Consider the following 57,671-nt stretch of genomic DNA (forward strand, 5'->3'; position numbering starts at 1 on the left):
GGAGGCGTTACCGAGGCCGCACGCGACACCATCGGCCTGCGCTTCGCTCCCAAGGGAGACGGGCTGCTCACCATCTACGAGGGAGGCTATCAACACGATGCGGATGCGAAGACTCACCAGATGTGGCTGCGCGGTGGCTACATGTATAACACCACGCACTTCACCAATCTGAAGACCGGAGGCCAGACCACCAACAACATGTTGGGCTACCTGCTTGCGGACCGTCAGCTTTGGAAGACAGACCCTGCTCAGCCGTATCGCGGCCTCTATGCCGGCGTGTCGGCGATGGATGCGCCGGCAACGCAAAACTCCTACAGCCAGTACTACGAGGCGCGCCTGTACATGCGCGCACCCTTCCACAGCCGCCCGGCCGATATGGCGAGCATCGTCAGCTCACACACCACCTACAGCCCGTACGCAAAGTACAACGCCGTCGCCTCGGGCTCAACCTATTGGAACGGTGCCACCAGCTTGACGGGCAGCTACACCCTCCGCCTGGCACGGGGCACCTACTTCACGCCCGGCATCAGCTACACCAACGGTCCGGATATCGCGCCCAGAAATAAGAGCTCACTGAACTTGCTGGCAGTCTTTAGTATCTTCTTCTAAGTCCATGAAGGGTTCCGGTCTCGATTCGCAAGAGGCCGGAGCACCCTCGACTCACTTCCCCGTCTTCCAACGGAAGCTCGCTCTAATTCCCCGTTCCACTCACCGTGATCAGCTGCGGAGATGCCACGCCGTTATCTGCGATGCTCAAAGTAGCTTTGAATGCCGCAGCCGATAAAGGAGCGAATGCAACAGCGACCGTGCAGTTTGCGTTCGGAGCCAGGGATGCGCCACATGTGTTCAACATCGCAAAATCGGCCGGGTTCGTTCCGCCCAATGTAATCGACAGCAGACTCAGAGTGGCCGCACCAGTATTGGTCAGAGTCACGGCCTGTGCTGACGATGTCGTACCCGTTTTCGTCGCGGCGAAGGCAACATTCGCCGTGCTGAGCTTCACCGAAGGCATGGCTGTTCCCGTCCCACTGAGTGCGATGCTCTGTGGTGACCCTGCCGCATTATCCGTAATGCTAATCGTTCCCTTAGCTGCGGCAGCCGAGGTTGGTTTGAACGCGGCATAGATGATGCAGCTTCCACCTGCTGCAAGCGTGGAACCGCAACTGTTGAGCTGGGTAAAGGAAGCAGGATTGCTCCCGCCAATCACGATAGAACTGATGGAAGCAATTCCTGTTCCAGTGTTCTTCAAGGCGATCGCTTGCGCCGAACTCGTGACGCCGGTGACCGTATTCGGAAAGACAATGGAGGCGGGCGTAACCGTAACGCTTATGGTGGCAGCAACACCCGTACCAGTCAGAGCAACAAGCTGAGGCGATCCCGTTGCATTATCTGCTACCGACAACGAAGCCGTGAGCGACCCAGCCGCGGCAGGCTTGAATTCCACCGAGATCGTGCAGCTCGCCGCAGCCGCCAGGGATGTCCCGCAGGTCGTGGCGGACTTGAGGAACGACGTCGCATTGGTTCCGGTGAAGCCGACGGTGCCGAGCGTAACCGCCGCAGTCCCAGTGTTCTTCACGGTCACGACCTGGGCCGCGCTCGTCACTCCGACCGTCGTCGAAGCAAAGGTGAGCGACGTCGGGGATACAGCAACCGTCAGGGTCGCGGCGCCCGTGCCGGCCAGGGAAACAAGCTGGGGCGATCCCGTTGCATTATCTGCAACCGATAGCGAAGCCGCAAGAGACCCGGCCGTAGCAGGCTTGAACTCCACCGAGATCGTGCAGCTCGCCGCAGCCGCTAGAGACGTCCCGCATGTCGTCGCCGACTTGAGGAACGAAGACGCATTGGTGCCGGTGAAGCTGACGGTGCCGAGCGTAACCGATGCGGTCCCGCTATTTTTTACTGTGACCACCTGGGCTGCGCTCGTCACCCCGACTGTCGTCGAAGCAAAGGTGAGTGAGGTTGGCGATACAGCAACCGTTAGAGCCGCAGCACCCGTCCCAGCCAGGGAAACCAATTGAGGCGATCCCGTTGCGTTATCTGCGACCGATAGAGAGGCTTTAAGCGCGCCTGTCGTGACAGGTTTGAACTCCACGGAGATCGTGCAGCTCGCCGCAGCAGCCAGGGACGTCCCGCCTGTCGTGGCGGACTTGAGGAACGATGTCGCATTGGTTCCGGTAAAGCTCACGGTGCCGAGCGTAACCGCCGCGGCCCCCGTGTTCTTCACTGTCACCACCTGCGCCGCGCTCGTCGCTCCAACTGTCGTCGAAGCAAAGGTGAGCGACGTCGGCGATACAGCAACCGTCAGGGCCGCGGCACCCGTTCCGGCAAGGGCTACAAGTTGAGGCGATCCCGTTGCGTTATCCGCGACCGACAACGAAGCCGTAAGCGACCCCGCCGAAGCAGGTTTGAACTCCACGGAGATCGTGCAGCTCGCCGCAGCCGCCAGGGACGTCCCGCAGGTCGTGGCGGACTTGAGGAACGACGTCGCATTGGTCCCGGTAAAGCTCACGGTGCCGAGCGTAACCGTCGCGGTCCCTGTGTTCTTCACGGTCACTGACTGGGCTGCGCTCGTCGCACCGGCCGCCGTAGAGGCAAAGGTGAGCGACGTTGGCGATACAGCAACCGTCAGGGCCGGCGCCACGCCTGTTCCACTTACAGCAACTGTCTGCGTGCCGGAGCCCGCGGTGTCGGTAATGGTCAAAGTCGCAGGAAGCGCTCCGGCGGCCTTCGGGGTAAAGGTCAAGGTGAAGGTGCAGGAGGCGCTTGCGGCTAAGCTTGTGCCGCACGTCGTGGCTACGCTATACGAAGTAGAGCCAGTTCCTGAGAGAACATAGCTCTTGATCGTGACGGCGGTGGTCCCGGTGTTCTTCAGCGTCGCAACCTCTTTGGTTGTGCTGGAAACGCCCTCGGCCGTCGACGGGAAGGTCACACTCGTTGGTGTCACCGTTACAGTTCCGGCCTGCGTAGCCGACGGCCATGCATTCACAAGGTTGGCAACGTTGAAGGAGCCGAGGCCGGTCGTGAGGTCATATCCAGTGGTGGCGTTGTATCCACTAAGAATGCCCGCCTGATCGCCTGTCGTGTTCGTCACGCAATCCGTATCTCCTGTAAAGCAGACAGCCGCGTTCGAGCCGGAAGTCGTGTCATAAAAAATGCAGGTATTGCCTGCTGCCACGGTGTTGGAGTTACAGGCGGAGTAGTTCTCCTTAGCGGCCAACTGATAGAAGACGGGATTCGCAAGTCCTTGAGCGCTACCCGTCTTCTGGATAACCAGGGCCATGATACCCGCGGTCAAAGGCGATGCCGCTGAAGTACCGCCATTTTCCTGATACACGATATAGTTCGGATTGGTGTAATCGCAGGATGTCTCGGGAGACGCTGTCGCTTGACATATCAGGAGCGCACTTCCCGGAATCCCTGTACTACTCTGGAATCCGTAGGCTGCAAACATCGAAACGTCTGGAAGGTCACGCTTCCCGTCCGCGGGAATGCCCGCGACCCCGGTCTGCCAACTCGGCTTGGCATACCCTCCCGAGCATGTTGAAGGAGCCGTCCCGGATGGAGTCGTACAGCGGCTTACACCTCCGCTTCCGGAAGCCATCTCAACCAGGCCCGGAGAACCGCTGACCGCGTCGTTGCACAGTGCTTCGTTATTGCTATAGGAGGTATAAACGTTGCGGAGCAACGGGTTGGTGCATGTATCGTTCCACGACATCTCGGGCATGTAGCCCTTCGCGCTTGCGCCGTGAGAATCATTCGTCGCATTCCAATAGGTTGAGACCGGATTGGTAGCCTCAGTGAGGGGCCACTGGACATCGGTTCCACCGACGGCCGTCACATAGGGGGTTGAAGCCATCCCACTTACCTGGAGGCCATATTGGTCAGCGTAGGGAGGAGTGCCATTCTGGCTTGTGCATACCGCCGAGCCCGAATCTCCCGCTGCTACAAAGGAGCTGATCCCGGACGTCGCGGCCTGTTGAAAAATGCTGTTATATAAGCTGTTGTTCGCGGACCCATTGTTCAGCTCGCACTCGCCATAGCTCATCGTTAGAATAGGGGCGACCTTATTCTCGACGATGTAGTTAATCGCGGTGACTAGTCCGTTCGTGGTCGCGTTATCCACATCGGAAACTAGAACAACCTCGGCGCCCGGCGCAGTCGCGGAAACCATTTCTACGTCTTCGGTGTTCTCTCCCTGGCTGTCAGTGACTCCGGGGTCGGTGCCGCTATGCAGCGTCGTCAGGGTCCCCGCAGGCAACCCAAACGAGCTGCGAAACGTGTTGAAGTCGGTCGTCTGAACATCGCTGAGTCCCACGATGGCCACTTTCACGCCCTTGCCATTGATGGGTGTGCTTTCATTCCACAATGGCAGGATGTTGTAGATAGTCGCGACGTCGTAAGGACTTAGTTCCTCCCGCTGATAGCCCGTATTCGGGTCGACGTAGCCAAACTCAGGCTGCACCTTGCCCGAGGAGTTCGTACTCGACAAAGAAGCTGTGTCGGAGTGCTGTTGGCTAACTCCACCTGAAACCGCCTGTTTGCCATCGAAAGGCACCGAGGTGAGCAGCGAATACTTTCCTGTCTGCAGGTCGCGCTTTACGTAATTTCCGGGATGCGAGTAGTGTTTCGGAAAGAAGTCATTCAGTGACGCGATACCCACCACGACAGGCGACAACGCATCGGGAATCTGAGGATCGCGGTCGTTGGCAAGGTGTTGTTTTCCATTGGCAAGATACCTGTGCATTTCAACATGAAACGCCTCCTGCACCTGGCCGATCGTTCCGGAGAACTGAATCGACACTCGACCCTTACTCACTTCTTGAATGCTCAGCCCGCGACTCACGAGCCAACCCGTGATCGCCGTCATGTCGGAATCCGACGGACCGTAGAGCCTCCCAAACTCCTCAGCGGAGAGCCAATGATGAAAGTCAGGCGACGCAGGATCGTATTGGCGTTCATTAAACTCGGCGAGTGCTTTCTCTTGCTCCGGGCTGCGCTTGAGCACCAGGACCATACGTTCAAGCACCTTATCCGCATCTGCTCTCCCTAGATCGTTGGTCTGCTTGGCTAGCGGGTGAGTGTTCCCGGAGAGCTTCACCAACTTGGTGTCATCGACTCGCTCACTGACCAAAGAACGCACGAAGTTTGAACTTGGAGATCCAACTCCGGAGTTTTGTTGTGCCTGAGCAGTGCAGAGAAGACCGAAAGCCACGACTACAGCGGGGATGACTTGACCAAAGTCCTTGAATCGCATGAAGGAGTACCCTTTATTCCCGGGATAATGAATCACTTTCGGCTTACGTTGGAACGGGATCGTTAGATTGACGGCAGCGCCGCAATTAAATCATGACTCTCGAAACACATGATTTGAGGTCGGCCAGCGCGGAGAAGACCTGCTCCCTTCACTTTCCAATGAGGTCAGGACTTGCTGAGCAAGAAACTCGCATCATCTAAAAACGTTCTATGCGTCGATCTCGGCAGTCTAACCCGCGGACGGGTGGAAGCCAGCTATCTTTGGTAATTCACAACGGAATACGGAAGGGTGCTGGTCGCACCAGGGTAATCGGCGCGTAACCGGCATCATCGCCGGAAGGTAGTCTGAAGCCGAGTTGAACGATTCACCGAACTTCAGTGCCAGGTGGTATACGTATTCCGGCGGAAAGTTCGAAGAAATTGGGATCCGGAAAAAGTAATTCCCATTAACCCAGCCCACATTACTTCCCGGAAGATCAGGATAAGAATGAAGAAGAGAGTCGCTTTCGTCTTGATGCTCGCACTCGTTTATGCAGCCGTTGGTCCTGCCCTGACGTTTGCGCAACAGCCCTCCCCGAGTGGCGTCGGATCTCCACACAGGCCTCAAGGCTCATGCGACATCTACGCGGCTGCCGGAGACCCTTGTGTTGCCGCACATAGCACCACCCGTGCGCTCTACGCCGCCTACAACGGCCCCCTCTATCAGGTCTTGCGCCAATCGGACGGGAAGACGCTGGACATTGGCCTCGTCCAGCCTGCTGCCACGCCTGTCCCGGATCCCGGCGGATACGCGGACGCAGCCGCGCAGGATAGGTTCTGCGCCGGCACCTATTGCTGGATCAGCAAGATCTACGACCAGTCGCCCAAACACAACGACCTCATCCAGGCACCTCGTGGCGGCTTCAGTGGCCCCGCGTTGGGTGGCTTCAATACTCTTCCGCTTGCCGATATGGCCCCGATTACCGTCATGCGGCACAAGGTCTACGGCGTATTCATCGAGCCCGGCATGGGCCTTCGCCAGAACGATGTCAAAGGCACCGCGGTCGACGACCAGGCCGAAGGCCAGTACTGGGTCGTCAGCGGAAAGCACTTCAATGCCGGTTGCTGTTTCGACTACGGCAATGCCGAGATCGACAGTCGCGACGATGACAACGGCACCATGGAGACCCTCTACTTCGGCAACGCCACCCCGTGGTACAGCGGGGCCGGAAACGGGCCATGGATCATGACCGATCAGGAGAATAATCTCGTCGGTTGCGTCAACGACGACGGAACCAAAGGCTGTCCCAATCTACCCAGCATCCCCTGGCGTTTCGTCACCGCCATCGGCAAGGGAGAACCGCACCATTGGACTTCCATGGGCGGGGACGCGCAAAAGGGCGCTCTATCCGTCATGTTCGATGGGCACCGTGTGAATCCAACCTACGACCCGATGCGCAAGCAGGGGGCGATCCTCCTGGGCAATGGTGGCGACAATAGCGTCGGTTCCCAGGGAACCTTCTATGAAGGAGCGATGACCGCCGCCGGCACGTTCCCGTCGAATGCGACCGACCAGCTCGTCCAGGCCAATATCGTGGCCGCGGGATACGACGTAACCCCACTCAGCTTAACACCGGCTGAGCCCGCGAGAACGCACGCCGCACCGCAGACCTTTACTCCCGGATCGTCGCGAAACTTCACCGTAACCTTCACGAATACAACTGGCTCTCCTGCCGCGGACGTCTCGTTATCGATCGCCGTGCCCGGCCCACAGTGGACTGCGGTTATTTCAGGCGCCGCCCAGGCATCGAAGAAGTTCGCTCAGGTCGATCCAGGTGCGAGCGTCAGTGCGACATTCAAAGTCACCTCCGCGCCGGTGGCCTTCAACGGTGATCTCGTCGGCCATGCGTCCTGGGCAAATCAGACGAGCGGCAGAAGCCATGTTGAAACGGCTGTAGAAAAGATCCGCAACACCAGCCCAGTCAAGATCAACGAGTTTCGAGTCAACGCAAGCGCTCCCGGCAACCCGACCGATTCCTTCATCGAGCTCTACAACGCAGGCACTCAAAGCGCTGACCTCTCTAACTGGACACTGACCGCACACCCTGCTCACCAGGCCATCTTCTCAACGGTAAAGATACCAACTGGAACGAAGCTCGCATCTGGCGGCTTCTATCTGCTCGGCCTCTCCAACTCCGGCCTTGTGGTTCCCGCACTTAAAGGGGAAAGCACCGTCCATGTCAGGAATATCGATGGGATGTCAGTCGGGGACACACTCAACATCGGCTCTGGTTCCAGTATGGAAACACGCAAAATCGCAAGCCTCGGAACGGCCGCAAGCAGTCATACAACGCTGTGGCAGTCCATTCCCGAGGAGATAGTGATTACCATTCCTCCCGGCTCAACCAACGTGCCGGTTGAGGACACAACCGGATTCGTAGTTGGCCAGAAGATAGCTCTTGGCTATGGCTCTACCTACCCCATCGTTGCGAACACAGAGGAGAAGTATGAGGTTGCGACCGTAACCGCCGTCGGCAAGCCCGGAACGCAAGCCTATCTGGCGATGGAAGCTCCCGCGGGCGTGAAGAACATTCAAGTCACATCGCTCGCGAATATCTCGGCTGGTGACAAGATAAGGCTGGATATCGACAGCGTGGGCCATGGGATCGAAACCGTAACAGTGGCGCATGTCGGCACCGCGGCGAGTCAGACCAACCTCTCAGCTCCCGTAAGCGCCGGAGCTACCCGGATCAACGTGCGCAAAGCAGAGGGCTTCGCGGCGGGCAACAAGATCACCATCGGCACACCAGCGAGTCAGCAAGCCGTCACCATCACGGCCGTGGGCACCACGCCTGGACCGGATGGTATCTCCATCGACTTCACGCCTGCCCTTGCCAAACCTCACGTAGCCAGTGAATGGGTGGTATCTCCCGGAACAGGTCTGGACCTTGCAGCTCCCTTACAATTCCCTCATGCGGCCAACCTCCCGTTCAGCGATCGTGGAACGGGAATCAGCTTCCAGCCAGCGACTGCCTTTGCCCATTCGAGCAACGAGCCAGTCCAGGCACTCGGCACTGGCATAACTCTGGATACACCACTAACCAACAACCAGGCGATCCACGCGCCCGTCCGCGATGCCGCGGTCAGGACTGCCGGATACCAGGGTATGCCCGCGCCTAACCAGTGGTTTGGCGGACCGGAACTCACCACGAAGTCCCCACAGTTCGGAGTTACCCTCAACGTCGAAGAAGGCAGCATCGTCCTCCGCGAACCATCGGGAGTCGTCGCCGACAGCCTTAACTACGGAGGCCTTGTCGACCCATGGGCTGCCGAAGGCGATCAAACGGTCTCAGGAGCTCCGATCAGCGGCTGCTACGCACCGGCGCCCGGTTCAGTCTTCAACCCCTGGTCGACGGTCGTGGCCCCTGTCGCCATCAATACCAGTGCAGGCCGCTTCCCGGACGGTGCCGATACGGACAGCAACTGCAACGACTTTTCAATGCAGGCCGCTGCCTCCTTGTCGGCTAAGTCGGAGGCCGGAGCAACGAACATAAAGGTCGCCAGCACGGAAGGCTTCCACCCTGGTCAGACAGTCCATGTTGATTCCGGCGTGAATGCTGAGACAGCAGTGATCGCTGCCGTGGGAACAGCAGGTGCCACGACGGCACGCACGTCTACGGATCCTGGAGCGACTCTGCTCACCGTCGACAGGGCCACTGGCTTTGCTAGAGGAGAAACAATCACGATTGATGAAGGCGCGAACGCTGAGACGGCGGTGATTGCCTCAACCAGGGCCCGAGGAGTAGCCACCATCACAGTCGTCAAACCTCTCGCCCATACCCACGCAACTGGCGCGCAGATATCGGGGAGTGGCATCAGCCTCACCACTCCCCTGGCCCGAACTCATCTAAGTGGAGCTCAGGTATCCGATAACATTCCGACTCCCGGCGCGCCCAATCGATATGAAGAGAGAAATCATTGAGGTGGCCGGGAACTTGGGCCTTCCAAATCGGCCAATAAAGGCCGCCTCATCATTGCTAACTTCAATCTGGTCGTTTCAGTTGAACCGGGGAGTACGCATAAGACGTGGATGAGCTTGCCGTAAGCGGCGTCCCGCAGTATCGGCACTGAGACGCACCTCGCGCCGCGGAGCCCATGGAACGCTTCGACATTCCGCTACATCATCACGCAGCCGCCATGGACTTATAGACCCACTGCCATGAACCCCGCCATCAATAGCGGCGATCGGATCAGGAACGCTTCGCCGGCGCTTTCTTGCCAGGCACTTTCTTGCCAGGTGTCTTCTTGCTCGGTGTCTTCTTCGCTGCAGTCGCAGGAATCTCTTTCGGCGGAGACACGTGAGCCACAACAGAAGCGCCAAGCTCGCGCGTTTCCGCGGTAGTCAACATGCTGGGCGACTTGAGCGCCTTCTGCGCGAGCTTCTTGATCTTCGGAGATGTGATTGCTGCGGGTGCTTTAGGCATTGCACAATTGTACGGTCCTTCTCGCCCTTGCTGAAGAATTTTAGAAACACAGTCTCAAAACAAACATCGGAGTATCGGCAGCGGTTATCAGGCGAATGGGAAGGCGATCTTTGAAGAAGAGCCGATGCATCACGTGTCCTCTCTCATATCGATTGGGCATTCGAGCACGACGCGCAGACGCTTGTAGGATAAGTCTGAGGTGAGTTCTTGGTGACGAGGAAGCTAGTTACAGCGGCGACGCTGCTCGGGTTAGGAGCCATCACGGCTTGGGCTCAACAAATGGTGCCGGGGCAGCATCCAGTCGGATCTCGAAGTCAGCAGGTGACGGTACAGGTGCTGGCAATCAATGATTTGCATGGCAATCTCGAACCTCCCGTGGGACGTGACGGCATGGTGGGTAAGACCCCGGCCGGCGGGGCCGAGTATCTTGCCACACACCTGAAAATGGCTGAGGCTGAAGAACCCAACTCGATCGTGGTAGGTGCAGGAGACCTGATGGGCGCCTCGCCACTGATCTCGGCCTTATTTGATGAGGAGCCGGCCATCGAAGCCATAAATGCGATGGGGCTTAAAGTGACGTCAATCGGAAACCATGAGATGGACCACGGAATCACCGAGTTGAAGCGTCGGCTGAAGACCGCGCACTATCAATACCTCGCGGCCAACGTGCTGGAAAATGGGACGCCTGTCTTCCCCGCAACCTCGATTCAAACGGTGGGCGGAGTGAAGATCGGATTTATCGGGGAGACGCTCGAGGGGTCGGCGGCAGTCATCTCTGCAAGTGCCATCCGTGGAGACCAATTCCTGGAGGAGAGTCAGGTTGCTAACGAAGCCGCGTTACAGCTTGAAAAAGCGGGGGTGCATGCGATCGTGCTTCTGATTCATCAGGGCGGCGCGCAGCACGGACAAGCCGATGCGATGGATAGAGACAGCTGTGCGAACTTCAGCGGGGAGATCCAGGGCATCGTCGAAAGGCTCTCACCGGCAATCCAGCTAGTGATCAGCGGGCACACCCATGAGTATTACAACTGCAGGATCGCGGGACATACGGTGACGAGCGCGGGCGCGTATGGACGACTCTTTACGCGCGTCAAGCTGACAGTGGACCGTCGAACGGATCGTATCTTGACAGTTGCGGCGGCCAACGAGATCGTCACGCGCGACGTGCCTCGAGATCCCGCCCAGACAGCGATCCTCGAGAAATACAAACCGCGCGCGGAGGAGGTGGCAAACCGCACGGTGGGGTCGATCGCCGGGGAGATCAGTCGAAAGCAGAATGCAGCTGGAGAGAGTGCGATGGGAGACGTAATCGCCGATGCCCAGTTGACGAGTGTCGCGGCCAAAGAGAACGGCGGGGCCGAGCTGGCCTTCATGAACACAGGCGGCATCCGGGCCGAACTGCCGGCAACGGGGCCAGGAGAAGTCTCATTCGGGGAGCTCTATGCCGTGCAACCGTTCGGCAATCAGATCACGGTCCTTACGATGACAGGAGAAGATATACGGCAATTGCTTGAGGAGCAGTTTCGAAGCGACGGGTCGTCGATCATGCTGCAGGTGTCGGAGGGATTCAACTATCAATACAGGCTGCATGCCGCGCCCGGAGAGCACGTGGTGCCGGGTTCGATAAAGCTGCGGGGAAAGGTGCTTGGAGCGAAGGACCGCGTTCGTGTCGAGGCAAACGGCTTCATGGTGGCGGGGGCCGAAGGAATGACCGCCTTCAAGAGCGGCACGGACAAAGTAATAGGGACTCGGGATGTGGACGCTCTGGTGGCATACTTCAAGACGCACTCACCGGTGGAAGCCCCGAAACTGAACCGCATCGTGCGGCTGGATTGAGTCGTTGGAAGAAGCGCCACGCAAGAACATACCACTTGCGAATGACCGCAACATGACCGCACTTGCCATGCAATGGCCCACGTTCTGCACACCAAAAAGCTTGTGGTGAAACTCTGGGAATTTTACATCCGTGACCGCTAACCCGTTTAGAACACCACGATTACGCGCCTGCACCAAAACCGCGCAAAACATACCAATTTGCGTGCAAATTTCGACCCTGAGGTAGAACCTCTTCGCATCCCCGGGCCGCCTCCTGACCGGCGCTTAGGTCTCCATGGCAAGCGTTCGAAAGACAAGAGCCTTGAACTTCTCCGCATCCGCCTGCACGCAAAGATCGACATTGCCTTGCGGAATCGGATGGCCCGTGTAGATATCGTCTCCGTACACCAGCATCCCGCGCGTATATTCGCCCGCCAACTCCACGCGAACAAACACCCGCATGAACTTGCGGCCGATCGACGGATCGATCGCCAGCGAGACGGCCATGGGATCGGCGTTCACCGAGCCGGTCGCTCCGCGGTACTTCATCTCATAAGTTCGCCGCAGGTTGTTCGACTCGATGAAAAAGCGGCTCCATTTGGTATGCAGCGCCTCGGCGCGATCGTAGTCCGCGGCCACCAGGATCGAGTCACGATTGCTGATGTCCGCTGCATTCAGTGTGATCAGCGCGCCCGAGGAGAACACGATGTGCGCCGCTTCCGGATCCACGAGGACGTTGTAGCTTGGAGGCATTCCCGGAGTGGCATAGCGCCCTCCAACGAAGACGATGCCTTTCAGCTTCTTCGCGAACTCGGGATCGCGAAGGATTGCCATGGCGATGTTGGTCAACCCACCCAACGCAAGGATCGTGATCTCACCCGGCGCGGCGTTGACAGCCCGGATCATCATGTCGACCGCATGCTCGGTCTCGGGCTTCTGCTTCACCTCCGGAACCTCGACATCGCCCAGCCCGTATTTGCCATGGATAAACGTCGCGACAGGATACGGACGGTTCAGCAGTGGCTTGGCCATCCCCCGGTAGACCGGGATCTTTCCGCTCTTGCCTGCCAGGTCGACCAGAAACAGCGCGTTACGCACCTGTTGGTCGTACCTCTCCGTTCCCATATTGCCCGGGCAGACCGTCACTGCGTCGATAACGAGTTGTGGGGCAGCCACGGCCATCAGAAGCGCCAGCGCATCGTCGTTGCCCGGGTCAGTATCGACGATCACCCGGCGAATGCCTTGCAAGCGAGGCTGGGTCTCAGCGATACCGTTCGGCGGTATGATCGCGGGCGCTGACTGCGCTTGGAGCAGCTCGGCAGGCGCTCCTCGGCCGGCCAGCATGAATCCGCCGGCAAACATCCCACCCAGCGCCTGGCGTCGCGTCCACATTGACAGTCACGTCCTCCATGCTTGCGTTGAATTTCACTATACGATGCTGCCCATCTGCCGCAACATGCGCGTGAGAGGGTGCAGGCAACATCGATCATGCGCGACTGGGCCGGCCCGAAGTCCTCTAGCCACTCATCCCTGATGCGATTTCCGTGGATGGCGAGGAGCGCCCCCGACATCCTCCCAACAGCGCGGCCTATAACCAGCACACTCTCTGCCTCCATATCCAAAGCCCCAATGCCTCGACGCCTGTATGCTTCGAGCCGGTCTCCGATGTTCTGAGGCGCGTGAGGATAAGCCCGCCCTTGTCCTGCATAATAGCTGTCCGTCGATGCGACACTCGTGACCGAGTAGGGAACTTCCTTCTCACGCGCCACCTCAGACAAGACACGAACGAGACCGGCATGCGCGCGTGCTGGCTCAGTGCCGGTGTCATAGAGAGAAGCCGCTCCGCTCCACGGACCGCGCTCGATACAATCACCAGCGATCCCAACTCTAGGTCAACCTGGATAGCACCCGAGCCTCCAACCCGCAAGGCGATCTCGCAGCCAAGCATCGCAGCTTCCACCAGGGCGATCTCGGTGGACGGACCGCCGATCCCCGTAGAACAGACCCCTAGCTCAACGCCATCGAAAGATCCGGCCCCTACCCGAAACAGCAACTCCACTGGACCGAGCCTATCGAGAGGTCAAGGAGTCACCGGGGTTGCACGGCAAACTTGCCTTGCTAGTCTCCGCATTCGGATTCGGTGTCGACGGATTTGATCTCCTCCTATCGGTTCTTCTGCTACCGCGAGCGTCAAATTCAGTTCTTCGGACGCTTCGAATTCTAGGCATCGCTCTCCGAGGGATCGGCGGCTACAACCATCTCGATCGCCGCCGGTCGCTGGTTTACCGTCCACTTCCTTGTTGTCCACGCTCTCAAGACGGGATCCTCGCTTACGGCTGCCCGCAAGAGATGCCTGCATCGGCTGCGATCAAGCACGCCCTGACTTCACGCGTTAGCGGAGTCTGTTCTTAGCTTGGCAACTTCGTGAGCTCGCCGATCCGCATCGCCCGCTTCGACCGGCCCTCGAAGGCCTTCCCGAATCGTGTCAGTGCGCCAGTTGAACATTTCCGCCCATCCTGCCGATATGCTCGCCAGGGGAAGCCATCCAAGTGAAGAAGCTGTGGGCAATACACAGAACGATGCCTGAGCGATCCATCACGTTTGCTTTCCTTCTTCTCGGCGTGTTCGGCCCAGAGCCAGCCTCAAGCCAGACAGCGACGCTACCCATCGATCTTGAAGCCATGACGCTCGAGCAATTGACGCGTGTGGAAGTCTTCACCGCGTCCCGTCACCTGCAGGCCGTTCAAGCCGCCCCCGCCTCCGTCACGCTCGTTACCGCCAAAGAGATCCGTGAGCATGGCTATCGCACGCTGGCCGATGTTCTCCAGGGCGTTCGAGGCTTCTTCATTACGAACGACCGCAACTACAGCAGCATTGGCGTCCGCGGCTTCGCGCGCCCAGGTGACTTCAATACACGCATTCTGCTGCTCGTCGACGGCCACCGGCTCAATGACAACATCTACGACGAGGCCATGATTGGCCGCGAGTTCCCCATCGATGTCGACCTGATCGACCGCATCGAGATCATCCGCGGCCCCGTCTCTTCTCTCTACGGCAGCAACGCCCTCTTCGGCGTCATCAATATCTTCACCCGGCGCGGCCGTGACGTAGGCGGCTTCGAGCTTTCCTCCTCGATCGCGTCCCTTCACTCCGAACAAGGACGCATCACGTACGGCCGCAAGTTCAACAAGGCGGAGGTCCTAATCTCCGGCAGCTTCTACGGAAGCCGCGGACACAACGCCCTCTTCTATCCTGAGTTTGATTCGCCGCAGACGGGAGACGGCGTCGCACGGCACGCCGATGACGAACAGGTCGGCAGCGCCCTCGCAACTGTTTCATTTCACGACTTCACCCTTCGCAGTGTCTTTGGTACTCGCGAGAAGGGTATTCCCACCGGAGCATACGGTACGATCTTCGGCAACAGTGGCACCCGCACCACGGACTCTCACGGCTACGTGGATCTGCAGTACGAGCATACGGTCGCCAACTCATGGATTGTGATGGCTCGAGGCTTCTACGATCGATATGGTTACCATGGCACCTACATCTACCCATCTCAGGACGATCCCGCGCAGATCAGTCCCGAGGCCGATTTTGGCGATGGCCGATGGGCGGGTGGTGAGGTCCAGCTCACGAAGACGGTCCTAAGCCGAAACCGCGTCGTGGCAGGCTTTGAGTTTCGCGACAACCTCCGGCAGAACCAGCAGACATACGATCTCAACCCGTACACACCGGATCTCGATGACCGCAGAACATCGTTTGTAGCCGCGCCTTATCTACAGGACGAAGTCACTCTTACAAAATCCCTCATCCTTAACGCCGGCCTTCGCTATGACTATTACAGCAGCACAAGGGCGAGTGTCGATCCACGCGTCGCTTTGATCTTCCGGCCTTACCAGGGAACAGCAGTCAAGCTGATGTACGGCGAGGCATTCCGGGCTCCGAATAACTACGAGAAGTATTATGCCGTGGCGCCCAACGTCGCGAACCCAGAGATTCAGCCGGAGAAGATTCGCACCACCGAGGGTGTGTGGGAGCAGGAGCTGCCCGCCCATCTCTCGGCGTCGGTCTCAGTCTTCTATAGCCGGATGGACGGCCTCATCACACAAGCCGTCGGCACGGATAGTGACTCGCTGATTTATCAAAACCTTCAGCAGGTCAACTCGGTCGGAGCAGAGCTTGAAGTGCGTCAGGAACCCGTTCGCGGAACGCAATGGGTCGTGAGTTACTCCTCCCAGGGAACGAAGGACAGCGACACCGGCCAGTTCCTCAGTAACTCACCACGCTCGCTCGCCAAGGTCAGCTTTACGCAGAAGCTTCCCGTAGCGAACCTCAAGGCCGGCTTCGATGCGCAATACAGAAGCCGCATCATCACGCTCTCCGGCTCGTCCATCTCGCCTTATACCCTGGTCAATGCCACGCTTCTCGGACGCTCGATCGGCAAACACGGAGAGCTTTCGCTCAGCGCTTACAACCTGCTGAATAAGAGCTACTCCGATCCAGCCTCGGGTGCCAATACGCAACAGGCCATCCCGCAGGACGGACGATCCTTGCGAGTCCAGATCACTTGGCGCCGCAGCGAGAGATAGCGTCTCCCATTAGGCTTCGCGTAGTTTGGCCTCGCATAGAAGGCATTCCGAAGAAGACCCGCGAACAACCGCAAGCTCAACTAAACGACGACCACTACCCGTGCTTCCTCTTCTTCCGCCATCGAAGACTTATCCGGGAGAACGATGGTGAAGGTCGATCCCGAACCAAGCGTGCTGCTGACCGTGATCTGTCCACCCATCGCTTTGCACAGTTGCTGACTGATCGCAAGACCCAGGCCGCTTCCGCCGTACTTGCGCGTTGCCGAGGAGTCGCCCTGGGAGAAGGTCTGAAACAGCCTTCCCTGCTCCTCGATCGAGATGCCAAGACCCGTATCGCGAACACTCCATTGGATCCAGGATCCAGCGTCATTGCTGGCTTGTTCGACAGCGATCGAAATCGTTCCGTCCTGCGTGAATTTGCAGGCATTGCTGATGAGATTCAGCAGGCACTGCCGGAAACGCAGCGGATCGACGTACTGAACGCCATGCCATACCGGCCTCACCAGGCAAATCCGATTGCGATTATTCGTCGCGAGCATTTCGGCAGCCGGCATCACCTCATCCAGCACCTCCGAAGACAGCACATACTCCGGATACAGCTTCATCTCGCCCGCTTCGATCTTGGAGAAGTCAAGGATGTCGCTGATGAGCCCAAGAAGGTGACGAGCCGACAGAAGGACCTTGTCCAGATCCATCGTGAAATGCGTGAGTCCTTCGTCGGTAGCCTCTTCATGCAGCATCTCGCTGTAACCGATGATCGCATTCAGCGGAGTTCGCAGTTCGTGGCTCATATTCGCGAGGAAGGAGCTCTTTGCCAGGTTCGACTCCTCAGCAAGCACCTTGGCCACGCTGAGATCCCGCTCGATTGCCTGCCTTTCGATGATTTCGTTTTGTAGATCCTGCGTTCTCTCCTGCACGCGATCTTCCAGCGAATCGTGGGCGATCTGCAAATCTGTCTCGCGCTGCTGGATATGATCCAGCATCATGTTGAATTGATCGACCAGCATACCGGTCTCATCGTTCGAGATCCGCCTCGCTCGCGCCCGCGGATCGTTGCCGCGCGCGATCCTCGTTGCCACGTCCGTCAGGTGGAGTATAGGCAGAGAAATGATCCGCTGCAGCACGGACGAGAGTGCCAGCGCAAACAACATAGCCACGAAGAGCACCGCAAAGCCGATCTCCGCCAGCCGCAAAAGAAGGCGATACATATCAGCCAGGCTGACGTCCAGATAGAGCAGGCCTACCGTCTCCCCTTTCATCAGGATGGGCTTTACGATCAGCAGTCGATGGGAGTCGAAACGCGAGGCGACCGTGCTAGCATCCGGACACGCCAGGGTGACGCCCTCACGCGAGAAGTGAGCCATGGGCTTCCCGCGTTTGTCGTAGATGCAAGCCGCCCGGATTCTTCCGTCAGTGCGAAGAATCGACAAACTCTCATTCGCTGCCGACGCGTCGTCAAAGAGCAGGGCAGGCCCAGTGGTATCCGCGATGAGCTGCGCTGTCGCCTGCTCATCTTTTTGCAGTGTCGCGCGGCTGTGGACCAGTTGATAGATCCAGAGAGAGGCGCAGGCCAGAAGCACGGTCACCGATGCAGTGGCCGTGAAAAGCAGAATCAGCTTCCTGCGAATAGAGCGGCTAAGAAAGTTGGACATGGTTAGTGTGTCACCGTCGCGAGATGAAGAAGCCGGGAGCTGATGGTAAGTCCGCTACGCTGAGCGGCGCCGAGGTTGACCTCGATATGAACATGGTCCTCACTCGTCGGCAGCCCCATGACCTGTGCCGGATTATCGGAGTTGGACTTCTCCGAAACCGTAAGAACCGCGCTCTTCTCCAGTTCTCCCAGTGCATGCGCGACGCCTTTCCTCGAACCCGCGCTCTCATAAAGAATGTGACACGCAGTCGCGTTGTCGATCGAGGTCAGATGCTTTACCACGACCGGCTTGCTCTGAACCGTTTTACCTTGCATCAGCGCATCGATGTTGGTGCCGATCGGATCGGAGCCAAGCAGACACACGTCAAACTCCGGATGAGCCCCGTCGAGCTTCCACGAGGGCCAGTCGATGAACTTGGTCAGATTGAAGATCATGGCGGCTCGGATCTCATACTCATCCGCGCTCGCCTTCTGGGCGATGGCGCGCTCGGCAGAAAGAAGAGCGACCCCAAGCAAAAGAAGAATCCTTCCAGCCTCGCAGGTTGTAGGTAGACGTCCTATCGCGCGATGCAGCTTCTTTCTTGTCATCAGAAGCTCCACCTGGCTCGCACGAACAGGCTCCGGGGAACATATAAAGGAACATCGGCGCTCGTCGCGTTCCCGAATTCGATATGGCGCGGGGTCAGCAGATTCGTCCCGCCGGCATCGAATTCCATATTGCTGCCCAGCTTGCGGCTAACGTGCATATCGACGCGATCGATTCGCTTCACTATCCCGCTGCCTCCCTGGATAGATCCATAGCTCAAGCCAGTTGGCAACGCATCGACATGAGAAAAGAAGGCATTCGCTCCCCAGCCTCGCGCAAAGCTCCAAAAAGCCGATGCGGTAACCGTGTTACGCGGTGTGCTCCATGTGTCGAACAAGACGACTTCCTGCGCAGTCGGCGTCTCGGTAGTGCGAGCCTGTGCCCACGAATAGCCGCTCTGCAAGGAGAGATCCCGCAGCGGCTTCCAACTCAACGAAACTTCAGTCCCCGCCGTCTTCGCGTCGTACCCGTTCACATACATCAGGTTCTGGACGATATGAGGGGATGGAGTTGTTGCGAATACCGGTGTCACTACCAGAAGCGACTGAAGACGACGATTCACATTGAAGAAGCCCGCGGCATCGAGCGTCACTCCGCGCCAGAGCCGTCTCCGGTAGCCTGCTTCGTAGGCCACTACCGTCTCAGGCTTGATCCCGGGATTGCCGAGCAGCGAGCCGGTAACCGGCAAGCCCTCCTCGCTGCCTAAATTAAGGGGAAGGTTGAGCGCCCTGTCCTGAATCGCCTCCGCGACTGCCGCCCGCGACACCGCCGTCCAGAACGTATTCCGTTCGTTCGGAGCCCAGAGAAGGCGCCCACTCGGCTGGAGCTGAAACCCTGCAAGTGTCCCTTCCTGGATCTTGCTTCCAATGCTGAGCTTCAGCCTGGGTTTCAGTGTGATGTCATCTTGAGCGAAGCCATCGACGAGATAGTTCTTATATTCCGGAAGCGAAGTAATCAGTTGCTGGCCGGCTATATGATTTGCGGTAAACCGCGCCTCCACGCCCCACACGAGATCCTGCCGTGCATGGGCCGTTGGATGGCTCTGGTATTCCGCATCCAGGGTCCGCGTCCTCGTATGGATTCCGAGCTCATGCCGTGAGGTGTCATCGAAATACACCTGCGCTGCCGAATCCTGGCCGGGATCCTTGTGTTCCCACCGTCCCAGCAGATACCCTCCGGCGATCGAGCCGTGATCCTGCCCGTCGATCAGCGACGGCAGGTTATAAGAACCACTGATCTGCTGCTTGAGGTAGCCTCCGTAGCTATCTCCAGTCATCACGATCGAGTCTTGCCGGCTCCGCTGCCAGTGAAGACGAGCGCCTCCGCGCACCGTGTCCTCTCCATCGAACCCATGGGAACCATCCTGCTGCTCGAATGGGTTCCGATGCGTGTAGAAGCCATATCCACGATACTGAAGACGATCCCCGAGAGACCCACCAAACTGCAGATGCGTCATACCCCCGAGGCGACTAGCCTGAGCCGATGCTTCAAAGCCAAGTGTATTCCGGGCTCGTCTCGTAATGACGTTGATCACGCCGTTGACTGCGTTCGTGCCCCATACCGCCGCCCCAGGTCCCCGGATGACTTCAATTCGGGCGATCTCTTCGAGCGGTATGTCGTTCTGATCCCAGTGCGCCCCCGCGTAAATCTCGGAATACACCGTGCGCCCATCGATCAGCACCAGCAGCTTATTGGCATAGGCACTATTGAAACCACGCGCACTCACTGCCCACGTCGACGCGTTGATCTGGGCAACCTGCAGTCCAGGCACCATTCGCAGCAACTCAGGAACGCTTGTTGCCGCTGACCTCTGGATGTCTTCACTGGTAATAACGAATACGGCAGCAGGCGTGACCCACAAATCCTGATCTTTGCGGCTGAAGGAACTCATGCGCAGTTGCATCTGCGTCAGGTCTTCTAGGCTCGCGGTCGAGAGGTCAGGCTCTACCGGAGTCGATTGAGCCACCGCACCGATCATTGCGCAACCAAGCAGCCCGACCAGGGTGGCGGAGATCCACCTGCGCTTCATGCACGCTCCATCAAGGCAGAAAGCGTGATCGGAGAGACATGATTCGCCGGAAGCGCCTGTGAATCTTGAGGGAGACTGCGCGCCGCGGAGTCCTGTTCTGCAACGAGCAAGGTCCGGAAGCTCTGGGGGTCGAGTGGTTTTGCAAAAAGATATCCCTGTCCGAACCGGCAGCCGAGAAGGCTTAACGTCGACCGGTGGGACTCGGTCTCAATGCCCTCCGCGATCACGTCGAGGCCAAGCACATCGGCCATGCTAAGGATCGCTCCAACCAGTTCGCTCGAGGATTTCTGCTTGGGGTCGAGGCTTGATACAAAATAGCGATCGATCTTCAGCGAGTCGAACGGCAGCTCGCGGAGATACTTCAGTGAAGAGTAACCCGTGCCAAAGTCGTCGAGATCTAGTCCCACACCAAGTTGCTTTAGAGCGTCGAGAGTTCTGCGCGCCGTCGTGAAGTCTTCAAACAGTGCCGTCTCGGTCAACTCGAAGTGCAGGCTCGCTGGAGGAAAGGCGGTCTCCTCAAGCGTCATCCGGATCGACTCCACGAGATCTTTCCGCCGGAACTCGCGCGGAGAAAGATTGACCGAGAGCGAGAGCGGCTTCTCACCGGGAAACTCCTCGTGCCACCTCAGAACCTGCTTGCATGCTTCACGCAGCACCCACTTGCCGATGTCCACGATGGTTCCGGTCCGCTCCGCGATCGCGATAAACATCCCCGGTTGCAGCAGGCCGCGCGTCGGGTGCTCCCAGCGGACCAGTGCTTCCAATCCATAGGTCGTTCCGGTATTGAGATCAACCTTGGGCTGGTAGACAAGCCTGAGTTGACCATTGGCAGCAGCCGACCGTATCTCATTCTCCAGTTCGAACTGTTGCGTCGCCACATCGCGCATGCGCGGATTGAATAGAACGATGTTGCCCAGGCTCTCCACCTTCGTGGTGTACATCGCGATATCCGCTTCACGCAGAATATCTTCCGGCGAAAGATGATCCTTGTTCGCGATCGCCGCGCCGATGCTGAACGCGCAGTGTACGGGAATCCCTTCGAGAACGAAGACCTCCTGCATCCTGTCCCGCACTTCCCTGGCGAAGTTCATCACTGTCGCTTCGTTGATGACGCCCTGCAGCATCACCGCAAATTCGTCTCCACCCATCCTCGCGAGAAGCGGTGCCCGCGAGTCGCTATCCTGCATGGACCAGCGTGTCGCCGCCATCTCCAGCCGCGCTGCGATCAGGATCAGAAGCTTATCCCCGATCAGATGACCCAGCGTGTCGTTGATGGACTTGAAGTGATTGAGATCAAGAAACAACACCGCAAACTTGGGTTCCACAGCCTCTGCGGAGGCATAATTCTCTTGTGCATTCTCGATAGCCCATTCCAACTCCGTAATCAGGCGCAGCCGATTCGGCAGCTCCGTCAAGGCGTCTCGCGTCTTCTCTTCCGTGATATCCGATTGCGAGCCCGTAAGCCGAATGGGAACACCTGCGGAGTCGCGCAGGGCAATGGCATGGCACGACATCCAGCGGGCCGTTCCATCCGTATGACGCATCCTGTAATCACACTTCAAGACATCGAGGCCGCCTGCCAGGTACTCCTCGATCGCCTGCTCCACCGCCGATCGATCGGAAGCGATCATGCGCGAGAACCAGGCATCCTTTGTATTCTCGAAGCCCTGTTCGCAGCCCAGCATCTCTTTCCAGCGTTCGGAGAAGTAGATACGATCCGTCCGCAGATCCCAGTCCCACAGGCCGTCTCGCGAAGCCTTCGAGGCAAGCGCATACCGCTCTTCGCTTCGCACCAGCGCGGTCTCAGCGCGCTTCCTGGTAAGTTGTGTTCGAATTCGCGCGAGCGCTACCTTATAGTCGACAGGCTTAGTGATGTAGTCGCTCGCTCCGTCTTCTAGTGCCTCGCTGATCTTGTCGCTGCTGGCGACTGCTGTAACCATGATGACGGGAAGCATCTGCGTCGCGACATTCCCACGCAGCGCTTTGAGAACCTCTGTACCGCTCATCTCCGGCATCATCTGATCGAGCAGCACAAGATCAAAGGCTATCTCCCGGATCAACTTCAGCGCTTCCGCTCCACTTGAGGCAACGTGAACAGTAAATCCGGTCCTCGTCAATCGCCTGGAAAGCATGTCAAGATTCAACGGTTCGTCGTCCACGACGAGAAGCACGCCTGCGTTCTCTGGGGCTGGCTTATTATTTGATTCCGCTGCTCGTACGTTTGTGACTGGGACTGCCATGCATCGAATTTTTCACATCGGGGATTCCAGCTGAATCCCACAAGTGATGTATGCACAAAGACGAAAGTCACCTAACCCTTCTGGCAAAGCGATACGAGAACGCAGCGGGATTTTGTCAACGCGGAGAAGGAAAGCGCCTCGGCAGGTTTTCAGGTGCTCGTCCTCCATCCATCGGATTTGTCCGGCACATCAATGGGAAAGACATAGAATCACGGACCCATGACGTGGAACAGTGAACGGCGTGGAATCGGAGATTGGCCCCAGCTCCTTTGCCATCCATATATCCCGTGCATTCCAGCCCTTGGCCGCCCCTGCCTGTTCGAGATGCAACGATATGCCTCGAAGGTAGGCGCGTTGCTCGCCGAAGTTGAAGATCGCGAGTGCTTTGCTGCCGTCCGCTAGAGGACGAGCCCATATCTCGATTGGGCCTTCGGCGAAGATCCGGTCGGCTTCCTTACCCAGGCGATCCTGATCGATCGCGATGATCTCTCGATTAGTGAGGATCGACGTGATCTCCGGAGTGAGCTGTGAGAGATTGTTTCCGGCTAGAAGCGGGGCCGCAAGCATCGCCCACATGCCCATGTGGGTGCGGTTTTCATCGAGTGTCAGCTTGCCGTTGCCGATCTCAAGCATGTCAGGATCATTCCAATGGCCGGGACCCGCATATCTGGCGAGACCCGCCTGTTCGCGCCCTATGAGCGAGATGCGATCGAATGTCGGAGTAATGTCGCCCGTGGTGCGCCAGAGGTTTGCTCCAACCTCAGGGCCCCATTGCCAAACGGAATCGAACCCATACTGGCATAGGCTGTATACAATCGGCCGTCCGCTCCTGAGCAGCGCCTGATGCATTCTCTCGTACGCGTCGCGCATCATCTTATATTGATGCACCATCGCTTCCGCGCTGTCCCCTGAGTAGGCCTGGCGCATGACCTTGTTATGAAAGCTGCAAAGATCGTACTTGAGGTAGTCGATTCCCCAGGAGGCAAACAGTTCTGCATCCTGATCCTCGTGACCTAAACTACCTTCGAAGCGAGCGCAGGTCTGAGGACCCGGAGAACTATAGATGCCCAGCTTCAAGCCCTTGCCGTGGACATAGTCGGCCAGTGCCTTCATGTCTGGAAACTTGGCATTGGTGTGAAGAACACCATTTGCGTCCCGGCTGCCCTCCCAGGTGTCATCGATATTGAGGTAGACATAGCCCGCATCCCGCATCCCGGAGGAAACGAGAAGATCTGCAGCCTGGCGAATATCCTTGTCCGTTACCTTCTCTGCAAACCAGTTCCACGAGTTCCATCCCATGGGTGGTGTCGCCGCGAGGAGCGGAGCGGGTCTCTCTTGTGACAAGGCAACAGACGTCAGGATGGAGAGAATAAGAGCTGCGACGATACTTGGGCGCACGAGTTGCCTTTCTAGTGAATGGACGTGGCGGAGAGCCCAGGGCGCCCCGCCGTTCCCTTGAAGTGCTCCAGCTTGAGGCCCGTCACGTTCTGAGCTTCGAGTGCATAACTGAAAGAGTCACTCGGATGGACACCCCATCGCGCGCTGCAATTCCGAATGACCGCGCCCTGCACATTCCGGAAGAAATACGCGGGGGTGTCGTGCTTCTCCAGCCCGCCTGGCTCGTGCATCGGGTCATCTGCCCGTGTGGGACGGTTATCAAAGAAGCCGCCGGGATACTGCGTCCACCGGTCGATCTCGACCGAGCAGTCTTCCAGGAGAACGTCTCTCACCGGCATCTCAGGATGCGCATCGATTCTGAAGCTGTTCTCCGCGACACCATGCACCCTCTTGAAGCGGATATCGCTGAGCGAACCCGTCTTTCCATCTTTCGTCCTCGGCCATACCGTTACCGATGCAGCCTCTCCCCAGCCCCACCAGCGCGCGGCGTGGTGTTGCGCAAGGAATTCGATATCGCGGAACTCCACGTCACTCACGTTGCCCGGCTGACGATGCGTAATCGTTGGTCCGCGGCCCCCTGAGACAATGCGGCAACGTTCAAAGAGAATCTTCGAAACATCGCCAAACGTCTCGGTTCCGATCTTGAGCCCGCTGTCCCGGCAGACGACAGAGCAATCGCGCACGGTGATGTTGTGTGCTGCTCCGAAGTCTTCATCCGTCTGCTCGCCCGCCTTGATCACGATGCCGTCATCCGCGCAGACCAGATCACAGTTCTTGATCTCCATGTCCCGGCAGCGGTCAGGATCCATTCCGTCGCAGTTTGGAACATCGAGATAGTTGCGAATGCGAACGCCATCCACAAGAACGTGCTCACATCCAAGCGTATGAAGACCCCATTCCGGAGAATGGCCGAAAGAGATACCGGAGATCTCGAGGCCTTTACAGCCGATGAGATGAAACATCTTCGGCCTGAAAGACAGTGGCTCCCAGCGTTCATAGACAGGCGAATAGTCTCCCATGAACTTCATTCCCTGCCCGTCTACGTGGCCGCTGCCGCTGATCTTCAGGTTACTTGCTCCATCGGCATTGATCACTCCCTTATTCCTCTTCGGGAAATAGTCAGCCTGCCGCGGACTTGCGAGTAGAACACCGTCATCCGCAAGATGAAGATCGACGTTGCTCTTCAGCATGAGCGCGCCCACTAAGAAGCGCTTCCCGCCCGGTACGAGAACACGTCCTCCGCCAGCGGCCGACACGCGGTCGATAGCCTGCTGGATGGGCTTTGTATCCAGCACGATACCATCTCCAACGGCTCCAAGGGACAGAACGTTGATCTCGAGTGCCGAGCCGGATTGTGCAAACGATGGCATCCAGCTAAGTCCGGCGACAGAGAGTGAGCTGAAGAGGAACGACCTGCGAGTGGCCATGCGGCCTCCTGATACTGGTTGAAACGGCTAGGGCTTGAGCTCAAGGAGAATGCAGCTATGAGGAGGCAATGTCACGTTGATGGCGTCCGAGCGTCCGCGCTCCTCGTTCGACCACACTTCCCTGCTGCTATAGGTGGCGGAAGGCAGATTGTAGAACGCATACGAACGTGCGATCGTCTTATCTTTGTCGTTCAGGTTGAACAGCGCAAGATATCGGATAGCTCCCCTACCCACAGCCGTCCACGCCACTGTGTCTCCTTCGCGGGCGACCTGCCGCTGGTCATGAGCGAACTGATTGACGTCAAGTACATCCCGATTCGTAAGGAGACTCGTTGTCCAGGCATCAAGACGGGTAAGGTTGGCACCGATAATAAGAGGAGAACGCATGATCGACCAAAGGGTGAACATCATCCTCTGTTCGGATTGGGTCAAGCGCGTCTCGCGTGCGTCGCCATCGCCTGGCTCCGGTCCAAGATACCCTAGTGGAAGCATGTCTGCGTCCGGCCATGTACCCGCGCGGGCGAAAGGCGCCCATGCTGCGGCGAGCTCGAACTGATCGTGCACACTTCTCGGCGCATGCCTCGCATTCTTCCAGTAGTCCCAAAGATCATCGGAGATCCGCCACATCTGCGCGTACGGGATAATCTCCTGCGCGATACTCGGAGAAACCGGACCAGGCGACAAGCTGAGAAGGATAGGACGGCCGCTCTTGACAATAGCGTTGTGGATCATGCGGATCTCTGTCGGCTTATAGGGATGGTCCGAGATGCAATCCACCTTAATGAAGTCGACGCCCCAACCAGCATACTGCGCGAGGAGAGCGTCATACCAGGCCTGCCCGGCAGGGGTATCGCGAACACCCCAATTCGTAGGATCCCACGGGCATGGATCGTTTGTATCGGCGGCATCGCGTGCATGAAAGTCGCTTCCCGCTACCGGAAGGTTCTGTTTGACGGCTTCGCGGGGAATGCCTCTGACAATGTGAATACCGAACTTCAGACCCTGCGAGTGAACGTACTCTCCGAGCGCCCGAAATCCTTCATTCCGGCCGTCGATGATGGCCGATGGAAACCGCCCCGGCACAGGATTGTAGCGGCCGTTCGCATCGATCTCATACTCGACCTTATCCGGTGTCTTGAGGTCATGCGGATTCTTGAGGAACCAGCCCTCATCGATCACAGCATACTGCCATCCGAACGGCTTCAGGGTCTTTGCAAGGACCTTCACGTTATCGCGAAATTGCGGCTCGGTGATGGTCAGCCCGTAGGCATCCCAGCTGTTCCAGCCCAGTGGAGGATGAGCGGCAATCTCGGTGGACGCGCCACCCTGCGCCGTCGAGGAACGTGCCGCTCCGAGAAGCAGCACTAAGAAAAGCGCCAAACGATAGTGCAACCTGAACTCCTCGCGTTTTCAAACGAAGGTGAGAGATACCCGGTGCACACGAGCCGTGCACACCGGGTGGAGGAGAGCTGTTAGAAGGTTATCTTCGCGGCTATCTGGAGAAGTCGAGCGTCATTGGCCGTCGTCGTAATGCGGCCGAACGTTGAACTCGAACTGATCGAGGTGCTGGGATTCGAATAGTTGGGATGGTTGAGAGCGTTGAAAGCTTCCCCTCGAATCTCCAGTTGCGAGCGCTCAAAGACCGGGAAGTGTTTGCTGATCGCAACATCGACGTTCGCAAATCCGGGTCCACGCGCCTGCAGCGGGGCCTCGTTGCCAAATGTGCCAAGCGGCTGCAGGGCATAGGCAGAAGCGTTGATCCAGAGCGGCTTCACACCTGCGGCAGGGAAGAAATTCTTCGAGTAGAAGCTCTGCCCCGGAACAAGGTTTGGACGGTCCTGGCCGATCGCCGTCAGAGAACGATCCGTGCCATCGTTCACCGTGTAAGGCATCCCGGTGCGGTACGTAATGAGCGGGCTCACCTGCCAGGCGCCAAGAGCATAGTTCAGCGAAGACTGACGAAGCTTGGGCGTCGTTGCCACGCCGGAGATAGTGAGGTTATGCGTCGTGTCGAAGTTGCAGTTGCCATACTCTGCGGCATGGTTGTTCGGATCCTGCGCGGGTGGCGTATTGTCGCCGGTGTAGTTCTCGTTCGATAGGCAATGGGACCATGTGTAATTCATCAGCATGGAAAAGTTGTTGGCAAAGCGATGGTTGACCGTCGCGATGACACCGTTGAAGTTTGCCATCCCATAGTCAGCCGTACCACTGAACGCCCCATAACGGGTGCCGGCAGTAGTGTTGCTGGCAATGGCAGCGCGATAGAGAACATAGCGCTGTGAGGTGTTATTCGTCGTGGCAGCTGCGCCTGCCGGGGTGGGTGCGGGTGTCGCATAGTTATACGGCTGGAAACCCCAGAGGTGAATTGTGCTCGTGCCGATATAACTGACCGATGCAAGCCAGTTCGTCGAAAGCTGATTCTGATAGCTGACGTTGTACTGATGCATATACGTTCTGCGGAGATTGCTTGGATAGTAGCCCGTGGAGACGTTGGTCGCAGGGAAAGCAGCTGTACTTGGAGCCGGATACTGCGTCGGATACGGATTGCCACCCGCGATCTTCTTCCAGGGATTGTCGAACGACTTGACCGTGTCCGTCTGGTTGGTGGAGTTGTCCACGGTGAAGGACTGCGCGGAGGCGTTCGGCGAGTTCCCCGGGAAGCCCGAATCGTAATAGAGTTCCGGCGCCTCGAAGGTCAACGTGTAGGAACCGCGCAGGCTGGATCTCCCGTTGCCTTGCGGATCGAAGGCGAAGCCGGCCCGTGGCGAGAAGTTCGTGTAGCGTGTGTTGATAAAGCCCGGCTTCACACCCTTGTCACCATAGAAGACGATCCCGGCCGGAGCATTTGGGTAGGCGGTCGAGACGGCATTGGACGCGAACGCCGTAGGACTGAACTCCCCACCAATATTGTTCTTCTCATATTCCGGAAACCACGGCTCCCACCGCAGGCCGGCGTTGATCGTCAGCTTTTTGTTGGCATGCCATGTGTCCTGCGCGTAGTAACCGAAGTAGTTGTACCGAAGATGCGCCGCCGCGCCCGGTCCAAAGCCCTGCGAAAAGGTATTGGGAGCCCCGAGGAGAAGATCGGCAAGCCCGAGACCCGAGTAGGAAGCATTGAAGGTGAACTGGCCATTCTCCGTGTTCAGACCGGCCAGGTTCAGCTCTTCATGAATGTAGTCGAAACCAACCTGAACGAAGTGGCTCCCTTTTTGAATGGAGAGGTCGTCAGCCACCTGGTAGTGGTTCGTCACATAGTGGGTTGGGGCGCAGCTTCCGCACGAAGCCGTGAAGGCTCCGCTCACATTCAGATAAATGTAGTTTGGGACGGAAGAGTAAACATTCGATCCCAGGGTAGCGGGCGAGATAAGGTCTCCCGGCGCTCCACGTGCGATGGCCAGGCGGGTGACCGTTCCGCGCAAAGCATTGTTCATGCTGGGCGAGATCGAAAAGTTGTCGCCAAGTGTGAGATATTTGCCTCGATCCTTCAGGCCGGGGTTGATCGCATTCAGCAGATTCCCGTTGAAGAGCGACTTCTGGTAATAGTTCGTCATGAAGTAGCGCGCAAAGACGCTGTGCCGTGAGCTGAGGTTGTAATCGAGACGGCCGATCCACTGATTCTCATCCTGCGGCGCAGGGACAGAGTACGAGATGAGACCAGCGGCATTCTGCGTCTGTGTTGTTGGCAGGTACTTCATCAAAGCGACGGCTGCGGGACTGAACAGCGAGGGATTGATCGTTGCCGTACATGCCGTCGCGTTATAGGTGAAGCCCGCGGAGGCCAGCAGAGTAGGACAGGTGTTCGTCGCGCTCAGGCTCCGTTGGTACTGAAGATATGGTGTGAAGTTGCCTGCGAGCATTGCAGGCGTCGGTACGAAGGAGGATGTACTGGCTGGGGCAATTCTCAAGGCTGTGTGCTGGTATCCGCCGAAAAAGAACAGCTTGTCGTGAAGGATCGGACCGCCAAAGTATCCGCCAAACTGGTTCCGCTTAAGGTCCGTATAGCCGTTGATACGATTATTCGCATTCGCGTAGCTGTTGCGGAGGAACTCGAACACTCCGCCATGCCATTGATTGCTGCCGGACTTGGTGACAATGTTGACGGCGGCGCTTGGATGCACTCCGTACTGGGCCGACATTCCCGTCGTCTGCACGCTGAACTCCTGCAGCGCATCCGGAAACGGGAAAGGCATATTTACATTCGAAAACGAATCGTTGTGATCGCCGCCGTCCAGGAGAAAATTGATCTGGTTCCCCTGGCCGCCCGCGACGGCAATGTTCAGCGCTCCCCCGATCGCACTCGTGCCCGTGCTGCCATAGCTCTTGGTGCTGGTCATGTTGCCATTGGTTGTCGGTGCGGAAGCCCCGGAGAGCAGTACAAGGTTTGCGGCATTGCGCCCGTTGAGGGGCAGATCGACCACCCTCGACTGGTCGACGACCGTCGAGATCGAAGTCTCTTCCGTCTGAACCTGCGCCGCTGTTCCGTTCACCGTAACGGTCGTGTCCGTGGAGCCTACGGTGAGGGGAGCATCGACCTCTGCATCGTTCGAGACCTCAAGCACGATTCCGGTGCGACTGTAGGACTGGAAACCCGGAGCCGATACCTTCACGGTGTAGGCCCCGACGGGAAGGTTCGGCAGAACGTAGCCACCGTTGTCGCCCGTCACGGCAGTCACCGTCGCACCCGATTCGATCTGGGTGGCGATCACCGTTGCTCCGCCGACGAGCGCGCCGGTCGTGTCGGTCACCGTGCCGTGCATCTTGGCCGACGAGACGGCCTGCCCGAACAGGACGTGAGCCGGCGTGGCCGCGGATCCCAGGACCGCGAGCCCCGCCATAAGAAGTACCCGTCCGGTCAGCGCGAAGGGATGGTTCAGTTGAATCTTCATGGTGCCTCCAAAATTGCGTCCAGCTAAGAGAAAACTTCCGGTCCTTGAGTTCACGGCAAAGGTGACCCCGCGTCTCCGGCTCCAGACCGCTCGATCTCCCGGGCTCTGACGCGGCATGCGGTCAAGAAGTGGGAACTTGCAGCCGGAAACACGGACCTGTTCTCCAGCCCACGAAGCTTCCATTCTCACGAAGACGAGAGGCAAGTGAATTTACGGTAAGGGATGCACTTCTCACCGCTAAACTACCCAATCCATTCACCGTGATTCCGCCGGACAGAGGTGAAACGCCTCCGAGCCAGCCGAATTCCCAAGGACGCCACTCGGTGAGCGTAAAACGCCCTACGTGCGCCAAACAGCCCCGTAGACCGTGAGAAACCCACGTTCTCACCGTAAGAAGGGTGACTGGAAGCCCCTTTTGAAAATGGTATCCTTTCCAAGGACGTCCCAATGCAAACCACGGAGACCAAACCGCCTCAGCTCTTAGTGCAACCGTCCAAAGCAGAGTGGGAGAGGCTTCTGAGCCGCGTTGTGGAAAGCACACCGTTCCGCCGTTCCCAGCGTCTCCGCGACTTTCTTGTCTACGTCGGCAACGAGACCGTGCTTCATGGTGTCCAGGACCTTCACGAGCAGCAGATCGGCATGGCCGTCTTTGGGCGCTCGGCCTCCTACGACACCTCGCAGGACAACATTGTTCGTGTTAATGCAATGGAGCTGCGCAAGCGGATCGAAATCTACTTTGCAAATGAAGGCAGCGGTGAGCCCCTCACCTTCGAGATTCCACGGGGGAGCTACAGTCCCGTCTTCCGCGTTCGGCCGCAGGAGCCGATCGTCATCCTCGCCAATGAGCCCCCGTTCGTCGAAGAACACCTCGAACCTGTAGCTGCGACCGGCTCGGAAGTCACCCCGTCACTTCCCCCGGGCAGCAGTCATCTCCCGCAGGTCTTCCCCAAAAGCCTGCAGATCGCTCTCATCGTCATGATCGCCGGTCTGACAGCGGCGCTCATCTTCGAAGTTCATCGAGATCAGCAAGCCCAGTCCACTCTTCACAAGTGGCAGAGCGGACCAGCCCTTCGAGCCTTCTGGGGCAACTTTTTTGGACGAAAGCTTCCTCCTGAGATTGTCCTGGCTGACACCTCCTTTGGGCTCGCCCAGGATGTCCTTCAAAAGCAGCTCTCGCTGGCGAATTATCTCGATTACAGCTATCGGACGGCTCAATCGCCGCAACCCCTATCGAGCGATGCCAGCCAGCAACAGCGGAAAGATCTTGCTGTCATCTTCAGTCGAAGCACGGGAAGTATCGGTGATTTCCGGGTCGCGCGCAGGATCACGGAGTTGCAGACCGGTGACGATGGCACCCGTCTCGTCGCGGCACGCGAGTATGCAGGTCATCGGCTGCGTTGGAGTAATACGATTTTTGTGGGCAGCAGCAGATCCAACCCCTGGGTCGAGCTCTTTGAGGATCGCCTCGCCTACCACTTCAAGCAGTCGTACGGCTCGGGGCCATCCGTCATCACCCTTGACAACCCGACCGGTAGCGAACAGCCTCAGTACGAGTTTTCGGCTGATTCCGGCGCGAAGACCGCCTACTGCATGATCGTCTTTCTTCCGAATCCGACAAACACGGGCAACACGCTCATCATCGCTGGAACGGACTCGCAGGCAACAGAAGCTGGGGGAGATTTCTTGACGAGTGAGGATAGCCTCGAGAGACTCCAGGCTCTCTTGAGGCAAAAGCCGTTCCCCTACTTCCAGGCCTTGTTGCGAGTATCGCGGGTTACGGGAACACAACTCGAGTCCGAGATAGTCTCTTCGCGCATCGTTAGAAATTAATGCCGAGCGGTACACCCGCGAACCCTTCGAGAGGACCTATGCTTTGAATGCTCGTACGTCATTCGAAGTCGGCTCTTCCGCGCTCTGAAGACGATACGCAACCAGCTCCGCGATCGTGATCAGCTTCATGTTGTGGGTGCAGCAGAAGTTGATCAGGTGTGGAAGGCGCGCCATGGTTCCGTCATCGTTCATGATCTCGCAGATCACTGCGGCGGGCGTCCATCCAGCCAGCCGAGCGAGATCGATCGAGGCTTCCGTATGTCCGGTTCGCGTAAGAACACCGCCCTGTCGCCCACGCAAAGGGAACACATGACCTGGCCTGGCGAAGTCTGATGCGCGGGCATCACAGCACACAGCCCTGCGGATGGTCGCTGCTCGATCGTAGGCCGAAATCCCGCTGCCAACGCCATCGATCGCATCGATGCTCTCGGTAAATGCCGTGCCGAGACGCGCGGTGTTGTAGAGAGACATCAGTGGAAGCCTGAGGTGATCGGCACATGCCTCTGTAAGGCTCAGGCAGATAAGACCGCGAGCGTACTTCGCCATGAAGTTGATCGCCTCTGGCGTAACACAGTCAGCGGCCAGAACGACATCGCCTTCATTCTCGCGATCTTCGTTGTCGATCACGACGACCATCCGCCTTGCTCTCATCTCCGCAAGCGCACCCGGCACGTCCGTAAACGGTGACTGCTTGAGCGCGACGCGCCCCTTCGGCCTCATCGAGCGTCCTCGGCACCGATGCACTGAGAAAGTTCTTCGTGGGGAAGATGAGATTCCGGACACAGGGAGTCAGAATGGATAACATCAAAACCCGCTTCGAGCAGCGCAGCCGCGTGACGGCGCGAGTCAGCCAAAAGGGAGAACGCACTAACTCCCAACTCGCTCAGGACACCCGCTGCCCATGCGAGCGACCGGCCTTCTGTTTCGACATCGTCCGCCCTCAGAAGACCTTCGGTCAACGTTGTCACCTCATCATAAGGCATCAAAACGACGCCGGCACCATGTGCGGCGATTGCTTCGAGAGCGGCGCCCATACCGAGACGCGCACCACAGTGGACCGACCCGAACGTCTCACAGAGTCGGCAAGCCGAGGCAATAAAGACGACTGGGAATCGGTCCTTACGGTCTGCCAACGTGAACGCAACCATGCTGTAACCGTCCACGCGATCCAGCACACCGCTGGGTTCGAAGCCATGGATGACAAACTCCCCCCAGGCTGTTGGGATTCGGGCCGACGCGATCTGTGACATAGTGACGATGAACACAATCCCCCGATAGAACTCGAATCTGCTCTAAACCCTGGAGCCCCTGTTGCCAGGCTAAGCTGGGTGCATCATGATGTCTTCCACGGTTCTGCCCATGCAGTTATGACGAAATCGGCCAACTCTTTCCGTCCTCGCGCAGCAAGCTCAGGACCTCTCATCTTTTCGGGTAAATCCTGCGGGTCACCGAGATACCCAAGAGCAGTCACAATGCCGATATCGTAGTCCATCGGAATTGCGAAGGAAGACCTGGCCTTGTCCTTGTCGAATCCCGCCATCGAATGAGTGTGCAGGCCAAGGGCGGTCGCTTGCAGGCTGATGTGAGCCGTGGCCGCGCCAAGATCGTGCATCGCTGATGTATTTGGCTGGCCGCTGGCGGCGAAGACATTCTTCGCGATCGAGAGGAGGAGCACTGGCGCTCGCCCGGCCCAGAGCTGGTTGAATTCTATGAGGCAGCCAAGAGTCTTTGCATAGGTCGGATCTCCCTGCCGTCCAACCACGAACCGCCACGGCTGCTCATTGTAAGAAGAAGCAGCCCAGGATGCCGCCTCGAAGATGCTGCTTAAGTCTGCGTCGCTGACCGCTCGACTCGCGAAGGCGCGAGGGCTCCAGCGTCGAAGCATGATGTCCTCGATCGGGTAAGTTGTCTTGGCTCTTTTTAAGCTTTCGAGCGATGCCTCGTCTGACATACTCTCTCCTGTTTCGCGCTGCATGCTTCTAGTAATGGTGGTGATACCCGGGGAAGGAGAAGACGACCGTTGGCTTCATGTAAAGAATGACGCGATCCGACGCCCCAGGGTAAGGAACTGGTTGCACGACACCACGTAAGCTGGCTAGTCGATAGACGTGATCGGCCTCGGGGTCCGGCACGATCTTTTCGATGACACCGCGCACCTCAATGTACCGGTCCAGCACCGCGGGATCGGCGACCATGCAGACTACCCTGGGATCATTCGCGACCGTTAGCCCGGTGATGTGTTTGGTCGTCACGCTAAAGCGAAGATACATTCCATCAAAGTCGCACCACACGAGGGAGCAACGCGGTGAGCCATCGGCGAGGAGCGTCGTGAAATGAGGAATGTGCTTTCCTTGAAATAAATCCAGAAAAGCTTCCGGAATAGTTGCGGACTCCTCAAGACGAGGGCGCCAGGTCAGTTCTTGGAGCATCACCTTCTCCTTGCTCTCTTCACTTGCTTCCATTGAAGGATGTCGTCGCGGTCGGGCGCATCCAGAGGATGACGCGAGGGGCCGGGAGAACTGCCTGGGGAGCAAACTCATAGTTGTGCTTCTTGCCTACAGCGTAGAGCAGTGTAGCTTCGGGGTCGGGCTCGATCTTCTCGATAACTCCGCGTATCTCGAGATATCGCATGCCGTACTGTGGGTCGGCGATCGAAACCGCAACGTGAGGATTCGTGGCAATCGTTGTGTAGACGATGTGGCTGGTCGTCGCGGTGAACTTCAGGAATTCACCGTCGTATGAGAACCAGGCCGGGCTGGTCCGCGGTGTCCCATCGGGAAGCAGGGTCACAAGATGCGGCACCAATGGCCTCTCTAGGAGGTCCAACATGCTCTCCGGGATCGTTGCCGATTCCAGGGGTGCGCTTTGCTTCGAGTCTGCCATGGAAGGAATCCTCTCTTCTTGCTCGCTGATGGAAGCTCAGAACTCTCGGAGGTTGTCGCGCAGCTGCGTGTGCTCATATTTCTTGCGAACCAGTCCACGCTTCTGCAGGATCGGCACGAGCCCTTCCGTCACCTCGGTGATGTAGCGCCGCGTCAACGGTCTGCACTGCAGCAGGAAGCCATCGCCGCCGATTGCTTCCATCGCTTCCTCCATCCTGTCGGCCACTTGCGTTGGTGTGCCGAAGAGATCGAGCGAGCTGACCCCGCCGCGCCGCGCTAGCATCTCGCGGAAGGTCTTCTTTCCATCCCACGACCTGTAGAAACTGTTGAAGGTCGCCTGGTGTCCATCAAGCTTCGTGATATCGATGAACGGAAGCGGTTCGTCGAGATCGTATTGCGTCAAGTCGATCTGTCCAAGCCGTGACAACCCCTCAACCATTCCCTTGATGCTGGCCGGGGTGAGTGGAGGCTTGCGAAGATGCCACAAGCGTTCCGCTTCGGCCTCGCTCTCCGCCATGATCGGCGTGATCATGTAGAGGAGCTTGATCTCATCCGGATCGCGTCCGATCTTCACAGCCCTGGAACGAATGTCGTCGCGAATCTCTTTCATCACGCCGTAGTCGTTCGCGCCGCCTGTGGAGACCAGAATAGTATCGGCATACTTCGCGCTGAAATCCCGGCCACGCTCCGACGTGCCGGCCTGGCAGAGAACCGGCCGCCCTTGTGGTGATCGAGCGATATTCAGGGCGCCCTTGCACTTGTAATACTTCCCCTGAAAGTCGAGCCGCTTCACCTTCGACGGGTCCACATACTGCCCCGTCTCCTCATTCATGACGATTGCGTCCGGATCCCACCCGTCCCAAAGCTGACACACGAGATCGGTATATTCCGCCGCTCGCTCATAGCGCTCGCCATGCGATGGTTGAGCCTCCATACCGAACGCATGTGCCGCCTCATGCTCACTCGTCGTCACGATATTCCAACCCATCCGTCCACGGGTAAGGTGATCGAGAGAGGCTGCGGTGCGCGCCAGCAGGAAGGGAGGATAGAACGAAGTGGACATGGTGGCAACCACGCCAAGCCCAGTCGTCGCCTCCGCCATCAGTGGCATCATACTAATTGGATCCAGGCGTGCCGTTAAGCCGGCCATGTGATCGAACGCCACGTGATCTTCCAGCATGATGTAGTCGAAGCAGGCCCGATCGAGAGAGCGAGCCATATCGATCAGGAACTCGCCCGTCATCCACTCCGTGATATCGTTACCCGCCCATGGAGAGGCTTTTCCATCCATCCAGCCATGCGGCACTGCATTCGTAAACCACGCCAGATGAAATCGCTTGTCTCTTCCGCTCATGTGCTTGCTCGCTTGTAGGATGGATAGCGAGGGGGCAGCGTCGCCGACTCGATATCGACTTCACTATATTAGTTATGTTAACTACTTTACAAGAAAAAAGAGCGAGGCCCCGCTTCAGAGGGTGCAAAAGGTACGACTGACCGTCATCTCAAGGAAATTTTCGCTTTGAAATCCGCGCTCCAGCGTGCTTTCAGCCAGAATCCTGACTACTCAATCAGCTTCGATAATGAATCGATTGCATTCTCCAGCGAAGCCCGCTCCTGGCTGGAAAGCAGCCCCAGGCGACCCGCAAGCCAGTCGCTGCGCTGCTTGGTCGTCGCCGCGAGGATCTTCGCCCCTTCTGCTGTAATCACGAGAGACATGTGGCGCTTGTCGTCTTCCGGCTTGTTCTTCCGTCGCGTCACCCACTTTGCCTCCACCAGTCGCTTCACGTGAGCGCTCATGGCCGGTCGGCTCATCTGTTCAAGATCCGCCAGATCGGATACCCCAAGCCCGGGCTTGTCATGAACGAGCGCTAGAAGCTGGGCATCCATGGCTGAGAGTCCAACACGTTGGGCTTCCCGCCGCAGATGGCGACTTAATCTGAGAATGGCCGGGCGAAGTTGGTCTGCTAAGTGCGATACATCAATAGAATCCATGGTCATCAATACAGTGTTCCCGTCCGCGAAATGCAGGTTTGTTAAGAGACCTAATAATACATCGAACCCCGCACCCGCGAGAACAGGCTCGAAGCCTTAAAGGCAACCTGTGATTCTAGATACCGGTAACCCCGAAGCTTCGACGACATAAAAACAGCTAGAAAAACAAGCCTCAGATTCTGGCTCGAAAGAGTTCTCGATGTGCTATCAATTAGTTATTATAACTATCTTGTTTGCGGCAGTCCTACCCGGAAGGTGAGTGATCCCAATGGCTGTTCCCGAGACGTCGAAGCCAAGCCTGGAAGACCTGGACCCCGATTTTCGAGGTGTCGGCATATCCCCCGTGCCACGGCAACGTTTCGAGCAATACTCCCATGCCTGGCGGGCCCTTCGCTACCGAAACTTCCGGCTCCTCTTCATCGGCCAGGGAATATCGCTCATCGGCTCTTGGGTCACCCGTGTGGCCACAAGCTGGCTTGTGTATAAGCTCACGCACTCCGCGCTCCTGCTTGGCTGGATTGGCTTCACGACGGCGATGCCGGTCTTTCTCCTCTCTCCTCTGGCCGGTGTCTGGGTAGATAAGGTCCACGATAAGCGCCGTCTCACGGCGATCACCCAGGTGATTCTAGCGCTCACGTCTTTCGCACTCGCAGGTCTGGCCTTGTCTCGCCATGTCACCATCGCCGAGATATTTCTGCTGAACACCGTGAAGGGTGTAGCGAATGCCTTTGACATGCCGGCGCGCCAGACATTTGTCACCCGTACGGTGGATAACAGGGAGGTTCTCGGCAACGCCATCGCCCTCAATTCATCGATCGTGAATATCGCGCGACTGCTCGGCCCGTCCATCGCAGGTGCCATCATGGCCTTCAGTAGTGAGGGTTGGTGCTTCCTTATAGATGGCATTAGCTACATCGCGGTCTTATGGTCACTCTTCGCGATGCATTTCACCCCGGGCGAACGCGTGGCCCAACGCCCGGTCTCGGTGGTGCAGCAGATGCGCCAAGGTTGGACATACGTCGCGGGAACGGTTCCCTTTCGCAATATCCTGACTCTCTTTGCTATCTTGAGCCTGCTCGGCATCCCCTATACGATTCTCATGCCAATCTTCGCGAGCACCGTCCTGCATGGAGGCCCACAGACCCTCGGTCTGCTTCTCGGCGCCCCGGGCGTGGGCGCGCTGCTTTCCGGATTATCGCTCGCCTTACGCAAGAGTTCCGTGGGCTTGGTCAGGTCAGTCGCACTCTCTTCGACGCTCTTCGGGCTCGCCCTGGTAGCCTTCGGCTTCTCGCATCAGCTTTACCTGTCACTCATTCTCCTGTTCTTCGTCGGATTCGGCATGATGCAGTCGATGGCCGCCAGTAGCACCATCCTCCAGACGCTCACAGACGAAGACATGCGTGGACGTGTCATGAGCTACTACATCATGGCGATGACCGGCATGCTTCCCTTCGGCACGCTGCTCGCAGGGTGGATCGCTCATCGTTATACGGCGGCCATCGCCGTCATCTTCAGCGGCTTCGCGGTCCTTCTGGCTACCGCTTGGTTTTGGTCTCAGTATCGAACAACGCAGGAGAACGCAAAATCCATGATGCGCAACCTTGGGCTTCTGCCGTCCGATCGGGTCTCGGTATAAGCCTCAATCGAAGACTCTTTAATTTCTTCTTGCAATTATTAGTTAACATACCTACTCTATTGACATCGTCGCACTCTGGTCACACGCTTATTCAGCTTGCCGGTCCACTCCGGTAACCCATCACCCTCGCCAAAAAATCCTGACCACGGGGACTTCATTGACAGTCGGAAAAACCACCATCGTGATGTCCGAGACGACCGCCGAGTCTGAGGTCCCGGGTGGACTTCTGGAAGAGATGGTCGAGGCGGCCGACCTTTCTGCCGGTGCCGAGATCGTCGAGTCGTCCCACAGCAGTCTGCTTCTTCCGATGATCGTAGGCTTCGCCCTCTTCATGGGAACCCTCGACGGAACGGTCATCTCCAATGCATTGCCCACCATGGCGCGCGCATTGCATCAGGATCCTCTGATGTTGAACACCGCCATTACTTCCTATCTGCTTGCCTCGGCTGTCTTCCTGCCTATCTCCGGATGGGCCGCGGATCGCTTCGGCGCAAGGACCGTGTTCCGTGGTGCCATCATCCTGTTCGCGGTCTCCTCCGTGGGATGCGGCATCGCTCACGCGCTCTGGCATCTCGTCGTGGCTCGCCTTCTTCAAGGCATAGCCGGATCGATGATGCTCCCGGTAGGCCGCCTCGTTCTCCTCCGCACGTTGCCGAAGGCGGAGATGGTTCGAGCCATGGGTTTTCTTATCCTCCCTGGCATTCTGGGTACTGTGCTTGGTCCCCCGGTCGGCGGCTTTATCGTCACTTTCAGTTCGTGGCGTTGGATCTTCTATATCAACCTTCCCATGGGCCTCATCGGCGCAATCCTCACGACCATGTATGTCCCCAACGTTCGCGAGACGGAGAAGCAGAAGCTCGACCTGACCGGCTTTCTTCTTACTGGGTTTGGTCTCGCCGGACTGGTCTATGGCTTTGAGAATGTCGGTCGAAATATCCTGCCCGCGTGGGCGGTCAACAGCCTTCTGGGGGGCGGCCTTATCTCGCTTATTCTCTTCTATCTTCACTATCGAAGAGCCCGGGAGACATCCATCCTGGACCTCTCGATCATTGGAATTCCCACCTATCGCAGCGCGACCGTCGGAGGAATGTTTCTCCGGCTGGGCTTAGGCGCAGGGCCGTTCCTGCTCGCCCTTCTGCTGCAACTCGGCTTCGGCCTGTCCGCATTCCAGGCCGGACTTCTCACGCTGGCCGACGCGCTCGGATCCCTGCTCACCATGAAGTTTACCCAGCCTCTGGTCAAGGCCTTCGGCTTCAAGCGCATGCTCGTCACCAACATCGTAGTCGCCGCCATTCTGCAGGCATGCTATGCCTTCTTCCGGCCAGAGACGCCTCATTGGATGATCGTTGCCGTTTTCTTTGTTTCGGGCATGTTCCGGTCCACCCTCTTCACCGCACTCAATGCGCTCGCCTACGCCGACCTGCCCCAGAAGGCCATGAGCCGGGCGTCGTCGCTCTCCAGCGTTCTCACACAGCTTGCATCGAGTCTCGGTATCGGCGCATCGGCCGTCGTCCTGCATGCCGTGATGCAGGCTCATCACACGACGAAGATCTCTTCCGCCGACATCACGCCAATCTTTCCAATGATCTCCGGCGTGACTCTCATCTCGCTCGCCTTCTTTCTCAGCATGCCGACCAACGCCGGGGCGACCGTCTCCGGCCCGGTAGAGACCAACGCTACACCGAAGACCGCATAAGGAGTGACGATGACTAAGAAGAAATTCCATCTCGCATGGTTCACCAACGCCATCCCCCACGGCTGGAGGCTTGATGGCAAGGGAGCCGCAACTTGGTCGGGCAATGACACCACACGGTGGATGACGGGCGAGTTTCTCATCGATATGGCACGCTCGCTGGATCGCGCCTGTTTCGACTACATCATGCTGGAAGACCATGTTGCCTTCGGCGAGCATGGGTCGGCCCGACTCGACCCGGTGCCTCTTATGCCCCTCATGGCAAGCGCAACCAAAGGCCTCGGTTGCGTGGCGACCATGTCGACGTCGTTCTATCCACCGTTCATGCTCGCCCGCACCCTGGCATCGCTTGATCACGTCACGGGCGGACGTGTCGGATGGAACATCGTCACGACCAGCGAACACGAGGCCGCGCAGGCCTTCGGACAGGATCAGCAGCCGCCCCATGCTGAGCGCTACGAACGCGCCGCGGAGTACACCCAACTCGTACGCGAACTATGGGATGGCTGGCAGCCCGACGCCATCGTAATGAATGAAGAGACAGGAAAGTACGTTGATCCGGATAAGGTAAAGATCCTGGACTTCGAAGGCAAGTTTTACAAGTGCAAGGGTGCCCTCAACATTGCGCGATCGCCCCAGGAGCGTCCCGTCATCTGCCAGGCCGGAACCTCGGAGCGTGGCAGGGACTTCAGTGCCAAGTATGCCGACACCATCCTGGTCTCAACCGGAGGCGCCGATAGCTACGCGGCCATGAAGGAGATCCGCGACGACATCCGCGCGCGTGCCGAAAGCTTCGGGCGGTCGGGCGATGAGATCAAGATCCTCTACATGGTCACGCCCCTCGTTGCCGATACGCTGGAGGAGGCCGAGATCATGCGTCAACGTCGTCAGCCTATCCTCACCGACGAGCAGATCCGCAAGCGTCTTGAGGGCATGGGCCACATCGGCATGATCGACCTCTCCGGCCTCGATATCGATAAGCCCCTACCGGTCATCGATATTACGAAGCTCGAAGGGCACCAGGCGACCTTCGGCAACTTCTACAACCTCGGCCTCAACGGCAAGCGCACCGTTCGAGAGATCTGCAACATGCACAACTTCAGTTCGCTCGATCTCTATGGCACTGCGGCGATGGTCGCGGATCGCATGGAAGAAGCCATGGACGCGGTCGGCGGCGACGGATTCCTCATCCAGTGCCGCCCCCTCACCCGGCGATATATCACGGAGATCACTGATGGTCTCGTTCCAGAGTTGCAGAAGCGCGGCCTCGTTCGCACCGAATACAAGTACAAGCACTTCCGCGACAACCTGATGGAGTTCTAAAGAAGCACACAACGGAACACTCACACACTGGAGGTCTCCATGCCGGAAGAAAAGAAGCCCGTGGTCGTCATCGAACAGGCACTTATCCCCGAGACGCACCTTGACATGTTTGAAGGTTCCCTTATCCCTCATCTCACCACCCTTTTTGAGGATGGTTCGCCGAGATGCGCGCCCCTGTGGTGCGACTTCGACGGCGAGTATCTGCGCTTCACGAACACAACAAACCACATCGTCTACCAGACGATCACAAAGCGCCCCCAGGTGGTCGTCACCATCGCGGATCCCAGCATCTCCATGCGCTATCTCGAGGTGCGCGGCGTCCTGGAGAAGGTCGAGGAAGACCCCCAGGCGCTGCACCTCGCCTATCTCGCGGCGAAGCGCGGCGCCGGGCCGTTTCCAACTCCGGCCGCCCCCACCAACAGGGTCATCCTCTACATCCGGCCTACCTGGACCACCTCATTTGCAGGTGTCATCTAAGCACACACTCTCAGCCACATCGATTCCCGAGGCTGTCCCATGAGCGCTGCCGGCGTACCCCTCTCTACCAGTGACGAACCCGACTTCAGCGAGGACGCGTCCGTCGCTTCCGCGCCCCGGCGCATTGGTGCGATCCTTCTCGGCGAAGGCATCACGCCGGGCAACGTCTTCTCCTATGTGTACGTCGGCATCGCGACGATCTGCATCATCACCTTCTTTCCGCTGATGCAGCCGTATGTTCTGGTCGATCACCTCGGCCTCTCCCGCGAGCACCTGGGACAGACCGTCGGACAACTATCATTTATCCAGAACATGGCGGTCTTCTGCTTTGTGACGATCTTCGGAACCATCGCGGACCACGTGCGATGCAACCGCTTCGTCGCTCTCTCGTGTCTCATCATCACCGTCGCGGCGATACTCTATCCCCTCTCGACGTCGCTCGCTTCGGCACGGGCTATCATCTTTCTCCTCGGCATCGGACAGGTCGCCAACAACGTAGCTCTGGTCGCCACGACCATGTCCTACCCGGACAACAGATCAAGGGGGAAGTACGCCAGCCTGATATCCCTATGCATGATCGGTGGAGTTACGCTCTTCTCGGGACAGTTCGCGTCGCGCCTCCCCTTACTCCTCAAACACGCGGGCTACGGACCCAACCAGATGGTCCGTTACGCCTTTTGGGTCGTAGCTCTGCTTGGTCTCCCGGCAATCGCGCTCTCCATGTTCGGCCTCAAGCAGGATGTGCGCAAGCCTTCTTCAGGAAGCATCCACCTCGGCACCCAGTTCAAGACCTTGGCAACAAACTTCACAGAGGTATTTCGACATGCGCGGCGTCAACCACGCTTTCAAATGGTACTGTTCGCTGCCTTGGTCACCCGCAGCGACTATGCGGTAGTCACAACCTATCTCTCACTATGGGTCATAGCCTCCGGTCACCGGCACAATATCGACACAGCCACGGCCATGAAGCACGTCGGTGCAATGTACACCTGCATGCAAGTAGCTACGATCTCGGGGACGATGGCGACGGGATGGCTCCTGGACAAGTTCAACCGGACTATCCTGCTCGTGGCTTCACTGACGGCGGTCACGGGAGCTCTGCTCTCACCCTTGCTCGTAAAGGATGTCTTTGCAATGGGAGGCTATCTCGTCGTCGTCGTGATCGGACTCACCGAAGGCGCACTCTCGTCATCCATGAGCACCGTCATGGCTCAGGAGGCGCCGTCGGGTATCCGTGGCTCAACGGTCGGCATCGTGAATCTCATCGGCATCGTGAGCGTGGCCTTCATTAACTATGCGGGTGGAGTGGTATTTGACAGATGGAGTTATGCCGCACCCTTCGCGCTGATGGCGGCCTTGAACATCCTCGTTCTTTCAAGGGTTATACCCTTTCTTCGCCATCGCTAACTCGCTCGGGACCCTCGCGGCATCAAGGATCGGTGAATAAAATTATTTTTGTTGCGGTTAGCTTCCTTAACTAATAGCATGAGCCATGGCAACCAAAAGCGGGATATTCCTGAACGCATTCTGCCCGGGGTGGGTGTTCCCATGGGCATGAGTTCCAGTGTTATTCAACCGTTATCCCCGCAAAGTCCTTTGCCATCAGACGCTCCAGGCGAAGAGAACGGGACGCCCACCGCGCCGGTTACAGCCCGCGAGACCGAAGCCATCGAGGACAAGCGGCATTACATCGGACCCATCAAGCTCGGGGTTGGGATCCTTCCCCGCCATGTCGGGGCCATGTCCTACATCGCGCTTGCAAGTGTGGTGACGACCAACTTTTTGTCTCTCATGCAGCCGCATATTCTTTCGCAGCGGATCCATCTTCCGAAGGAACTGCTCGGCCGCACCGGCGGTGAACTTGCACTGACGATGAACATGGCCGTCCTCATCTTCACGCTCTTCTTCGGTGCCATCGCCGATCGGGTTCGCGCCAACCGCTTCATGGCACTGGCTTACGTCGGGATGGCAACGGCCTGCCTACTCTATCCGATGGCTTCATCGTTGAAGGCCCTCATGGCCGTTATCTTCCTCCTCGGAGTCTCGCAGACCATCACGCTCACCGTTGGCGGAGCTCACGGCTTGCAGTATCCCGATAACTCATCACGCGGCAAATACGGCAGCATGATGTCTATCCTGAACATCGGCGGCGTGGTGCTCATTGCCGCTCAGATCGGACCACGCCTCCCTGAGTGGCTCCAGCATCTCGGAATCAGCTCGCTCAGCTCCTTGCGCTTCTCTTTCTGGATCTTCGGCCTGTTCGTCGCGCCCGGCTGCCTCGTGGCCTGGTATTGGCTAAAACAGGATCCGCCAGTTCACCGTGAAAGCAAGCTCGACCTCAAGGCTGAGGTCGTAACTCTGGGAGCAAACCTCGTCAATGTTCTCCGCTATGCCAAGTCGAATAAGCGCTTTCAACTTGTCCTCATCACATCGCTTTTCATGCGGAGCGATTTCGCCGTCGTCAGCACGTTCCTCTCCTTCTGGGTTGCGGCCGCCGGACGTGAGCATGGCATCAGCACGACCGACGCCGTCAGGCATGCCGGTCAGATGTATTCCGTAGTCCTCGGCTCGCTCTTCGTCGCACAGTTCACAGTAGGATTGCTCGCCGATCGATTCAATCGTGTCACGCTCCTCCTGGCGGCCCTCCTCTTCGTCGCCCTTAGCTATCTCTCGCCTCTCCTGATCCATGATGTCTTCGCCCCTTCGGCCTATCTCTGCGCCGTTCTACTGGGCCTCGCCGAAGGATTCATCGTGATGACCCTGAGCGCATTGATGGGACAGGAAGCACCATCGCATCTCCGTGGCGCATCCATCGGCATCATCAATCTCATCGCCATCATCGGTGTTTCGCTGATGAACTACACCGGCGGAATCCTCTTCGATAAAGTAAGCCACGTCGCGCCCTTCGCCATGATGGCCGCCTTGAACCTGGGAACGTTGTTATGGGCACTTCCTTTCTTGAAGCATCGCAACGATACCGTAGAGGGAGATCTGATATGAGCGACACGCAGCATCCGTCGAACCTGGCAGGCGACTTCAAATCCGGAATGAGACGACTTGCTTCAACCATCACCATCATCGCCTCCGCGCACCAGGAGGAGTGGTCTGGCATGGTTGCTACCGCCGTAAGTGCAGTCTCGGCCGATCCTCCTTCGCTCGTCATTGGTGTCAATCAGAACGCAAGCCTTCACCATCCCGTCAGCGCTGGCGAGCTATTCTCCGTAAACCTTCTCGCCACGCAGCACAGTCATCTCGTTCGTCCCTTCAGCGGCGCTCTCAAGGGTGCGGATCGCTTCGCACTCGGTAATTGGAAGCTGCATGAGACTGGCATGCCATATCTCGCGGACGCGATGGTGAACTTTCTCTGCAAGGTCGACGCGAAGCTCGAATATGGAAGCCACACACTCTTCATCGGAAGTGTCCAGGCCATCCACATCAATGGAGATGCCGCCCCGCTTATCTGGCAGGATGGCGGCTTCGCTTCAACCATACCTCTCGACTGAAGTCCCAGGCCACGCTGCAGGAAAATAGCGCCTAACAGAAGACTGCGGCCCGCTACATCAATCATTGTTTACATAAATCGCATTTTATTCTTGCGAATAGTTAACTTAACTAATAGAGTCTGTTTCAGCCCCGCCAAATCTAAATTCACTTTATGCGCCGCACGGAGGTTCTGATGACTTGTATCCGAAACCAGGCCAGGATTCTATCCGCATCCTTGTTGCTCATGTTCACAGGCAACCTCTCTCTCTTCTCGCAAGGCATCACTACAGGCACCATCTCCGGAAGCGTCGTGGATGCGCAGGGAGCCCTCATAGCGGGTGCCCATGTCGTCATCCTCGAGACCTCCACGGGAGTTCAGGTGGGTCTCGAGTCAAATGAGAGTGGGGCGTTTGCGGCCCGCAGTCTGCCCGCTGGAACCTATAAGGTGACGATATCCCACGACGGGTTCTCGGCGCTCTCGGTGGAGAAAGTCGTCGTGACCGCGGGCGGGGATACAGCGCTCGGCCAGGAGCACCTCGCCATCGGCTCTTCGACAACGATGGTGGAGGTCACCGGTGGCACCTCCGCGATGCTTCAGACGGATCAATCTCAGATCACAACCTCGATCCCGACCGAGGCCATTCAGTCTCTCCCGGTCAACGGTCGCCTCGACAACCTCATCTCCCTCTCTCCCGGAACAGTAAAGGCGCACGATGGTGGAGGCGGTTCTCCTTCAAACGGTGATTCTTACTCCATCAATGGCCAGCGCTCCTTGTCGAATAACTTCGAGCTCGACGGGCAGGCCAATAACGATAACTACTCCGGCGGCCCTCAGGTTATCTTTCAGAACTCCGATGCCATCAAGGAAGTACAGGTCATCAGCTCAAACTTCAGCGCGCAATACGGCCGCAACATGGGCGGAGTAATCAACTACATCACGAAGAACGGCACGAACAGCTATCACGGCACGGCCTACGAGTACTACATCGGCTCGTTCCTCAACTCCATTCCCAACGCCAACAAGACCACTCTGAACGGATACTGCGCACCCGGGCAGACACCTGCCGCGAATGCCTGTAAAGCCGCAGCCGTTCCTCGCTTCAACGACAACCGCTTTGGCGGAACCGCCGGTGGCCGTATCCTTCGGGATAAGCTCTGGTACTTCGGCGGCCTCAACCTGGAGCGGACCCGCAAAGGTCAAAGCGCATCCAGTTCCAGTGTTGCCACTCCCACGCCTGCCGGTCTTGCCACCCTGCATTCCGCCCTCCCAACCAACAACGCGGTCAACGCGCTCATCAACCAGGGTCCATACGGTATCTCGGCCGGCAATCCCGTTCCAGTCGGAACCAAGACCTACCAGACATTCACCGTTGGCACGCAAACCGTATCGAATGTCGAGTTCGCCAACGTGCAGCGGTTCATACCGGCCGTCTATAACGACCAGGACTACATCGGGAGACTGGATTATCAGCCCTACGCGTCGGATCACTTCTTCATCCGTTATATCTACCAGAAGCAAAGCAACACAGCGCTTGGCGGGATCATTCCCACGGGTTACTTCTATAACAAGCCGCAGACCGCGCATTCTATCGGTGGAGACTGGACCCATACCTTCTCACCAAGCTGGGTCAATCAGTTACGTTACAGCTTCCAACAGAACAAGCTCGCGCAAGAGGGTGGAACTCAGGCGAATTGTCTCGCGGCAAACCAGAATGCCTGTACCTCGTCCGTTGGGATCTCCGGTTCCGTCGGATATGGATATGGGAATGGATCGATCACAAGCCGTATCCAAAAAGTCACGCAGGTGCAGGACAATGCGACTTGGGCACACGGTCGGCACCTTGTCAGCTTCGGAGGAGATTTCACGTACCAGAACTCACCCACCGTTTTCCTGTCTAACTACACCGGCGTATTCACATTCACGAGCTTCGCGAACTATCTGAACAACGTCGGGACAGTCAACCTCTCGGATGGCAACCCCTTGCTTCCCTTCAAGGAACCGGACTTCTCGCTCTATGTCCAGGATGACTTCAAGATCATGCCTTCCCTCACCCTCAACCTTGGCCTTCGTTACGAGTTCTTCGGCCAGGCGATCAATCTTCTACATGATCGCTCCGTGGCGCAACAAACCGGATCTAAGCCGTTCTGGGATACGAACCTGCCCCTGTCGCAGACCACCTATCCCTACACTCCGCCGCGCTGGAAGAACTATCAGCCCCGCCTTGGCTTTGCCTATAATCCCGCGGGTCTCACCAGCCTGGTCGTTCGCGGTGCCTACTCCATTCAGTTCGATCCTTCCGTTTACGTGATCTTCCTGAATAACTCCGCCTCTGCTCCCGTCATCAACCTCGGAACTGTGACCTGCTCGGCCAGCATCACCTGCATCTCCGCAGCCGGCGCTACCGCAGCCGAGACCCGCAGCCAACTCCTCCAATACATCCCGGAGGGCGCGGGTATCAATCCAAACACCCGTAACCTGACGAACAGCCCCCCGAACTTCCAGAACCCCTACGTCCAGACCTTCCAACTCGGCCTGCAATACAGCGTCAAGCGCCTCGCCACGGTCACGGCCGCATATGTCAGCAACCGCACCTCGAAGCAGTTTCAATCACTCAATGCAAACCCCTATCTGCTCGACGTAGCGAACGCGTTCCCGAGCATCATCGCCCCCAGCGCTCTCTGTTCGGACACCGCGGCTGGTAGCGTGGATAACGGTCGTCTCAAGTGCGGATCCAGCAACGTACGCCAGCGCGCGAACACTGCCTTCAGCGAGTACAACGGTTTGCAGACGTCGTTTCAGACGCAGAACTATCACGGCGTCACCGCCTTTGTGAACTACATGTTCAGCAAGACCATCAGCAACGGTGATTCCCTCGGCCCCGTCACAGCCGGAACCAGTACCCCCTCCTACAGCAGCACAGCCTTCGCCCAGAATCCGCTCGATACCGACCGCGCCGAGAGAGGTGTCGCCGACATTTCGTTCCCGAACGTCTTCTCCTTCGGCATCGTCTATACCGTGCCGGCCGCCCATTTTGACAAGAGCTGGATCAACCGCGCAATCAACGGCTTCACCGTCTCGCCGGCCTACTCCTACAACGGCGGCCAGCGTTGGACACCGATCCAGTCCTATGCCTCCGCCGTCGGAGGCACCACCGACAACACGAGCAGCTACTGCGACAAGAGCTTCGCGGCCGCCTGGATCACGTGGGATTCATGCCGTCCGATTCTCTCCAACAAGAAGGCCCCGATCGGCGTGGTGGGCATCTACGTCGCGGACCCCACATCCACGGTGTCTACGGGAGGCACCGGCTACTACAACTACAGCTCGAGCAACTACTACAACAGCTCAAATCTTAGCTGTACACCCGGTAGCGATCCAACCTGCCTCAAGAAGCTGGACAAGCCGATCGCCGCCACGGACGCTCACTACATCTACAACAACCGGACCATCGCCAGGATGATCGGCAATCCTTTTGGCGGAGTCAGCCGAGCCCCCGAAGTCGGGCAGAAGTTCAGCAACCTCGACCTCGCCATCGAAAAAACAACCCCCATCAACGAGCACCTGAGCACGAAGCTCTATCTCAACATATTCAACGTCACCAACACTAACTTCCTGGGCACGCCGGACGCCTTCATCACCGACACCACCTTCGCCAGCAACGGCTACAACAGCGGCTACTACGGCGGTGCGACAGGTGTTGCCGCCAACTCTGTACCCGCATCCCGCTACATCCAGCTAGGCGGAAAGATCGTCTTCTAACTCAACCCCAGGCGGCCGGCTTCTTCATGGAGCCGGTCCCGCCAACCTCTCATCGCCGAAGCAAAATCCAAAGGGACCGTCGCGCAATGAAGAAGAAATTCCATCTCGCGTGGTTTACCAACGCACGCCCTCATGCATGGATGCCGAATGGTCCCGATCAATGGGGTGGACGAGACGTCGAGGAAAGTGAGTGGGCGTCCGGACGTTTCCTCATGGACATGGCACGCTCTCTCGAACGCGCATGCTTCGACTACATCATGCTGGAGGACCACGTCGCAAGCGAGCCGACAGACAACATGGAGTCACGCATCGACCCCTTTCCGATGCTCCCCATGCTCGGCTCCGTCACCACCCGTCTTGGGCTCATCGCCACGATGTCCACATCCTTCTGGCCGCCCTATCTTCTCGCCCGGCTTACCGCCTCCGTCGATCACATCACCGCCGGACGCTCCGGTTGGAATGTCGTCACCACAAGCGAGGACTACGCCGCACGCTCCTTCGGCCTCGGTGACAAGCAGCCTCCCCACGACGAACGCTACGAACGCGCCGACGAGATGGTCGAGTACGTCAAGCAGCTATGGGATGCCTGGGAACCGGATGCCGTCATCGCCGATGCCAACTCCGGCAAGTACGTCGATCGCCGTAAGCTCCGCGAGTTCGAGTTCAAAGGCAAGTATTTCCAGGGCCTCGGCCCCCTCAATGTCTCCCGGTCACCCCAGGGACGCCCAGTCATCTGTCAGGCCGGCGGCTCGCCGCGCGGCATGGACTTCGCCGCCAAACATGCCGACACCGTACTCGCGTCATCCGGAGGCGCAAACGATCCTCTGGTCCTCAAGGACTACCGCGATAGCATTCGAACCCGTGCCGCCGCATGCGGACGAAACCCCGACGACGTCAAAGTCCTCTACCTGGTCAGCCCCATTCTCGGAGATACCGACGCGCAGGCACAGGAAAACTACGAGCGCCGTTACGCCATGGATGAAGCGCGCATCAACGCGTTCCACAAGTACGGCGGGGCTTATTACAACCTCGACTTCTCGAAATATGATCTCGACGCCCCTTTCACCGATCTGGACCTCAAGACCGAAGGACATCAATCGACCCTGGACGGATTCCTCCGTCACGCACAAGGTGGAACCAGGACGCTGAGGCAGATGATCGTCGCCTCCAAACCAAGCTCGCTCGAATTCGTCGGCACTCCCGAAAGTGTCGCGGACCAGATGGAGGTGGCGATGGATGCGATCGGCGGGGACGGCTTCCTCATTCAGTATCGCCCCCTCACTCGCCGCTATATCACGGAGATCACCGAAGGCCTCGTCCCCGCCCTACAGCGAAGAGGCCTCGTCAGAACGGAATATAAGTACAAGCATCTCCGCGAAAACCTGCTGGAATTTTAGAGGCGACACGTATCAAAGTGTCTACTTCCTTCGGCTGCTCCGTGGTTCCACTACCCACTCCACCGGTCCAATGAGCCCTGAAGGCAACAGGGGAGAATCCGCCTTGTATCGTGTGATATTTGTGGACGTATAGGTTCTGTCGTTGCCCGGCTGTAGATCGCCGATGATGCGGTTAGGCCACAGATTCGTGACTTCGACCTCGATCTCGTTCTCCCCTGGATGCAACAGCGAATCGACCCGCAGCATGTACGGCTTCGCCCAGACAGTACCCGCATCCTTCCCATTCACGCGAACCCGGGCAATCTCTCGAACGTCTCCAAACTGCAGGGACACGCCATCTCCCGGCGACCATACCGGTGCTCTCACCTTCGCCCGATAAGTCCCCGAACCCGAGAAGTAGCGCACACCCGCATTGGAGGATTCCGTCCAACTTGTCAAAGCGGGCATCGCGATCGAGCCCGGCGGCGCGCCCCGATTCGCCTGAAAGGTAACCGACCACGTTGCTTGAATAGGAGCCGTGACGATCGTCGGCAAGGTCGCTTCTGGCATGGGCGCCGCGTCGTTGAAGACCACAAAGGCTGACCCGAACGCTCCGAGAGAAAGCGGGACCGTCATGCGTCCATCCGTTGAGACCTCGCCCCGGACCGGTTGCATGGCCCCGCTCACTCCATCCCACACCTCGACTCTGCGCTGTGGCACGCGGAACACACCACGAAAGCTCACCGCTTCCTGGGACGCATTCCGCAGGAAATAAACCTCGGTCGAACCGATCCTGCGGTGCACATAGTCGAGCCCGCCGGAGGTCGCACCGTAGGATGCCTTCAGCGTAGCCCCGATCCCCACCACCTCGAAGTCCGGCTCTACCTTGAGCGCCGTCAAAGCTTCCCGCGTCTTGTCTGTGCAGAACACCAACCCTCGCCCAACCGCATGCGATCCGCCGCTGCCGCACCCATCCCACAAGGAATGAATCAGTGTCGACATGCGAGCCTCTTCCGCAGGCGTGGCATTGCCCGTGGACGACTCCACCGGCAGCCCCACCAGCACGCCCCCGCCTTGCACAAATCGCAAAGCCAGTTCGAGCACTGCCGCCGAAGCCCGACGCGTTCGAGGCAGGGCAAGCACGCGCCATCGCACGCCACTCGGCCCGACAAGCTCACGCCCATCGACCCGAATCGTCCTCAGGAGCGCATCGTCATCCGTCACATCGTAGTCATAGCCCGGCAGCACATGCGCCGGATCGTCCGCCTTCAGCCGCACAAAGTTCGGCACGTTGTCTCCGTAAAAATACAGGACATCGTCCACCGCGCTTCCCTGCTGCATCATGTATTGCGCTCGATTGAGATACGTGAAGAACGCTCCGCCCGCATTCCACCAGGTCACCTTGGGGTTAAGGTGCGTCCCGGCGAAGTACTCCTGCCCGGGCACACCCGTCACGGCTGGACTGGACGTAAACTCATGCCACACCAGCCGGTTCATTCCTTCCGTGATCGCCATATCGAAGGAAGGCTTCAGATCTGTCGCGAGGCTTTCGGACCATTGCGGGCCGATCGAGGTCTCGCCCTCCTGCGCCACGAATCGCTGCCCGTAGATGTTCGCCGCACTCGCGCCTTCCTTGGTGAAGAAGCGCTCGATGTCTGTGTTCCGGTGCGGGTTCTCGGACCAGAACTCTGTCTGCGGCACGGCAGCATGGCGGAACGTCTCAAGCGCATCGATCGGGGCTCCATGCGGCCCCCCGCTCTCGGCCTCCACGCCCATTCCGTGGGCCTTCGCCTTCTCGGCGAACACGTCGTAGTGCTCACTCACGATCAGGTCCGCCACGGTGCGTCGAAGGTCGGTCAGAAACCGCGTGCTCTGCGCCCGGTCTCCAACAACCCGCCCGGCCACGACCGGAAGCCAGGGCACCGGATCATAACCACGCAGCCTTCGGAACTGCTCGCGAAACTTCGGAGTCCAGTTCGTTCCGCCCAGCTCCCAGCTATCGGTCGCGAGGTACTTCAGGCTGGAGTAAGGCTTGGCGGCGGTAAGCAGAGGCTCGACCGTATGCTCCCAATACTGGTCGAAGGCCTCGCTGCTCATATAGTCGATCGCCAGCCCCTGCCAGGCGCCACTGGCCGTCGAAACGCGAGCATCGGAATCCGTATAACCGATTCGCAGCACTTCCCATGTTCCCGCGGGCGCCTTCCACCCAAGCACTCCGTCCGCACTGGTCTGCGCCGTAAGATCCACGACCCCACTGGCAGGCGTATCGGCAAACCCCGGATCCCCCGCGAACTGCTGTCCCAGCCCATCGTTCAAAAGCGCGGACCCGTCCGGCATGCTGAAGCCGCTCTCCGCCGCCGCCGACCGGAAACGCAGGGTCTGCAATGCCCTCGCTGCCGCGCGATCGCCAGCCTTATCCTGCGACACCTCCTGCTCCGCCGTATGCCGGTCACCCTGCCGGTCGTCGGGCTGCGCTGCAAGCGCGGAGCCATGCTGAAGCGGGTAAGCGAGCACGGCGATCTGGCGGTAGTACCCGTTGCGCGATGCCGGAGCGGCAAGCTTGATTGAATCCTGAGATTCGCCCTTCACCTCGGTGCGAGTCCAGGTCAGCAGCTTCGAAGCCTGTTCCGGAGTTACATCCGGGCCGCCAAGATTCCACCCGCTCGTGATGTTGAGCGTAATCTCCAACCCAAGCCGGTCTGCCTCCTTCAACGCGTGCGTGAAGAGCTCGACCCACGCCGGGCTTCCGAACGTTGGACCTGCGGGAACGGGATGATTGCCCACCTGATCTGCGCCGTTCGCGTCCACCAGCAACGCTCCACCAAACCCCTTGGCTTTCATCTCCTCAAGGTCGTGCGTGATCGTCGGCTTGTCCGTGTTCCCGTTCAGCCACCACCAATAGCAACGCAGTCGAGCCTCCGAGGGAGGTTCAAGGAAACCCTCTCGCAACGAAGACAACGATGGAGTCCGGTCTGTTCCATCTCCCTGTGGCTGAGCCGTCATCGTCCACGGCATAGCCATCCACAACGCAGCAGCCCACCACGCACGGTAAGGACGGAAGAGCGTTTTTGTTACGGACATGCGAATCCTCGAAAATCGAAAGAACGACGGAGACCCGGCATACGGGTCTCCGCCAGTGTACTGCGCGGTTAGAAGTTGATCCGGGCCGTGAGTTGGCCAATGCGGGGATCGTTCGCCTGCGTCAGCGTAACCACACCGAACGTAGAGCTTCCGATCGACGTCCCTGGGCCCCCGAAGTTTGGAGTGTTCAACACATTGAAGAACTCTCCACGAATCTCGAAATTCACTCCTTCATGAACGGCAAATTGCTTGAACAGCGAAGCATCCATCAGGGGATGTACCCGCTGCCGGATGTTCAGGTAAGCAGTATTGCTCTGCGTCGTATAGCTCAGCCGCTGCTGGAACGCCGGTGCCGTATCCTGCGAACAGCCATGCTGTACCCCCGATGCATCGAGATAGCACGTGTTGAAGTAGTGGCCGTACGTCGGATTACTGACGCTCGGGTTCGTGAGAATGTTGACGTTGCTCGGCGCCGAGATCAGGCTTCCGTTCTGCGCGCGTAACACGGAGTTGAGCTGCCACCCGCCTAGCAGGAGCTTCTGGTAAGCCGGACGGCCGCTAAGCTTCGGAAACTGGTACAGACCGAAGATATTCGCAACGAGAGTCGGTCCCGGATCCTGATTCGACTGAAGGTGAGTGTCGAAGGGATTGAGGAAGCTCGTGTGAACCATCGTCTTCGACCAGGTAAAGTTTCCCTGGATGCTGAAGCTATGGCTGAGTGGCTTGCTCACCGTCACCTGCAATGAGTTATAGGGCGCGCTGCCGATCGACGAGTAGTTTTCCGTGACCGATCCGAACTCCGGAAACGGCAGTAGCAACTGATTCCGGGCGATGGTCGCTGCATTCAACGAAGAATTCGGAATCGCCCCTGCCAGCGGATTCGCCACGGTCGCGTTCAGATAGCTGACTTCCGACGTGCCCAGGTTGTAATACGACGCCGGAAGCACGTTGATGTTGTGGTTGACTTCAAGCCGCGTAGGCCGCGTCCCAAGGTAGGCCAGCTGTAACACCATGTTGCCAGGAAACTGCGTCTGCGTACTCGCCGAATACTGCGTACTCTTCGGCTGCACATGGTTTGGGTCGACGAAGTTCACATTCTGGCCAAGCTGCGTCGCAAGCCCAAGGCTGCTTCCCGTCGGAGCATTCACCCCGGTTGGGAAGGGATTGCTCAGTGAGTTCGTCGGGTGCGTTCCATCGATCGTGGCGACATAGCTCGTCGACGCACTGAAACCCTGTGCGAACGGTGTCTCCAGCGTGTTGAAGTAGATCACGCCAAAGCCCGCCCGTAAAACGGTCGAAGGCGTCGCCTGGTAAGCCAGACCGACACGCGGCTGAAAGTTATTCAGATCGCGCGAATACTCAAAGCGGTTGTTGCTATTGACGAATTGCAATCCGCCGTTCAGCGTAAGTCCCGGAATGGACGCTTGCAGTGGGTTCGCGCACGTAGTGCAGAAGCTTGAGTTCAGGCGGTTATAGCGATCGGTAAAGGGCGACTCATAGTCCCACCGAAGGCCGAGGTTCACCGTGAGCTTGCTGGTCGCTCTCCAGTCATCCTGCACGAACGGAGCCACATAGAGCTGCTGCAGCGCGAACGCGATCTGGTTGTTATAGGTCTCGGAAGAGGGATAGCCAAGCAGAACCGAAGCATACGGATTGCCCGAAGCCGTATCCGCGCCAACAGTCGTGTTGATCGAGTTCTTCTGCGTGAACTGGCGATTGAACGTGAAACTTCCAAAGCCCGACTGCGGGTTCTGCACGTTGTATCGAATCAGGTTCCCATCGAACCCGAACCGCAGCGAGTGCGCTCCAAGCGTCTTTGTCAGCACGGCCGTGGTCGATCCCGTCGTGTTCTCGCTGATCTGCCCTGCCGCGCCTGCCGCAAGTCCACCATACTGATCCGTGTTCGTCGTAGCGTCGATTGCAGTCACGCCCGGAAAGGTTTGGAACGGAAGACCCGTTCCATTGATGCCGATATTTCCAAGGTTAAAGTTATGGTTTCCCGGATACGTCAGCCCGAATGGGTGGTACAGCAACCCGATGCGTGCATCAAGCACAAGCGAAGGGGAGAACACATGCACATCATCCAGGCTTCCACCCTTATTGTTCCGATAGACCGTGTACCCATATCCCGTCGCGCTGCTTGCCGGTCCGATCCCGCCCGTATAACCCTCAAGCGGATAAGCCTGCGTCAGACCCGAGTCGAAGAAGACCCCATTCATCTTGTTTCTCGTCCCGAACGAGTGATCGACTCGAATGATGAACGATGGATAGGAACTCCGGTACGACGTCTGGTTCGAGATATAGTTCACATTCCCCACCGACGCATTCGGCCCGGGATAAAGATTCAGCAGTGCCTGCCCCGCCGCATTGATGCGGCCGCTGAGATTGTTATTGAGGAACGGAGTGCGGTTGTTCGAACCATCGAGCGACAACGGATCGTAGAGCTGGACTCCCGCTCCCGCGGCACATACGCCGCCGACGAAGTTCGAGCAAAGATCGGAGAAGTCCCCCGTCCGCTCAGCGGCAGTAGGCACATGTGTGCTGTAGGGGAGAGAGACGTGCGATTGGTACCGCTCATACGCGACCATGAAGAACGTCTTGTCACGTCCGTCATAGATCTTCGGAAGAAACACGGGCCCGTCCACCACAAAACCCGTCTGGCTCAACTGGTCATTGCCGCGCGGCGTCCGCGCGAGCGGATTGCTGCTGTTCTGATTCGGTACCTTCTCATAGGTATTCGCATTCATGTACGTGTTCTGAAACACGTAGTATGCCGCTCCATGCAGCTTGTTCGTTCCGGTTCGTACGACCGTGTTGGTAATCGTCCCGTTGCCGTGTCCGTACTGCGAGTCGAAGATCGCGGTCTGCACCTTGACCTCCTGCACCGCTTCCGGAGACGGCACGAAGCCCGTATAACTCGCACCCGAAAACCGCTCCGCCGGATCGTCCGGAATGCCATCGATCGTCAGCCGGTTGTGCCCCGCGCTGCCATCTGCGGTAATCTGCACCGCCGTGCCACTGAAGGGATTCGTGAAGCTGCTCGCCTTGCTCTGGGAGTAGGCCGTCGTCGTCACACCGGCGGCGAGCGTCGAGAGCACAAACGGGTTGCGGCCAATGTTCGGAAGATCGGTGACCTCCTTGTTGCTCAGCGTCGTGCTCAGGTTCGCGGACCCCGTATCGAGCAGCGCCGTATCGGACGTCACCGTAACCGTCTCGGTCGCCGCACCCGTCTCCAGCTTGAAGTCCACCTGCTGATTCTGTCCTGCCGTCAGGACGATGTTGGTGCGTGTCTCCGCCCGGAAGCCGTTCGCCGTAACCGTGATCGTATACGTGCCCGGTTGTAGCGAAGGAACGTTGAAGGAGCCCGCATCGCCGCTCTGCGCCTTGCTTGCGAACTTTGTATTCTCTTCCGTCACCGTGACATCTGCGTTCTGTACCCTGGCGCCGGTCGAATCGACGACTTCTCCGCGAATCGTACCCAGGTACTGCTGTGCCTGCGCGCTGCCGCAAGCCCACAGCAGGCAGCACGCGGCCAGGAAGAGACTGAGAACACCTCTCGAACCGGGTTTGGAATGATTGATCTGTTGCATGAGACTACCTCCGAAAAAATCTGTTACAGGATTGGTTGCAATCAGCAGACCTGGACTGCAGGAATCTGCAGCAGGTCCGCCGTCTTCTTCAGGATCTCCGCCACGTGGCCGACGCCGATGGCGCAGTGATGTGCAGGACCGTGCGCATTCCAGCTTTCGATAAAGCGCCGTGCTCCCAGCGGAAACTTGTAGCGGCTATTGGTATTTCCAA

General features: G+C 58.2%; 35 protein-coding genes and 2 pseudogenes (2 of these 37 cut by a window edge). 14 read left to right on the forward strand and 23 right to left on the reverse strand.

Translation table 11 applies throughout. The annotated features are described in order from the left end of the window. On the forward strand, positions 1–609 hold the final stretch of the coding sequence (locus GRAN_RS17970) for a carbohydrate porin (RefSeq protein ID WP_128914435.1). It extends 783 nt beyond the left edge of the window; the window shows 609 of its 1,392 coding nt (coding positions 784–1,392); its start codon lies off the left edge, out of view; the stop codon is at positions 607–609. Positions 610–691: 82 nt separating this feature from the next. Here GRAN_RS17970 and GRAN_RS17975 read toward each other — a convergent pair whose 3' ends face one another. Continuing rightward, positions 692–5,140 carry a choice-of-anchor D domain-containing protein gene (locus GRAN_RS17975; protein ID WP_161571031.1) on the reverse strand — a complete coding sequence of 1,483 codons (4,449 nt, stop codon included), beginning with the start codon at positions 5,138–5,140 and terminating at the stop codon, positions 692–694. Positions 5,141–5,740: 600 nt separating this feature from the next. Here GRAN_RS17975 and GRAN_RS17980 point away from each other — a divergent pair. Next, positions 5,741–9,214 carry an arabinofuranosidase catalytic domain-containing protein gene (locus tag GRAN_RS17980; protein ID WP_128914437.1) on the forward strand — a complete coding sequence of 1,158 codons (3,474 nt, stop codon included), beginning with the start codon at positions 5,741–5,743 and terminating at the stop codon, positions 9,212–9,214. Between the two features lie 268 nt (positions 9,215–9,482). Here GRAN_RS17980 and GRAN_RS26765 read toward each other — a convergent pair whose 3' ends face one another. Next, positions 9,483–9,716, reverse strand: a complete 234-nt coding sequence (locus tag GRAN_RS26765) for an RNA polymerase subunit sigma (RefSeq protein WP_161571032.1) — start codon at positions 9,714–9,716, stop codon at positions 9,483–9,485. 321 nt (positions 9,717–10,037) lie between these two features. On the opposite strand from GRAN_RS26765, the gene GRAN_RS17985 reads away from it, so the two are divergent. Then, positions 10,038–11,552, forward strand: a complete 1,515-nt coding sequence (locus GRAN_RS17985) for a bifunctional metallophosphatase/5'-nucleotidase (RefSeq protein ID WP_161571033.1) — start codon at positions 10,038–10,040, stop codon at positions 11,550–11,552. Positions 11,553–11,816: 264 nt separating this feature from the next. On the opposite strand, the gene GRAN_RS17990 is transcribed toward GRAN_RS17985, so the two are convergent. From GRAN_RS17990 to GRAN_RS27095, 3 genes and pseudogenes are all read right to left on the reverse strand, one after another. Beyond that, positions 11,817–12,923, reverse strand: a complete 1,107-nt coding sequence (locus tag GRAN_RS17990; protein ID WP_128914439.1) for a nucleoside hydrolase — start codon at positions 12,921–12,923, stop codon at positions 11,817–11,819. 95 nt (positions 12,924–13,018) lie between these two features. Then, positions 13,019–13,411, reverse strand: a pseudogene (locus GRAN_RS27090) (phosphorylase family protein); the annotation flags it as partial. Then, positions 13,393–13,590: pseudogene (locus tag GRAN_RS27095) on the reverse strand (phosphorylase family protein); the annotation flags it as partial. The pseudogenes GRAN_RS27090 and GRAN_RS27095, both read right to left, overlap by 19 nt. A 520-nt stretch (positions 13,591–14,110) precedes the next feature. Here GRAN_RS27095 and GRAN_RS18005 point away from each other — a divergent pair. After that, entirely contained in the window at positions 14,111–16,120 is a 2,010-nt protein-coding gene (locus GRAN_RS18005) for a TonB-dependent receptor plug domain-containing protein (protein WP_128914441.1), read from the forward strand. 80 nt (positions 16,121–16,200) lie between these two features. Here GRAN_RS18005 and GRAN_RS18010 read toward each other — a convergent pair whose 3' ends face one another. From GRAN_RS18010 to GRAN_RS18045, 8 genes are all read right to left on the reverse strand, one after another. Continuing rightward, positions 16,201–17,772 carry an ATP-binding protein gene (locus GRAN_RS18010; protein WP_128914442.1) on the reverse strand — a complete coding sequence of 524 codons (1,572 nt, stop codon included), beginning with the start codon at positions 17,770–17,772 and terminating at the stop codon, positions 16,201–16,203. A 2-nt stretch (positions 17,773–17,774) separates the two neighbouring features. Beyond that, on the reverse strand, positions 17,775–18,359 hold the full coding sequence (locus GRAN_RS18015; RefSeq protein WP_128914443.1) for a YfiR family protein: 585 nt from the start codon (positions 18,357–18,359) through the stop codon (positions 17,775–17,777). Then, a complete protein-coding gene (locus GRAN_RS18020) occupies positions 18,359–20,386 on the reverse strand; it encodes a TonB-dependent receptor plug domain-containing protein (RefSeq protein ID WP_128914444.1) in 2,028 nt (675 codons plus the stop codon). Before GRAN_RS18020 ends, GRAN_RS18015 begins: the two co-directional genes overlap by 1 nt. Next, a complete protein-coding gene (locus tag GRAN_RS18025; RefSeq protein ID WP_128914445.1) occupies positions 20,383–22,626 on the reverse strand; it encodes a putative bifunctional diguanylate cyclase/phosphodiesterase in 2,244 nt (747 codons plus the stop codon). Before GRAN_RS18025 ends, GRAN_RS18020 begins: the two co-directional genes overlap by 4 nt. Before the next feature lie 189 nt (positions 22,627–22,815). Continuing rightward, positions 22,816–24,024, reverse strand: coding sequence for a glycoside hydrolase family 27 protein (locus GRAN_RS18030; RefSeq protein ID WP_241654930.1), 1,209 nt, complete (start codon positions 24,022–24,024; stop codon positions 22,816–22,818). Positions 24,025–24,035: 11 nt separating this feature from the next. After that, entirely contained in the window at positions 24,036–25,451 is a 1,416-nt protein-coding gene (locus tag GRAN_RS18035; RefSeq protein WP_128914446.1) for a glycoside hydrolase family 28 protein, read from the reverse strand. A 27-nt stretch (positions 25,452–25,478) separates the two neighbouring features. Beyond that, positions 25,479–26,843 (reverse strand): glycoside hydrolase family 27 protein, encoded by a 1,365-nt coding sequence (locus tag GRAN_RS18040; RefSeq protein WP_128914447.1) that lies wholly within the window; start codon positions 26,841–26,843, stop codon positions 25,479–25,481. A gap of 80 nt (positions 26,844–26,923) precedes the next feature. Then, entirely contained in the window at positions 26,924–30,337 is a 3,414-nt protein-coding gene (locus GRAN_RS18045; protein ID WP_161571035.1) for a TonB-dependent receptor, read from the reverse strand. A gap of 528 nt (positions 30,338–30,865) precedes the next feature. On the opposite strand from GRAN_RS18045, the gene GRAN_RS18050 reads away from it, so the two are divergent. Further along, positions 30,866–32,167, forward strand: coding sequence for a hypothetical protein (locus tag GRAN_RS18050; RefSeq protein WP_128914449.1), 1,302 nt, complete (start codon positions 30,866–30,868; stop codon positions 32,165–32,167). A 36-nt stretch (positions 32,168–32,203) separates the two neighbouring features. Here the strand turns inward: GRAN_RS18050 and ribB are convergent, their stop codons facing one another. The 7 genes from ribB to GRAN_RS18085 all read right to left on the reverse strand — a co-directional run bounded on the left by ribB (position 32,204) and on the right by GRAN_RS18085 (position 36,936). Further along, the gene (gene ribB / locus GRAN_RS18055) at positions 32,204–32,887 is read right to left on the reverse strand and encodes a 3,4-dihydroxy-2-butanone-4-phosphate synthase (RefSeq protein WP_128914450.1); all 684 of its coding nucleotides are present in this window, start codon (positions 32,885–32,887) and stop codon (positions 32,204–32,206) included. Beyond that, a complete protein-coding gene (locus tag GRAN_RS18060) occupies positions 32,884–33,417 on the reverse strand; it encodes a GTP cyclohydrolase II (protein WP_241655066.1) in 534 nt (177 codons plus the stop codon). The genes ribB and GRAN_RS18060 overlap by 4 nt, the downstream gene beginning before the upstream one ends. 83 nt (positions 33,418–33,500) lie before the next feature. Beyond that, positions 33,501–34,142, reverse strand: a complete 642-nt coding sequence (locus GRAN_RS18065; RefSeq protein ID WP_241654931.1) for a nitroreductase family protein — start codon at positions 34,140–34,142, stop codon at positions 33,501–33,503. Positions 34,143–34,146: 4 nt separating this feature from the next. Continuing rightward, a complete protein-coding gene (locus tag GRAN_RS18070; RefSeq protein ID WP_161571036.1) occupies positions 34,147–34,596 on the reverse strand; it encodes a pyridoxamine 5'-phosphate oxidase family protein in 450 nt (149 codons plus the stop codon). A gap of 19 nt (positions 34,597–34,615) precedes the next feature. Continuing rightward, positions 34,616–35,050 (reverse strand): pyridoxamine 5'-phosphate oxidase family protein, encoded by a 435-nt coding sequence (locus tag GRAN_RS18075; protein ID WP_128914453.1) that lies wholly within the window; start codon positions 35,048–35,050, stop codon positions 34,616–34,618. Between the two features lie 36 nt (positions 35,051–35,086). Continuing rightward, entirely contained in the window at positions 35,087–36,403 is a 1,317-nt protein-coding gene (locus GRAN_RS18080) for an NtaA/DmoA family FMN-dependent monooxygenase (RefSeq protein ID WP_128914454.1), read from the reverse strand. Between the two features lie 206 nt (positions 36,404–36,609). After that, positions 36,610–36,936: a MarR family winged helix-turn-helix transcriptional regulator gene (locus GRAN_RS18085; RefSeq protein WP_161571037.1), complete on the reverse strand. Its 327-nt coding sequence runs from the start codon at positions 36,934–36,936 to the stop codon at positions 36,610–36,612. Positions 36,937–37,309: 373 nt separating this feature from the next. Here GRAN_RS18085 and GRAN_RS18090 point away from each other — a divergent pair, with 373 nt between their 5' ends. The 9 genes from GRAN_RS18090 (at position 37,310) to GRAN_RS18130 (ending at position 50,810) form a co-directional block, all read left to right on the forward strand. Next, entirely contained in the window at positions 37,310–38,677 is a 1,368-nt protein-coding gene (locus tag GRAN_RS18090; protein ID WP_128914456.1) for an MFS transporter, read from the forward strand. Between the two features lie 157 nt (positions 38,678–38,834). Then, positions 38,835–40,373, forward strand: a complete 1,539-nt coding sequence (locus GRAN_RS18095; RefSeq protein WP_128914457.1) for a DHA2 family efflux MFS transporter permease subunit — start codon at positions 38,835–38,837, stop codon at positions 40,371–40,373. A 9-nt stretch (positions 40,374–40,382) separates the two neighbouring features. Further along, on the forward strand, positions 40,383–41,693 hold the full coding sequence (locus GRAN_RS18100; RefSeq protein ID WP_128914458.1) for an NtaA/DmoA family FMN-dependent monooxygenase: 1,311 nt from the start codon (positions 40,383–40,385) through the stop codon (positions 41,691–41,693). A gap of 39 nt (positions 41,694–41,732) precedes the next feature. After that, positions 41,733–42,170 (forward strand): pyridoxamine 5'-phosphate oxidase family protein, encoded by a 438-nt coding sequence (locus GRAN_RS18105; RefSeq protein ID WP_128914459.1) that lies wholly within the window; start codon positions 41,733–41,735, stop codon positions 42,168–42,170. Positions 42,171–42,209: 39 nt separating this feature from the next. Further along, positions 42,210–43,577 (forward strand): MFS transporter, encoded by a 1,368-nt coding sequence (locus tag GRAN_RS18110; protein WP_128914460.1) that lies wholly within the window; start codon positions 42,210–42,212, stop codon positions 43,575–43,577. Between the two features lie 189 nt (positions 43,578–43,766). Further along, on the forward strand, positions 43,767–45,170 hold the full coding sequence (locus tag GRAN_RS18115) for an MFS transporter (RefSeq protein ID WP_161571038.1): 1,404 nt from the start codon (positions 43,767–43,769) through the stop codon (positions 45,168–45,170). Beyond that, positions 45,167–45,673: a flavin reductase family protein gene (locus GRAN_RS18120; protein ID WP_161571039.1), complete on the forward strand. Its 507-nt coding sequence runs from the start codon at positions 45,167–45,169 to the stop codon at positions 45,671–45,673. The genes GRAN_RS18115 and GRAN_RS18120 overlap by 4 nt, the downstream gene beginning before the upstream one ends. A gap of 173 nt (positions 45,674–45,846) precedes the next feature. Further along, a complete protein-coding gene (locus GRAN_RS18125) occupies positions 45,847–49,413 on the forward strand; it encodes a TonB-dependent receptor (RefSeq protein ID WP_161571040.1) in 3,567 nt (1,188 codons plus the stop codon). An 86-nt stretch (positions 49,414–49,499) separates the two neighbouring features. Further along, entirely contained in the window at positions 49,500–50,810 is a 1,311-nt protein-coding gene (locus GRAN_RS18130) for an NtaA/DmoA family FMN-dependent monooxygenase (protein ID WP_128914464.1), read from the forward strand. 21 nt (positions 50,811–50,831) lie between these two features. Here GRAN_RS18130 and GRAN_RS18135 read toward each other — a convergent pair whose 3' ends face one another. From GRAN_RS18135 to GRAN_RS18145, 3 genes are all read right to left on the reverse strand, one after another. Continuing rightward, positions 50,832–53,870, reverse strand: a complete 3,039-nt coding sequence (locus GRAN_RS18135) for a glycosyl hydrolase (protein ID WP_128914465.1) — start codon at positions 53,868–53,870, stop codon at positions 50,832–50,834. Positions 53,871–53,938: 68 nt separating this feature from the next. After that, entirely contained in the window at positions 53,939–57,460 is a 3,522-nt protein-coding gene (locus tag GRAN_RS18140) for an outer membrane beta-barrel protein (RefSeq protein ID WP_128914466.1), read from the reverse strand. 41 nt (positions 57,461–57,501) lie between these two features. Beyond that, on the reverse strand, positions 57,502–57,671 hold the 3' portion of the coding sequence (locus GRAN_RS18145; protein WP_128914467.1) for an arabinose isomerase. It continues 1,267 nt past the right edge of the window; only the last 170 of its 1,437 coding nucleotides appear in the window; the start codon falls outside the window, past its right edge — the gene reads right to left on this strand; its stop codon occupies positions 57,502–57,504.

Source organism: Granulicella sibirica, from assembly GCF_004115155.1.
Classification (GTDB): Bacteria; Acidobacteriota; Terriglobia; order Terriglobales; family Acidobacteriaceae; genus Edaphobacter; species Edaphobacter sibiricus.

What these genes read in the sequence shown, in the direction of transcription:
- GRAN_RS18010 (WP_128914442.1), bottom strand. Translation starts at nt 17,772, where the DNA reads ATGTCCAACTTTCTTAGCCGCTCTATTCGCAGGAAGCTGATTCTGCTT.
- GRAN_RS18120 (WP_161571039.1), top strand. Translation starts at nt 45,167, where the DNA reads ATGAGCGACACGCAGCATCCGTCGAACCTGGCAGGCGACTTCAAATCC.
- GRAN_RS18080 (WP_128914454.1), bottom strand. Translation starts at nt 36,403, where the DNA reads ATGAGCGGAAGAGACAAGCGATTTCATCTGGCGTGGTTTACGAATGCA.
- GRAN_RS26765 (WP_161571032.1), bottom strand. Translation starts at nt 9,716, where the DNA reads ATGCCTAAAGCACCCGCAGCAATCACATCTCCGAAGATCAAGAAGCTC.
- GRAN_RS18110 (WP_128914460.1), top strand. Translation starts at nt 42,210, where the DNA reads ATGAGCGCTGCCGGCGTACCCCTCTCTACCAGTGACGAACCCGACTTC.
- GRAN_RS18075 (WP_128914453.1), bottom strand. Translation starts at nt 35,050, where the DNA reads ATGGCAGACTCGAAGCAAAGCGCACCCCTGGAATCGGCAACGATCCCG.
- ribB (WP_128914450.1), bottom strand. Translation starts at nt 32,887, where the DNA reads ATGAGGCCGAAGGGGCGCGTCGCGCTCAAGCAGTCACCGTTTACGGAC.
- GRAN_RS18125 (WP_161571040.1), top strand. Translation starts at nt 45,847, where the DNA reads ATGACTTGTATCCGAAACCAGGCCAGGATTCTATCCGCATCCTTGTTG.
- GRAN_RS17980 (WP_128914437.1), top strand. Translation starts at nt 5,741, where the DNA reads ATGAAGAAGAGAGTCGCTTTCGTCTTGATGCTCGCACTCGTTTATGCA.
- GRAN_RS18140 (WP_128914466.1), bottom strand. Translation starts at nt 57,460, where the DNA reads ATGCAACAGATCAATCATTCCAAACCCGGTTCGAGAGGTGTTCTCAGT.
- GRAN_RS18085 (WP_161571037.1), bottom strand. Translation starts at nt 36,936, where the DNA reads ATGGATGCCCAGCTTCTAGCGCTCGTTCATGACAAGCCCGGGCTTGGG.
- GRAN_RS18005 (WP_128914441.1), top strand. Translation starts at nt 14,111, where the DNA reads ATGCCTGAGCGATCCATCACGTTTGCTTTCCTTCTTCTCGGCGTGTTC.
- GRAN_RS18090 (WP_128914456.1), top strand. Translation starts at nt 37,310, where the DNA reads ATGGCTGTTCCCGAGACGTCGAAGCCAAGCCTGGAAGACCTGGACCCC.
- GRAN_RS18065 (WP_241654931.1), bottom strand. Translation starts at nt 34,142, where the DNA reads ATGCAGCGCGAAACAGGAGAGAGTATGTCAGACGAGGCATCGCTCGAA.
- GRAN_RS18015 (WP_128914443.1), bottom strand. Translation starts at nt 18,359, where the DNA reads ATGACAAGAAAGAAGCTGCATCGCGCGATAGGACGTCTACCTACAACC.
- GRAN_RS18045 (WP_161571035.1), bottom strand. Translation starts at nt 30,337, where the DNA reads ATGAAGATTCAACTGAACCATCCCTTCGCGCTGACCGGACGGGTACTT.
- GRAN_RS18100 (WP_128914458.1), top strand. Translation starts at nt 40,383, where the DNA reads ATGACTAAGAAGAAATTCCATCTCGCATGGTTCACCAACGCCATCCCC.
- GRAN_RS17990 (WP_128914439.1), bottom strand. Translation starts at nt 12,923, where the DNA reads ATGTGGACGCGACGCCAGGCGCTGGGTGGGATGTTTGCCGGCGGATTC.
- GRAN_RS18060 (WP_241655066.1), bottom strand. Translation starts at nt 33,417, where the DNA reads ATGTCACAGATCGCGTCGGCCCGAATCCCAACAGCCTGGGGGGAGTTT.
- GRAN_RS18130 (WP_128914464.1), top strand. Translation starts at nt 49,500, where the DNA reads ATGAAGAAGAAATTCCATCTCGCGTGGTTTACCAACGCACGCCCTCAT.
- GRAN_RS18025 (WP_128914445.1), bottom strand. Translation starts at nt 22,626, where the DNA reads ATGGCAGTCCCAGTCACAAACGTACGAGCAGCGGAATCAAATAATAAG.
- GRAN_RS18020 (WP_128914444.1), bottom strand. Translation starts at nt 20,386, where the DNA reads ATGAAGCGCAGGTGGATCTCCGCCACCCTGGTCGGGCTGCTTGGTTGC.
- GRAN_RS18035 (WP_128914446.1), bottom strand. Translation starts at nt 25,451, where the DNA reads ATGGCCACTCGCAGGTCGTTCCTCTTCAGCTCACTCTCTGTCGCCGGA.
- GRAN_RS18135 (WP_128914465.1), bottom strand. Translation starts at nt 53,870, where the DNA reads ATGTCCGTAACAAAAACGCTCTTCCGTCCTTACCGTGCGTGGTGGGCT.
- GRAN_RS18070 (WP_161571036.1), bottom strand. Translation starts at nt 34,596, where the DNA reads ATGCTCCAAGAACTGACCTGGCGCCCTCGTCTTGAGGAGTCCGCAACT.
- GRAN_RS18105 (WP_128914459.1), top strand. Translation starts at nt 41,733, where the DNA reads ATGCCGGAAGAAAAGAAGCCCGTGGTCGTCATCGAACAGGCACTTATC.